The organism is Phaeodactylibacter sp. (genome assembly GCF_040219495.1).
GTDB lineage: Bacteria > Bacteroidota > Bacteroidia > Chitinophagales > Saprospiraceae > Phaeodactylibacter.
Map to the genome: position 1 here is coordinate 1 of NZ_JAVJSK010000109.1, position 53,926 is coordinate 53,926.

Below are 53,926 nucleotides of genomic sequence, written 5' to 3' on the forward strand. Positions count from 1 at the left end.
CTGGAATACTGCTGTCGCTGCTCCGCCGTTCCAGCCCGCTGGGGCTGTCAGGTAAATCGTATATACATCCTCTTCGCTCACCTGGACCTCGATCAGGTCGTAGTACTGTGGGCTCGCCAGTGGCGTAGTCACAGGGCCGAAGATGTGGCGACGGTCACTGCCTCAGTGCAGCAGTTGATCTGTGGGTCTGCCGTTGTCAGCTCACCGCTGAACTGCTGCACTGAGGCAGTGACCGTCGCCACATCCGTGTCGTCTGGGCACTCGATAACTGGTGCCGTCTTGTCTTCACCGGTGATAAAGCCCCAGCATGGCTCGAAGCCTGCGCCGAGGTCAGCACCAGAAGTAAAGGAGAAATTGGTAATTTCCAGGAACGAGTCATTACCAGAAGTCGCGAAACCGTCACCTTCTACAGAGAAAATGATCTGAGCGCCAGCAGGGATATCCTCGCTGATAGAGCCAGAACCTGTATTCACCTGATCGTTATCAAAATCAATGTTCAACAGAATATTACCGTTTATATCGATAATAATAATGTCATCAATGATCAAAGCTTCCTGCTGGAATGCATAGTCAAAAGATATAGTCCCTGAGGTAGGGGCAGCTATAGAAACTACTGCACCGTCGTCATCGAAACCTGCATTGGCGGAAGCCGTAATTGTCAGTGCGTCTGCTGTGAATTCAACATCATCAGGTTCTGCTGGATCGAAGTATACGATATTCCAGTTAGCTGGGGCGTATGCTCCAACGAACCCGTTGAACGAAGCCTGTCCAGTGGTGATCTCATAGATGAACTGACCATGACCGTCAAGGATATTACCGTTAGATGGGTCATCATCGTTGACGATGTTAATTACGAAATCATCCTCAGTGGCACATCCGAAGTTGCCTTCGAGCACCATATCTGCAGTAATTACGCGAGAGCAGTTGTCATCAAGCGTAACATTAATATTGTCATTACATGCCAGATTTGCTACAGGAGCAGCCTCCTGAGTAACGCTAACAGTGAAGGTCTCCGTGCGGCTGTTACCAGCTGCATCTTCCGCTTCGATCGTTACGGTGTATGGCCCCATGTTGGCAGGCGCAGCAAGTACATATGTATTGCCAGCACCAGCAACCAATGTAGCAGCGCCACTAACAGAAACGTCTGGAGTAATATCACCATCGCAGTTATCAATAGCCGATACGTTAAACGTCAGCATGTGCACTGGGTCACCGCATGGGTCAAGTGCAACGTTGATATTTTGTGATGGGTATACAATAATCGGGGCAGAGTTGTCAGGCTGGTCCGTTACCGTAAAGGTAGCCGTGCCTTCGGAAGATGCACCGTCATTATCGATATAAGTTGCAACCAGTGTATAAGAACCAGCTGGGATGCCCGCCAGGTTCCATACGTAAAGACCCATTTGCGGATCAGAAGCGCCTGCATCAAAAGGTGGAGCGCCTGCGCCGTTCAGGGTGAACGTAGCACCGGAAAGGTCAAAGTCACAATCGTCAGTAATCTGTACCTGGAAGCTGAGGTCTGCACCAGCAGAGCAAACAGGCGCGAGGAAAGACAGGTTACCAGGCATGGTGATTTCAGCTGGCTGATTTGGATCTTCTACAACAGAAACCGAATGGTCAACAGAAACGCCACGGTAAGAAACCACAACGACGTAATCACCAGCTGTCATTGGTCCTGCAAACTCGAAATAAGCGAAGTCTTCCTCACTATCTACATAAACAGGGACAAGGGTTGCATCAGCACCCGCAGTCAGACCTGTTACGCTAATTTCAATATCGCCAGTAGCGAGATCGCCAGGATTAAGGTCACAATCGTAGATATTACCTGAGAAGGTAACAAGTATGTCATCAGCACAAGAAGGTACTGAGAACTGACCGTTGCCAGAAATGTCAACGATAGGAGCAGGGCTAGCTGCCTGAGTGATGTCTATGGTGAAGCCGTAATTAGAAGAATTGCCGTAGTCGTCAGTAGCAGTGTAAGCCACATCATAAGAGCCAACACCAAGTACGCCACCGCTACCGGTAATAGCAGGATCTGTGTTTGCAGCATCAAGGACCAGATCTACATCAAGGTCACAGTCATCCACTGCAGAAACGGTCCAGTTAACCGGAACGCCGCCGTCCTGACAAGCAGGAATCTCAACGCTAATGTCGCCAGGGCCATAGATTTCAGGAGCGCGGCTGTCTATTACCTCAATCGTATAAGAGATTGTGGTGTTGTTGCCATTCTCATCCGTTGCGCTGATCGTCAGGGTATTTGTGCCTGTAGCCGCGAAAATATCGAGGACATAAGCTGCATCAATTACACCCTGAGTGAAGCTTGCAGTTGGGTCAACCGCAGGGTTATCGTTTTCAATAGTTGCATTGAAGTCGATCTCTGACGGGCTGCTGCAATCATCAAATGGGAATACAGACCAAACCAGCTGTACACCGCACTCGCCTTCTGGCGGGCTGTAAGTGAAGCTTGCGCCTGTGCCCACCACTACGCCACCGGATGCGGTAACGTCAAGAGTTGGAGCTACATCATCAGTAGGGAATAGCGTCTGCGATGCCGTAACAGAAGAAACACAGCCCGTCTGGTCTGTGTTAAACTGGCAGCCGCCTGCTGAAGCCAATGAAAGGTTCACCGTGTAAGTGGTACCGTTCTCATCTGCACTCAGGTCATCAAAAGTGACGGTATTACCTGCAGAGACGTCGAAGAAAGTCGTTCCGCCTACATTGATATCGTAGGTCGCTCCACAATCATCGTTGACCGTAACGTCAAAACTGCCGCTGAACTCATCGCCCGGGCAGTAAGGGTTGTTAACGTTGCTGATCACGATCGTTGGCTGACGGTCTTGAATGTCCGCGCCTTCGATTTGACCAATAGCAGAAGACACATTGGACGCCGCACAATTCGCTGTAATCGCGTAATTGTAAGTCGTCCCTGCTGTCAGTGTACCGGCCACGATGGTCAGTTGAGTGGAAGTCATATTGACAAAATCGACAACCGGCTGATTGCCGTTCTCGATGTCAACAGTGTAAGTTTGTACCAGTCCGTTGGGATCAGTAATGTCCCAGTCCAGTACAACTACTCCATCACAGTTATAGCTCACCGTTACGTCCTCGGGTGCTGGACAGTCCTGTGCAAAAGCCTGTGGAAGGCCCAGGAAAGTCAACAGCGCGAACGCCAGTGTGCTCAGTAGCTGAGATGGAGAAACGAATGTAAATTTCGTTTTTTCCATAAGATCACGATTTGTTTGAAAAAAAATTAGGTTTAAAAAAAGGTCGTTAAAAATTATCTCGAAACCCTCGCGCATATTGCTACACGTTTCAGGTATCATAAAATGCTTAGGTCGTGTTTTTTTTTAACGGGGTCGTCTTTCTTATATAAGAGTCGCGGGCACAAAGCCCACGTAAGTTTCTCTGAAAACAAGTATAGCTTAAGCCTCTTACGAGGAATAAGCTTTGTTTAGCACACTGCTAAACACCGGGGATATCGCAAAAATGTAACTTTGTTTACGTCTGGGCATAAAACAGGAAAGAAGGATTTAATAATCCTTATAAAAGACTTTTTATTCATGGGACAACTTTGATTCCTCTGCAAATGTAAAAATCACATTAGACAATCAACCAAAAATGAACTCTCTTTTTACAAAGAAGTTTCAATTTACTAAGAAAAATGGTCACTTGCTCGATCAAATGCAAATTCTTCAACTACAAATATAGAATTTTACTTGTGACTTTTTATACCCTAAACACGGTAAATCTTAGATCAAAGCATGATAGTGAGCGGCTTTGATGAGGCCGGCGGTATTTGTCACCCCTAATTTCCGCATAATGTTCTTACGGTGTACACCCACCGTTTGGTCACTGATGAAAAGCCGCTTGCCGATTTCTTTGTTGCTATGCGCCTCCACAATCAGATTTAAAATTTCCAGCTCCCGCTTCGTTAGTAGGTGCTGACTGACAAATTGATCGGACCGATCGTAGGTCTTCCCTGTTTGGAACCGTTTATGGCGCCCGGACTCATTAAGGTGTACTCCTTTTCCAAAATAAGTTTCCTGATTCTGTAATGCTTCCACCGCTTCCTTAAGCTCTTCGGGCGCTTTATCTTTTAGCACGTAGGCGTCAGCACCCGCTTTGAATGCCTTGCGGATTAAACGCGGCTGATCATACATGCTTAAAACCAGAACCTGTACTGGCAGCCCTTCTTTTCTTAGCCGCTTAATAACCTCAGGTCCATCCATTTCCGGCATATTCATATCAATTAGCAACAGCTCTGGGTTTAATCTTTTCACTTTGTGGTAAGCCTCCAAACCATTGGTTGCCGTATCTATTAGCTCCAGAAAGCTATACCCCGGTTGCCTCAGGATACACTTCAACCCTTCAACAAATATGGGATGGTCATCGGCTATGAGTGCTTTGACTTTCATCATAGCATGTTTTTTGGGAGCCTGAAAACGCCGGTCCTCCGGTAATCAAGCTCAATGTTCATGGGATAATTCTACAGCGCCACCCGCTCCTTACAGATTGGGCTAGTGGAGTCCTCCGGAAAGAATTAGGCGTCGAAGCTCGGGAAAACGAAGGGTTCCAAGCGTGAAATACGCCCAAATAATTCGGACTAGTCGCACTAATGCTGCAGGTCTGTACTTTGTTTATCAAAAAAACTCGGAAGGGGGGCTTCGTATGGGCGCATTTAATGCACCTAGTAGGTAGAATTTTACTAAAATTAAAAAAAAATCTGAGCTTTTCCAAGTTATGCCCCGTGCCTTAGTGCATGTTTGAAGCGGATTCGTTTTGAAAATCAAGGAGTTGTGGTTCTGGTTAAACATTTTTTTGCGCGTTTGGCGGGCCAAAGAAGGTGACGCCAAAGCCTGCCCCGCATTTCTTCGGGGTTCATAAGTCCTTGGCTTCCAATAGGAGCAAGCTCCAAATAAAGTCTTAGAGCGTGTTGGGACTTTCGTCTTTTAGTCGAAAACTAACAATTTTTTGGTTAGACGAGGCGCGAAAACCGGAGTTTAGCCTGAGCTAAATGAGGATTTTCGGGACGAAGTATAACCAAAAAAGTGTAGTTTGCAGGCCGATTACTAAAGTCCCAACACGCTCTAATCATTCAGCAACCCCATTATTTCAAAGGGTGAAACACGCGGTATTATCTCGGACTAGTCGTATTAGTGCGTCCTGGTTTCACCGGGTAAGCTCCGGTAAGCGTTGCTTTGCCAGGGCTGATAGCGATTCCAGTGATCCGGCAGTACTACGCTTTAACCTTGGATTTGACCAAAAAAGAGCTCATCATTTTAAAACGGTAAACAGCACTATTTGAGCAAAACGAGCCAATGGTCGTTTTTTAGTGGGCTTTGGTTGAAAAAATCAAGCAAAAGGCTGGCGCTCTTTTAAATTTGCATCCTCAACTTCACAATTGTTTTTCATGACACGATTGCTACTCTTCCTTTGCGGGCTGTTACTGACTATTGGAGCCCAGGCTCAGGATATCACAATAAGCGGATCCATCAAGGATGGTGAGAACGGGGAGGACCTCATCGGCGCAACCGTAGCGGTACCCGAGCTGGGGCTTGGTACTTCTTCCAACGCATATGGCTTTTATTCTCTTACTGTACCCACAGGTGATAGCCTGAAAGTGGTGTTCAGTTATGTAGGGTTTCAGTCTCACATCTTTACGTTCCTGCCTCAACGGGATACTACTCTTAATATCAACCTTACTACCGGGGTACAACTGGGCGAAGTGGTGGTCAAAGCCAATTCGTTTCAGGAGCAGATCAACTCTACGGAAATGAGCGTCGAGGCGATTTCCACACGGGAGGCGAAACTGGTGCCGGTACTGCTGGGTGAGAGCGATATTCTCAAAACGGTACAGCTGAAGCCCGGTATACCCTCTGGTAGCGAGGGGCGCACCGGGTTGTTTGTGCGGGGCGGAGCGCAAGACCAAAATCTCATTGTACTGGATGAAGCCGTGGTGTACAACGCCAGCCACCTCTTTGGCTTTTTCAGCACTTTCAATACCGATGCAGTCAAAGACCTGAAAATATACAAAGGCGGGTTCCCGGCAGAGTACGGAGGCCGCCTGTCTTCTGTAATTGATGTGAAGCTGAAGGACGGCAATAATCAGAAGTTTGCCGGCTCGGGCGGACTGGGGCTTATTGCTTCCCGGCTTACGCTCGAAGGGCCCATCCAAAAAGATAAATCGAGCTTCATTGTCTCCGGCCGGCGTACCTATGTGGATTTGCTGACCCGGCAGGTCAACCAGGCCAATGAAAATAATGAAGACTTTTCTCCTATCCCGGATTATTACTTTTATGACCTGAACGCGAAGGTGAATTTTCAGCTAAGCGATAAGGACCGCCTTTTCCTGAGTGGGTATTTTGGTCGGGATGTGTTCGGGTTTGACAGCGACTTTTTCAACTTTAACTTTGACTGGGGCAACGCTACGGGGACAGCCCGCTGGAACCACGTTTTCAACCCTAAGTTGTTTGCCAATACCTCTTTTACTTATTCTGACTATCAGTACAATATCAATAACCGTATTACGGGCTTCTCCTTTGGGCTCGGCTCCAATATTACTGATGCCAGCCTTAAGACCGATTTCTTCTACGCCGCCAACAACCGGCATACCATCCGGTTTGGGGCTATGGCTACCCATCATACCTTTACCGTGGGCCGGCTGCAGGCAGGCAGTGATGATGGGGTGGTCAATTTCTCTGCGGGGCAGGAATTTGAGGGCATAGAGCTCGGGGCTTATTTTTCGGATGAAATGGAGCTTTCGGATGCCCTAAGCGTGAACGCAGGGCTGCGGTTATCCGGGTTTAACAACGATGGTAAGACCTACGTTGGGCTGGAGCCCCGGGTCGCTGCCCGGTACAAATTATCAGACCGCCTGGTGGCTAAGACGAGCTACGCGCGCATGTACCAATACCTGCACCTGATTGCGAATGCTGGTGTGGCCCTGCCTACCGATATCTGGTACCCTTCTACACAGCGTGTGCGGCCGCAGCGTTCTGATCAGGTGGCCGCTGGTGTATCTTACCTGTTGGGCAGCAAGTACTTTTTGAATTTTGAGGTGTACCACAAATGGCTCGACAATCAGCTGCAGTTTGTAGACGGGGCGCAAATCTTTGTCAATGACGAGCTGGAGGACGAATTTGCGGTAGGAGAGGGGCGAGCCTACGGAATGGAGTTCAGCATTGAGAAAAAAGAGGGTAAACTGACAGGCTGGATTGGCTACACCCTGGCACTGACCCGCCTGCAAAACTTTGAGACTCTGGACCCTAACGGCCGTTTTGCGCAGGAGTCGGAGGGTTTCGGGCCTTTCAACCCTATTTACGACCGCCGGCACGATATTTCTGTGGTGGCGCTGTACGAAATCAGCCGGCGCTTCACCGCCTCGGCTACTTTTGTTTATGGCTCAGGCGACCTGGCCTGGCTGCCGCCGGGGCGGTTTACTTTTCAGGATGTACAAGGTGCAGGGTTTGAAGCGGTGGTGCCCGATTACCGGGAGCGCAACAACTACCGCCTGCCCGCTTACCACCGGCTTGACCTGGGGCTGGTCTGCAAATTCTTCCCCAAATGGGGCGAAAGTGACCTGACTCTGAGTGTTATCAATGCCTACGATCGCCGGAATGCCTTCTTTATCTTCTTTGAGCCGGAGTTTGAAGTGGAGGACAACAATACATCAGGCATAGAAATACCGACCCGCATCGCGGCAAAGCAGGTATCGCTGTTCCCTATTTTACCTTCGCTGACCTGGAACTTTAAATTTTAGAGCGTGTTGGGGTTTTAGTCTTCTAGTCGGGAACTAGCATTTTCTTGGTTAGACGAGGCACGAAAACCAGAGTTTAGCCTTAGTTAAATAGCCTGTCCCGCAGTTTGCGGGAAGGATTTTCGGAACCAGGTATAAGCAGGGCGATTACTAAAGTCCCAATACGCTCTTAATAACCTCTTTTGGCCCGTTTGATGAAAAAAAGAGCGGCGGAAGAGCTATACTTTCTATCACACATTTGATGAAGGGAGTGACAAGCCATACAAAGCGCAATCCTCTTTCTCCAAAGCTTAGTTGTGTGGATCACGGCGTTTGTCAAAGCATTAATTTATAGCCATGAAAAATCTGTATTTGAAGTTGTTACTCGGTTTACTGGCACTTAGCGCCTGCGATTTGGAGCAGGAAGTCGAGATTGATTTGCCTGATTATGAAATACGGCCTGTTTTGGAGGCCTATATTGAGCCCGGTGAAAGGTACCGGTTGCTACTGACGCGCAGCGCAGGCTACTTCGCGACGCTCCCTTCCCTTGACAACTTGCTGGAAGACCTCTTGCTGGACAGCGCAGAGGTGACTATCACTCACAACGGAGTGGACTATGTCTTGGAGAGCACGTTGTTGTTTGACCCTACTACGCAGAAGATTTACAATTACGCTGCGGGGATGAATGATTTGGTGCCCACGGAGAGCGATCTGCCCTTTGTGCTGAATATTACGCTGCCCAATGGGGAAACGATAGAAGCTGAAACCCGGTTGCTGCCACAGGTGGAGATTGACAGTGTGGTCATTGAGTTTCCGGAGACAGGCCAGCCTGATGACACCCTGGCCAGAGCCCTGACCTACATCACCGATGACCCGACGACTGACAATTACTACCGGCGCATGCTTCATCTCAACTCTCTGGATAGCCTGCCCGAACAGGATTTTGTGACCGATGACCGGCTCGTGGAAGATAGTGTGGTTGTCTTTGGGACAGGCTTCGACTTCGCTGTTGGAGATACGTTGCTCACCACACTATTCCATATTTCAGAGGACTATGCCACTTACCTGGAAAGTGTAGGGGGCGCTTCGGCTGCGAATGGCAATCCTTTTGGGCAGCCCAGCCCGGTCATTTCCAACCTGCGCGGCACGGCGAATGCGCTAGGCATCTTTACCGGCCTGGTGAGTTTCCGGCGTAATGATATTGTGACTAGAAATTAAGAGCAGGACGAATTCTGGCAAGAGCAGCCCGAAGTGTAAAGCCCCAACAAGTTCTCTAACTAACGTTGCTGTAGTTCCACAGATCAGGGACTGTAAATTTCGGCTTGCTGAACGGGCAAGAGCTTAATCATCAGGTTTTTCAGAGGAAACGGGTAGGGCAAAAACAACAAAGCCGGTAGCGTCTTCAGGACACTACCGGCTTCATTGCTTAGTCAAATCTGATAAAAAGAAAGTGGTGATTAGTTACCAGCAGCTTTCATCAGACCACCCATGTTTGGGTTAGGCTGTACAACTGTACGGCGGTTTTTAGAACGACCTTCATCGGATTTGTTGTCGCCTACAGGCATAGTCTCGCCTTTACCAGCAATAGTCAGCTGATCAGGGCTGGCACCTTTGCTGATGAGGTAGCGTACTACACGGCTGGCACGAGCAACGCTCAGGTCCCAGTTGTCGCGATAAGAAGCACCTTCAATCATCTGCTGGTCATCAGTGTGGCCAACAACCATCATTTTCAGCTTTGGATTTTCCTTCATAGTCATCGCCAGCTTTTCAAGAGCTTCACGCTCAGCGCTGCTCAAAGCGGTAGAACCGCTACGGTAGCTGATTGGCTCTGAGGTCACGACGTACAAGTTGCCGTCGCGCTCTTCCATTTTCAGGCCAGACTCCGTGTAAGCACCGAAGATGCCATCGATTTCTGCCTTGATGGCACTGAGTTCTTTCTCAGTCATGTTCAGTTTTTCCTGAACCTGAGCCATCTGACCTTCCATTTTGGTCATTTTGCCTTCCATGTCAGACATTTTGCCTTCCATTTCTGCTTTTGTAGCTTCAAACTCTTCCTGAAGTGCTGCTTTTTCCTCTTCGAGGGTTTTCACTTTAGCCTGAGTTTCCGCCAGTGCTTGATCAGTAGCTTCTTTAGCCGCTGCCAGTTCATCGTATTTCTTCTTAGAAACGCAAGACTGCAGCGAACCGATTGCTAGCGTGAAAATCAGTAATTTTACTATCAGACGCATGTTCGTTTGGTTTGATTAGTGAATTATATTGGTTATTACGTTTTGCCCGCTCAATGGACGTATCACGTGGCTCAAAGGTAAAAAAAGCTTGTAATATTTTACAAATACTATGATTTGATTGCCCCCAAGAGATGATTTATTATGGAATGGGGTCGTGTTATTGTCCTTTGCAAGCCCGTAAGACGCACTTCTTAAGAACGTAAGTCCGATCCAATTGTTTGTTTTTCTTTTGAGGATGATTAGAGGTTGCCTGTACAAAAGTGTTGGTTCCCACGTCGCTGCAGCGTTACTTTTGCCCTTTGGGATGGGGGTAGTTGTTTGCAGCGATACCCTTTTTCATTGGCTAAACTTTTCAGCCCCAAAAGTTTTTAGAGGAGGGATAGTTGAAAACAGCCGCTTATTCCACTGCACTCCTCCGGCACATCAGGCTTATTCCATTGTTAGGGAGGATGTAGATATATGGTCAGTAATGAGATATCCGGGAATTCAAAAAAGGAGTATTTTTCAGTAATTACCTATTTTTGTGCCTATATTACTATTCAATCAGAAATAATTAAATGGAACACCGGATTAAGGAAGAAGGGAAATTCAAGTACATTGAGACCTCAGGAAACGGGCCCAACCTCTTATTGCTACACGGGCTTTTTGGCGCACTCAGTAACTTTGAGGGTATCATTGAACATTTTCAAAAAACGCACAATGTTATTGTGCCCATGCTGCCAATTTTTGAACTTCCAATCCGGAAAGTATCAGTAACGGGCCTGGTGGATTATGTAGTGGATTTCGTTAACTACAAAGAGTATGAAAAGGTGAACGTGCTGGGGAATTCTCTGGGCGGGCATATTTCGCTGCTTTATGCGTTAGCGCAGCCGGAAAAGATCAGCTCCATTATCCTCACCGGTAGTTCCGGTTTATTTGAAAGCGCTATGGGCACGAGTTTCCCAAAGCGGGGCGATTATGACTTTATCAAGACCAAAACAGAAGCGACTTTTTACCGGCCGGAAGTGGCGACCAAAGAGCTGGTAGATGAGGTTTTTGATATCGTGAATGACCGCAATAAGGCGATTCGGGTGATTGCGACGGCCAAATCAGCTGTACGGCATAACCTGGGCGACAAATTGCACCAAATTGAAGCGCCCACTTTATTGGTTTGGGGCAAACAAGACAACATCACGCCAGCGTTTGTGGGGGAGAAGTTTGAGGAGCTTATTGAAAACTCCCGGCTGGTTTTTGTAGATGAATGCGGCCACGCGCCAATGATGGAATACCCTGAAATTTTTAATAAGCACTTACAAGACTTCCTGGAGGAAGTTGCTGCTAAAGAGAATGCTTAGCTTAGAGCATGTTTGGAGGAGCACTTCTGCTGATAACCAAAGTGTTGTGAACCCCGCAAGGGTGCGGGACGTCATGGAAAATACTTATTTGACCCCGAATGCTGCGGGGCAGGCTCCGCCAAACGCGCATTTTTCCATAACTACAACCTTTTGATTATCAACTATCGTTTGCTCCAAACATAGTCTTAGAGGATTGTCCCTGAAGTAATTGAGCCTATTAAGAGGGAGACTATATTGCCAATATTTTGCGTTAGGGTATAGCATCACTCCTGTACAACACCTGATTACCTTATCTTTGTACTGTGCTAAAGTCTGCCAAGTCAGGATTCACCAATCCTGACTTGGCAGACTTTAACGTTTCTGCATTTGCAGATCAAAATTTTTACTGCAAAAAACTTATAATCTTCATGTCCATTACCCGATCCTTTATACTTGGTGTCGCATTATTGCTGCTGGGCAGCTGTGGGAGCCAGCAAAAAGCGGTGCAGTCCGGCGAAGAACCTGTGATTGAAACCGAATTCCGTCAACTGGACACCATGTTCGTATCTGCGCCCCGTGATCCGGAGCCTGAAAACTATACACTCCCCGTCTACCGGGCGAGTCATACCCGCACCCACGATCTCATCCACACCGTGCTTGATTTGCGCTTCAATTGGGAAAAAGAACAAGTGCTCGGTCAGGCTGCACTTACTTTGTCTCCCTATTTCTACCCCTCCGGTGAAGTCACATTGGATGCCAAAGGCTTCGAATTGGAAAGCATACGCCTGAAAGGGGCTACCACAGACCTGGATTACGAATACGACGGGCAGCAAGTCGTAATCGACCTGGGCCGAACGTATAAAAAAGGAGAGGAGTACACCCTGCTTATTGACTATGTCGCTACGCCCGCGGCTTCGGGGGGCAGCGCTGCCATTACCTCCGATAAAGGGTTGTTCTTTATTGACCCAAGAGACGAAGATCCGGACAAACCGACTCAAATCTGGACGCAAGGGGAGACCGAGCATAACTCCCGATGGTTCCCCACCATTGATAAGCCTAATGAGCGGACTACGCAAGAGATGTTCGTGACCGTAGACGAACGCTACGAAGTCCTTTCCAACGGTATACTGGAAAGTGTGCAGCTCAAAGGCGGGCAAAAAACATGGCACTGGGTGATGGATCAGCCGCACGCTCCCTATCTCTTCATGTTGGCCATCGGTGAATTTGCAGTCGTGGAGGAAACCTGGGAAGGGAAACCGGTGACGTATTATGTGGAACCGGAGTATAAGGAAGATGCTAAAGCCATCTTTGCCCACACCAAAGAGATGCTCTCGTTTTTCTCAGAAAAACTTGGCGTCAAGTACCCGTGGCAAAAGTACGCTCAGGTGGTAGTCCGTGATTATGTCTCGGGCGCTATGGAAAACACCACTGCTGTCATCTTTGGCGACTTTGTACAGCGCAGCAAGCGGGAGCTGATCGATGATGGCAATGACCGTATCGTCGCGCACGAGCTTTTCCACCACTGGTTTGGTGATTTGGTCACCACCGAAAGCTGGGCCAACCTGACGATGAACGAAGGGTTTGCCAATTACAGCGAATACCTTTGGTTTGAGCACAAGTACGGCCGCGACTATGCCGATCATCACTTGCTGGGAGAATGGTCGGGCTACCTGAGCTCGGCACAGGGCAACCTGCATCCACTCATTCATTTTGGATTTGAAGACAAGGAGGATATGTTTGACGCGCACAGCTACAACAAAGGCGGGGCTGTGCTGCACATGTTACGCAATTACGTAGGGGATGAAGCCTTCTTTGCTGCACTCAACCTTTATCTGACAGACAATGCCTACACCGCTGTCGAGGCCCACAATCTCCGCCTGGCCTTCGAAGAAGTGACCGGCGAAGACCTCAACTGGTTTTTCAATCAATGGTACTTCGAGCAGGGGCACCCGGAGCTGAATGTCACCTATGACTTCAATGAAGCCACAGGGCAAGCTAACGTTATGGTGGAGCAGGTTCAAAACCCTGAAATCATGCCTGCCATCTTCCAGTTGCCGGCCGCTATTGATATTTATAAAGCGAATGGTGAAAAAGTAAGGCATGAGGTTATGGTCAGCGAGCGGGTACAGACCTTTACCTTTGAGCTCGAAGAAGCGCCGGCTTTGATGCAGTTTGATGCAGATCGCGTATTGCTGGCAGAAGTAGAGGACAATAAGACCTCCGAGCAGTATTTGTTCCAGTACGAGCATGCGCCGCATTTTCTGGATCGGTACGAGGCCGTGCTTGAACTACGTGGTGAAGGCAGCCCTGCCGGACAGCAAGTGATGACCGCAGCCCTGAAGGACCCATTCTGGGCCATCCGTACTGCAGCCCTGCAAAACCTTACACCAGAGTCAGCAGCGGATGCCAGCGAGCTGCTATCAGGAATGGCAAGTGAGGACCCACACTCTGAAGTCCGTGCTATGGCCTTTACGATGCTCGGGGAGCTGGGAGAGGAAGGCGCTCTGGCGCTCGCTCAAAAAGCCATTCAACAGGATTCCGCATTCAGCGTAATTGGTGCTGCATTGCAATACCTGACTGTGATAGACCCCGATGCCGCGCTGGAGGTTGCTGCCGCGCTGGAAGATAATTCCTCCGATGACATCCTGTTGGCAGTTGGAGAGCTCTACGCCACCACTGGCGAAACTCAATACCTGCCTTTCTTCAAGAAGAACCTAACTAAAGTGGACGGCTTCTCGGCTGTGTACTTTGTGGATGCTTACAAGGAATTGGCGATCAACAGCGATCTGGAGACTGCGAAGGGGGTCGCTGAGGACCTGAGCGCTATTGCTACAGGAACGGGGGCTTCAGCCTGGATTAAATTTGGCGCAACGCGGGGCCTGAATGAAATGCGCAAAACTTTTGAGCAGGCTGAAGACGATGAGGAGCTTACCTTCGCCAAAACACTAACGGAGATGCTCAAAAAAATCAAAGCCAGCGAGACCAACCCCCAATTGCTTTCATTCTACAATCAGATGTTGTCGGATGTGAAGCCTTAATACGTTTCCCCCCTTGACTTTTCCACAAAAGTGGCTTATTTTACCCACGTCTAATAAGGGCTATGGTCAACCATAGCCCTTATCATTCACTTCTTAGTCTACCAATCCGGAATTCACAAATTTCAGGTTGCGGAATGTACACACATCATCACCCCTTAAGACCGGAAACGGCATTTTAGCTTGAAAGCAACCTTTTTGACGGGTAAAAGTCTGTTAAACCAAGACATCTGTCAATCTTTTGAGGCACTAAGCTCGTTATTAGAGTTCATGAATGTAAATTTTGTATGCCCCTGAGTCATCTTTTCTGCCAGCTCTGCATCACACCTGCGTGTCGATACTTCGGTCTCCGGTGGCCAGAGCCCACAGGCGACGAGACACAGGCAGGCAGGCCCTCACCTTAGTAGCTTCACGAAGAAAGGGAATTAAAGGGTCCCCTTTCTGAAGTCAAGGTTCCGGGCGCTTTTTGATCTGACAAAAAAGCTTGATCCATGACCTACACAAAACCTACATTCATAAACTCTGTTACAGGGTCTGTTCACGATTTAGATTTTTGAGGAAAAAAGCAACATGGCAACGCAAGACAATTACAAGCTGCTCATCGAGAAGCTGGACCAGTTCATTCGCAAGTACTATATCAATCAATTAATCAGGGGAGCACTTTACAGTGTGGGGCTGATTCTTTTCCTATTCCTGGCCATCAGTGTTCTGGAATATTACTACTACTTCAGTTCCGGGGTACGCAAGCTGATGTTCTTCTCCTTCATCGGGACAAGTGCGCTGGCTGTCGGCTACTGGGTGGCATTGCCATTGGCCCACTACTTCAGGTTGGGGCAGGTCATTTCCCACGAGCAGGCTGCTCAGATCATCGGGCAGCATTTTGGAAATGTACAGGATAAGCTGCTCAATATTCTGCAGCTTCGTTCACAGGCAGCGTCGGGCGCGAACCGCGAGCTCATCATGGCCAGCGTCAACCAGAAATCGGAGGAGATCAAGCCGGTGGCGTTCAAAAAAGCCATCGATTTGCGCAAAAACCGTAAGTACCTCCGTTATGCTTTGCCACCACTGGCCCTGTTGCTTATCATCCTTTTTGTCAATGCCAACCTCATTACGGACAGTACCACGCGCCTGATCAAAAACAACCAGGAGTTTGAAAAACCAGCACCTTTCCGGTTCGTGCTGGAAGAGGAGGCGCCTTCTGTGGTTCAGTTTGAAGACTACCCGCTGACGGTGAAAATAGAGGGCGATCAGTTGCCCAACGAGGTTTTTATCAATGTAGACAATGTACAGTACCGGCTTGCAAAATCCTCCCCCAACGAGTTTACTTACCGGTTTAGCAACGTACAGAAGAATACCAAATTTCAATTGTTCTCCAGCGGGGTGGAATCCAAGCCCTACGAACTGGGGGTGCTCCGCAAACCGAATGTAATCGGCTTTGATGTTGAACTGGACTTTCCGGCCTACATACAGCGCAAGCGTGAAAAATTATCGAGCATTGGCGACCTGGTTGTCCCTGCGGGCACCAACATCGACTGGGTGTTCAATGCAGAGCATACGGACAATATCGACCTGAAGTTTACAGGCACCGTAGACCGGGTGGAGGCCAAGCGCTTTTCTGACGACCTCTTCACTTATCAGAAGCAGGTAATGAAAGATCAGGGCTACAAGCTGTACGTTTCAAATAAAAATCTGCCCGATGCAGATTCCATTTCTTACACCATCTCTGTTGTCCCCGATCTCCACCCTAGTATTTTTGCTAAGAAGTTTGTCGACAGCACGCAGCAGAAAGTCCTGTTTTTTGTGGGCGATGCCTCTGATGACTACGGGCTACGCAGCTTGACCTTCAACTACCGCATCAAGCGTGCCAAAGGCGAGCCTGGTGAACTGCAGCAGGTGGTGCTGGAGAAGCCTGCCGGCAAGCAAATTCAATACGACCATGTTTTTGACCTGAACACACTGGGCCTCAAGCCCGGTGATGAGGTAACCTACTACTTCGAGGTGGCCGACAACGATGGAGTGAACGGCAGCAAAACCGCCCGTACCAACCTCATGGTATACGCTACGCCAACGGTTGATGAGTACAAGGAAATGGCGGAGCAGAACGACAATAAGATCAAAGACGAGCTCAAAAAGGCGCTGGAAGAATCGAAAAAAATCCAGGACGAAATGCGCAAAATGCGGGAAAAACTCCTGCAGGAACAAGATATGGACTGGCAGCAGCGTAAAGAACTGGAGAAACTGCTGGAGCGTCAGAAAGACCTGGAAAAGCAAATCGAGGAAGCCAAAAAAGCCTTCGAGGAAAACCGGAAAAACCAGGAAGAATACAGTGAGCAGGATGAAAAAATCCTGGAAAAGCAGGAAAAAATCCAGGAGATGATGGAGGATGTCATGAGCGACGAAATGAAGGAGCTCATGAAGCAGATCGAGGAGCTGATGCAGGAGCTCAACAAGGATGAAGCCCTGGAGATGATGGAAGACATGGAAATGTCAGACGAAGAGATGGAGATGGAGCTCGACCGTATGCTCGAATTGTTCAAGCAGATGGAGCTGGAACAAGAGATGAATGAAACCATCGACGAACTCAACAAGCTTGCTGAAGAGCAGGAAAAGCTCAGCGAAGAAACGGAGCAAGCTGAAGAAGAATCCGCTGAGCAGTCTGCTGAAGAACAGGAAGCCAAGCAGGAAGAACTGGAGCAGAAACAGGAAGAACTGAACAAAGAGTTCGAGAAGCTCGAGGAAAAAATGGAAGATATCCAAAAGAAAAACGAAGAAATGGAGTCTCCTCAAAGCCTGGAAGACCGGGAGCAGGAGATGGAGGATATCAAGCAGGATATGCAGGAAGGTCAGGAGCAGCTGGAGCAGAAGCAAAATAAAAAAGCTTCCGAGTCTCAGAAGAAGGCTTCTGAAAAAATGAAAGACATGGCTAACGGCATGCAGATGGAAATGCAGTCGCAGCAAATGGAACAAATGGAGGAAGATATGGATGCCCTCCGTCAGTTGCTGGAGAACATCGTAGGGTTATCCTTTGAACAGGAAGACCTCATCGACCAATTTGAGGTGGCTGAAATTAACACGCCGCGTTATGTGGAGCTCGTGCAGGAACAGTTCAAGCTCAAGGATGATTTCCGGCTGGTGGAAGACAGCCTGCAGGCGCTGAGCAAGCGCGTTTTCCAAATCGAGTCCTTTGTGACGGAAAAGGTCACCGCTATCAAGAGCAACCTGAAGGAAAGCCTGGAAGAGCTCGAAGAACGCCACAAACCGCAGGCGGGCAATCATCAGCAGCGCAGCATGAAAAACCTGAATGACCTGGCACTCATGCTGAGCGAAGTGATGAATCAGATGCAGCAGCAGATGGCCGGGCAGATGGCTGGCAATCAGATGTGCGATAAACCGGGCGGAAGCGGACCGGGGGGCAAACCCAAAGACAAAATCAGTCAGGGGCAGCAATCGCTCAATCAGATGATGAAACAGATGAAAGAGCAGATGGAAAAAGGCAAAGGCAAGGGTGGCCCTGGTGCTAAGGAGTTTGCCCAAATGGCAGCCCGGCAGGCTGCATTGCGCAAAGCCCTGAAAGAAAAACAGCAAAAGCTGAAGGAACAGGGTAAAGGCAGCAAAGAGCTGGGGGAGATCATGGACCAAATGGATAAAATAGAGGAAGAACTGGTCAATAAGCGTCTGTCTAATGAGGCGATGAAGCGGCAGCAGGATATCCTCTCACGGCTGTTGGAGCACGAAAAAGCAGAGCGCGAGCGCGAGTACGAAGAGCAGCGCAAAGCAGAACGAGCTAGTCAGCAGGAACGTGAAATCCCACCTTCACTCGAAGAATACATCAAAAAACGGGAAGCGGAGATTGATTTGTACAAAACGGTCAACCCTTCGCTGAAGCCTTATTATAAGTTTATCGTTGAAGAGTACTTCAACACATTGAAAGCAGATTAATGCCTTGGCCTCAGACTAAGAATATCCAAGTCTGAGGTCATTTTTTGTTCACCCGCTTTTGAGCGTACACTTGCTTTTTACTGAAATTTGACCTACATTACAGGAAGTAACAATGAGTTTGGAGCCTATTATGCTGAAACTTTCTTCTGATACCAGGAATATTGCCTTGGTCGAGTCTTTCGTAGAGCGTGCGGTCGAGCAATACCAAATAGCCCCGGATATTTACGGCAATATTCTAATCACGCTCACCGAAGCCGTCAATAATGCTATCATTCATGGCAATAGTAATGACGAGTCCAAGACCGTGAAAATACAGCTCAAACGCAATGAAAATTGCCTGGCAGTCCGTGTGACCGATGAAGGGGAAGGCTTCGATCATCAGTCCGTACCTGATCCCACCTCTCCGGAACACCTGCTTCAAGTGGGGGGGCGTGGCGTGTTCCTCATGCAACAGCTCTCCGACGGCATCAACTTCCACAATAACGGGTCCACTGTCGAAATGCGTTTCAACCTCTAATGACTATAGACTGGCCTTTTGATACGGAAGCGGAACTGGAAGCTGGCATTTCCTTTCACGATGAAGATGCCCGTTTTTTGCCTGCCTATCCCCAAAAGCTACATAGCTGGATCGAAAACATTATCAAACGGGAAGATTGTCAACTTCAACAGCTCACCTATATTTTTTGCTCCGACCAATATCTGCATCAGATCAATCTGGAGTATTTGGACCATGATACCTACACGGACATCATTACCTTTCCTTACGCTGAACCACCACTAATTCACTCCGATATTTTTATAAGTGTGGAGCGAGTGCGCGAAAATGCAGACACCTTAAAAGTCCCCTTTGAGCAAGAGCTACATCGCGTGATCATCCACGGCCTGCTTCATCTTTGTGGTTATCCGGATAAGACAGAGGCTGAAGCCCGGCAAATGCGGGCTAAGGAAGATGAAGCCCTTACTCTGCTTGATTTATAATCGCAGCATGCTGAAATTCCTATAAAGTTGCTATAGTGCTGGTCAGGGTACTGAATGATTGTACCTTTGCGGGGATTACCATCATCGAGAAGCTAGCCATACATGAGCCATACCCAAATGCTCCGCGGAAGCCTGCCACTTTTAGCTTTCGGGCTAATACTTACTTTTTTCTCCAGTTTTGGGCAGACTTTTCTGCTCTCCCTTTCTGTTCCCGCCATTGAATCACTGCTCGGGATTAGCAATACGGTTTTTGGAAGCCTGTACGCTGTGGCGACGCTATCCAGCGCTTTCACTTTGCCCTGGCTGGGAGGTCGGTTTGACCGTATGCCCATACGTAGGTATACCCTCATGGTCTTGCTCGGACTGATAGCCGGCCTGTTGCTGTTGTCTTCTGCCCGTCACATCATTGTGGTAGGCATTGCTTTTTATGGGCTACGGCTGTTCGGGCAGGGGTTGATGAGCCATACGGCCATTTCTGCTATGGCGCGTTATTTTGAAGCCAACCGGGGTAAAGCCATTGGGACAGCAACCCTGGGGCACCCTATTGGCGAAGCACCTGGCAGCCGTTGTCACACTTGCTATTGTGAATGGTTGGCGGCGGTTAAGCGGGTAGGAATGGGTAACTTGTGTGGCTTAATACAACAGAGCATGAGAGCAAAGCTAAAAATCGGCCTGATCGGGCTTGGAATATGGGGTGAAAAGATCGCCCGGGACCTGGTAAAAATAGGGGCAGAGCTGCATGTCTGCGACACGAGCCCGAACCGTCGTCAGCTCGCGTTTGAAATGGGAGCAGTGGCTTTTAGTACCGATATATTCTCACTCCGCAGCTTAGATGGGTTGGTCATTGTTTCTCCCACCACAACTCATTACAGCATACTGAAGCAAGTCTTGCCCTGGCACATTCCGGTTTTTGTGGAAAAACCAGTGGTGGCCTCTTTGGAAGAAGCAAAAGCACTTAGCCCCTTAGTCCATGACGAGGTCTTTGTCATGCATATATGGAAATACCACCGGGGCATTCAGGTATTAGGGCAGATTGCTCAAAGCCAGGAACTTGGCCCGGTGCTTGGACTGCGGTCCACTCGTGCCAACTGGACGAGCCCGCGCCGTGATGTTGACAGTGTTTGGAATCTGATGCCCCATGATTTATCCATTTTGATCGCCATTTTTGGCTACCTTCCGGAGCCTGAGTTTGCAGTGGTAGAACAGCATCCGGATATGGTCAGGGGGATGTACGCCGTTTTGGGCAAAGCCCCCTGGGCGATCATTGAAGTTTCCAACCGGTACGAACGAAAAAGCCGCGAAGTCCGGCTACACTGCCAATACGGTGTGGCAATCCTGAAGGACGAAAAAGCAGACCACTTGGAAATCTACCGCGGAGATGAACACGCTGAGGCCAGGGAAATGAAAAAGGAAATCCGGAAGTTTAACCCGCTGCCACCGCTTTACGCGGAACTTGAGGTATTTTGCAGTTACATTTCTGGTGAAGGGGAGCCCCCTTTGAGCAATTACGAAGAGGGGCTGGCCGTGATTCAGTGCATTCATCAATTGAATACGATCGCATGTCCATAGAACAAAGAACAGTCAAAGCCACCGTAGTATTACCAACCACTGCCGGGCGTGGCCTTATTTTGCCATTATCGGTGCAAAGTATTCTCCAGCAGACGCTTCAGGATTTTGAGCTCTTCATTATGGGAGATGGTGTGGACGAGCCTACCAGAAAGGTTATTCATGGCCTGTTGGCAAAAGATAAGCGGATCCGGTTTTTTGACCACCCCAAACACGAGCGCCGCGGAGAACCCAACCGCCACGCCGCTCTTCAGGAGGCTAAAGGTGAAGTGGTAAGTTACCTCTGTGACCGGGACCTGATGCTGCCCTTCCATCTGGAGCGGACTTACGAGCAGTTACAAGTTTACAATATTGTGTCTCATTCCTGTCTTTGGGTGAAAGAAGACCGGACGTTAGCGCATAGTTTCCCCCAACAACCTTCCGAACGGCGGCCGGGTGGGAATAATAAGCTGTCCTGCGTGGGGCACCGTCTTGATTTTTACCATCAGTTGCCTTTTGGCTGGCGCACCACGCCTGAAGAATATGCGACCGATAGTTACATGTGGCAGCAATTCTATGCCCATGACCACTGTCAACCTTTTAACAGCAGCTTTCCGACCATCCTGTATTTCAAACGCCCGAAAGCGTTTTCCATAGAGGCCCGAAAGGAAGAACTACTTTGGGGATTGGAATTGACGCGGCAGCCCTTCGACGCCATAAGGGAGAAAGCCCTACTTAATTGGGCTGGCAGCCGCCGAAAAGAGAAAGAGCATCTGATCGGGCAGATCAAGTCACTTCAATCTGAATTGGAGGAGATGAAAAAAAAACAGTCAGCGCGCAGGTTTAAATGGTTTTGAGTTGACGCTTCAGTTCCTCATAGCCAGGAAAATGGGCAGCCCGGTCTGAAAGATTCACTTCAGAAACGCCCCAGTCAATACCTAGTTCGGGGTCATCCCATCGGCAGCCCCAGTTATCATCAGCTCCATAATCGTTATAAGCTTCAGAGACCGCCTGCAGGTGGATGGATGGCTCCGTAAAATACCAGCCGTGAAGTAAACCTTTTGGGAAAATAATTGCACAAGGCTCAGTTGTATCGAGTTGATATAGAGCACTTTGCTCGTAAGTTTGGGAATCTTCGCGTACATCTTTTAAACCGACCAGGCACCGGCCAGAGATGAGCGAGAAATATTCGTCGTGCCGATTATGCAGATGCATCCCCCGGAATACGCCCGCCTCTGAATGCACGATACTCCATTGTACCGGATCCTGAAGACAGGTGCCCCAATGTTTCTGAAAGACCTCGGTGAATGTCCCCCGGGAATCCCGGTGGGGCTTTAGTAATTGCAGGGAAACACCCTTAATCCGTACGCCGGAGATGAGCCCTGGTTTCTTTCTGGTTACGTTCATGAGATTGACTTTAGTATCTGTGTATTCCCTCAAAAATACTTATCTTACTTTTCAAAACAAGATGTTTTTCCGTAAAAACAAGATTTTTTCTAAGCCGGTAGAAACAAAACGGTCTGAAGAAGTTACTTTTCAGCCACAAGATCAGTTAAAATGGGTCGTCTGTAGTAATCAGGTCGAGGGTGTAGGCCAAGGTGTTTCGGTAGAGGTTTTCATTCAGGAAGCAAAGGTACTCAAGTTTGATCTTTTTGAAGCAGGGGATGGGCACTTCCATTTATTCACAGGAGACCCGAGGATGAAGTCCGGTCGAATTGCGATTCCGGAAAAAACACTGAAGGAGCAGACAAAAAGGCTTACTTTTGAGTTGGAGTTCAATCTGCGCAATTTCCGAAAATTACATCACAAAGAACACATCCGGAGCTTCAATGTAGATGTCCCTGCTGTACGGGCAGCTTTGCCTGAGTTAGCAATGGCCGTTCTCGAAAGAGGGCATCATTAGAGCGTGTTGGGACTTTGGTCTTCTAGTCGAAAACCAGCATTTTTTGGTTAGACGAGACTCGAAGACCGGAGCTTAGCCTTAGCTAGACAGCCTGTCCCGCAGTTTGTGGGAAGGATTTTCGGGACAAAGTATAAACAAAAAATGTCCTGGTTCACCGGGACAGACCGGTTACTAAAATCCCCACAAGCTCTTAATCATATCAATGGTATTTACGGCCTCCAACCTTCCTTTAGATTAGGCTAAACAGCGCTTTTCCTGTTCATACCTGCCCAACAATCCAACAAACCTGTATACATTTGCCAATGCTGGCCTGCTGTTGTATTGCAGTAAATGCCGATAGCATTAGGTCAGCTTCATCATCTACAGACTTATGAACTGAGTTAACCCATGAAAGTATTAAAATTCGGCGGTTCCTCCGTCGCTAAACCCGAACGCATCCTTGGCATTGTTGATATCCTGAAAGGCTACTACACCAAGGGCGAGAAATTTACCGTAGTGTTTTCGGCCTTCGGCGGCGTCACCGATTCACTCATTGAGATGAGCACACTGGCTGCGAAAGGCGATGAAGCCTATCAGGCCGCCTTTGATGCTTTCCGGCAGCGGCATAGCGATACCGTGGATCAACTTTTGAATGATTCTTTCAAAGCTACCGTCCTGCCAGAGTTGGAGCGTAGCCACGAAGTCCTCAAGAATTTGCTCTATGGCATTTTTCTGGTCCGGGAAGCTTCATCGCGGACGATGGACTACGTGCTCAGCTTTGGAGAGCGCAACGCTGCTTTTATTATCGCTAATGTACTCCGGCAAAGTGGCATCAGTGCCAGCTACCTTGATGCGAGGCGCGTTGTCAAAACGGACAAAGCCTTTGGTGCTGCACGGGTAGACTTTAAGCTGACCTATCAAAAAATCCGGGAGCACTATGCTCAGCACCCGGACGTGCAGGTCGTCACAGGGTTTGTCGCTTCCGCTAAGGGAGGGTTGACCACCACCCTGGGCCGGGGTGGGTCTGATTATACCGCTGCGCTTATTGCTGCTGGCCTTAACGCAAGCGTAATTGAAATCTGGACCGATGTCAATGGAGTGCTTACTGCTGATCCACGCAAAGTGAAACGCGCATTTACAATTCCGAGTATGACCTACGCGGAAGCTATGGAGATGTCGCACTTTGGGGCGAAGGTGATCTACCCGCCTACGCTTCAGCCGGCACTGCTAAAAAAGATTCCATTATATATTAAAAATACTTTTAATCCGTCTTTTGAAGGCACGCTCATCTCCGATCATGTCAACCCGGACGGGCATGCGGTGAAAGGCATCTCTTCCATTAGTCATGTGGCGTTACTGACGCTATCAGGTAGCGGGCTATTTGGGGTGCCGGGCATTGCCGGGCGTTTGTTTTCTTCTTTGGCAGCAGCCGGGATCAACATCATCCTGATCACGCAGGGCTCTTCGGAGCACTCCATCAGCTTTGCCGTTCAGCCTGCTGTGGCGAATAGGGCGCGCAAACGGGTGGAAGAAGAGTTTGAATACGAAATGAGCATGAAGGTCATCTCGCCGGTGAAGATCGAGGAAGACCTTTCGGTAGTTGCGATCATTGGGGAGAATATGCGGTATCAGCCGGGTATTTCCGGCCGTCTTTTCCAGGCGCTCGGGCACAACGGGATCAACGCCGTTGCGATTGCGCAGGGGTCTTCGGAACTGAACGTTTCGGTGGTCATCAACCGTTCTGATGAAGCCAAAGCCCTGAACGCGCTGCACGAATCTTTTTTCCTGTCGGATACCAAAGAGCTGCACCTGTTTATGATTGGGGTGGGGCTGATCGGCAGTACCCTGATTGAGCAAATCAAAGATCAGGGCGCGTACCTCAAAGAAAAGCGGGGGCTGGAAGTGCGTATCGTCGGTATGGCCAACAGCCGGCAGATGCTCTTCCGGGAAGAAGGCATTGATCTGGATAACTGGAAAGCGGAATTGGAGGAAAACGGAATGGATATGGACCCCGCTATCTTTATTGGAAAGATGAAGGAGCTCAACCTTTCCAATACCATATTTATTGACAATACCGCTAATGCTAAAATTGCTTCCTTTTACGAAGACATCCTCAACACTAGTATCAGTATTTCCACTCCCAATAAGATTGCTGTCTCTTCGGGCTTTGCCCAGTATCAGCGCCTCAAGGCCATTGCCGCCCGGCGCGGGGTACAGTTTATGTACGAGACTAATGTAGGTGCAGGCCTGCCTGTGATCTCTACCCTGAACGACCTCATCATCAGTGGCGATCAGATCCTGAAAATCGAAGGTGTTGTCTCGGGCTCGTTATCCTACATCTTCAACAACTTTAAGGCAGGCACGAGCTTCAGCGAAATTGTCAGGAAAGCTCAGGAGCTGGGCTATACCGAGCCCGATCCCCGGATTGACCTCAATGGGCTGGATGTGCAGCGCAAGCTGATCATTCTTGCACGGGAGACCGGGCTTCCTTTGGAAGCCAACGATGTGGAGATTGAAAACATCCTGCCTGCTGCCTGTCAGGAAGCTACATCCGTTGAAGTATTCTTTGACGCGCTTTCTGCTGCCGACAACCACTTCGAGCAATTGCGTGCGAATGCTGAAGCCGAAGGCAAAGCCCTGCGGATGATTGCGAAGCTGCAAGGCACAAAGGCTACAATCGGGTTAGAAGCAGTAGGCCCCAGCCATCCTTTTTACAGCCTCAGTGGCAGTGACAATATGATTGTCTTCACCACGGAGCGTTACAAGGACCGCCCGCTCGTGGTGCGCGGGCCCGGCGCCGGGGCTGCCGTGACGGCTGCCGGTGTATTCGCAGAGATTATTACCATTGGAAATTACCTCAGCTAATGAATCAGGAAGTACGTGTTTTTGCGCCAGCTACCGTCGCTAATGTAGCGGTAGGTTTTGATATTTTAGGCTTTGCGATTGACGGTCCTGGAGACGAGGTAATTGCCCGCCGTACGGATCGGCCTGGCCTTCAAATCACTTGTATTACTGGCGATGGAGGGAAGCTCCCGCTCGAGGCGGAGAAAAATACAGCCGGCTTTGCTGCCCGGCGTTTACTGGAGCAGCTTGGAGAAGCAGCACTGGGCGTGGAAATGGAAATCCATAAAAAAATGCCTTTTGGCAGTGGGCTGGGGTCGAGTGCAGCGAGTGCAGCGGCGGGCGTTATGGCCATCAATGCCCTTCTGGGCATGCCGGTGCCCAAGCTGGAGTCGCTGCACTGTGCGGTATTGGGGGAGCAAATTGCCGATGGGGCTTACCACGCTGATAATGTCGCACCGGCTTTGCTGGGCGGTATCATTTTGATCCGGGCAAATCAGGGGCTGGATGTGCACCGCCTGCCTATCCCCTCCGAGCTATACGCTGCGGTGGTTTATCCGCACGTGCGTGTCCTTACCAAAGATGCCCGCGATGTGCTCAGCCCCACCACTACCCTGCCCCAGTGCATACAGCAGACCGGTAACCTGGGCGGGCTGATTGTGGGCTTGTACGAGTCAGACTACGCACTCATCGGGCGGTCTTTGGAGGATGTCATCATTGAGCCACAGCGGGCCCAATTGATACCTGGTTTTGCAACGGTCAAGCAGTCTGCTTTGCGTGCGGGGGCGCTGGGCTGTAGTATTTCCGGCGCTGGGCCGTCAGTTTTTGCCTTGTGCAAAGGCGCTGCCACCGCGCACCGTGCCGGCGAAGCCATGCAAAAAGCCTTTTTAAATCAGGATATCCCCTGCGACCTATACGTCTCTCCCATTAATCAGGAAGGCGCAAAAACCATAGAGCGATCATGAGACTTTACAGTACCAAAAACAGAAACGAATTTACCGGTCTGAAAGAAGCCGTTTTGCGCGGGCTGCCACCGGATAACGGGTTGTACATGCCGGAGTCCATTCCCGCCCTTCCCACTTCCTTTATCCGCAACCTAAAAGACTACTCCTTTCAGGAGATTGCTTTTACCGTTACGAAGACCCTCTTCCAGGGGGCGATCCCGGATGCCGATCTGCGCAACATCACCGATACCGCCATCAACTTCGAAGCCCCGTTGGTCGCTTTAAATGAGCGGCAGCACATACTGGAATTATTCCATGGCCCGTCTCTTGCGTTCAAGGACTTCGGGGCCCGGTTCATGGCGCAGCTCATGAGCTATTTTAATCAGGGCGCGTCTCAGGAATTGGTCATTTTGGTGGCTACTTCCGGAGATACAGGCGGGGCGGTAGCTGCGGGTTTTTACCAGACACCAGGCACGCGCGTGGTCATCCTCTACCCCAAAGGTAAGGTATCGGATCTGCAGGAAAAGCAGTTGACTACCCTCGGGCACAACATCAGCGCTCTGGAAATCGAAGGTACTTTTGACGATTGCCAGGCGATGGTCAAGCAAGCCTTTTTGGACCCCGTGCTTACCGGGCGTATCCGCCTAACCTCAGCAAATTCTATCAATATTTCCCGTCTGGTGCCACAGTCGTTCTACTACTTCGAGGCCTTTAAGCAACTCTCCGATACGGATGAAGTCGTGTTTTGTGTGCCCAGTGGTAATTTTGGCAACCTCACTGCCGGTTTGCTGGCGCAGCGCATGGGCCTGCCCGTACAGCATTTTATCGCCGCAACAAATATCAATAAGGTGGTACCGGAATACTTGCAAACCGGTAACTACAGCCCCCGCCCCTCTGAGCGCACCCTCAGTAATGCGATGGACGTAGGTAACCCGTCTAACTTTGCCCGCATGCAGGATTTGTACCACGACCTGGAGGAACGTTCCACGTGGAACAATATGAAAGCCTCCATTAGCGGCTATGCTTATACGGATGAAGCCACCCGGGCAGCCGTGAAAGAAGTGCACGACCGCTACGGTTATATCATCGACCCGCACGGTGCCGTCGGGTATTTGGCACTACAGGAGTACCAGAAAAGCCACGCCGGGGCGAATGGCGTCATCCTGGAGACGGCTCACCCTGCCAAGTTTTTACCAGACGTAGAGGCTATACTTGAGCAAAAGATCAAGGTGCCGGAGCGGCTGGCCAAACTAGCCAAACGGGAAAAGGTGGCTGACCTGATGCCGCCTGAATTCGCCCCTTTTAAAGACTGGCTGCTAAAGCATCTGGGCTGACCTGTAGGTATAAACCGGACTATGGACCTCGTTTGAAAACCGATTCTTCTACGTACCGGCTTATTTTGCATTATGGATTCAATCGAAAAAAGGATGGAACAGGCGTTGAAAAAGCGCCGGCAAGCAGGGCTACAGCGGGAGCTCCCCTCCCCTGTCGACGGTCATGCAGACTTTTGTTCTAATGACTATCTGGGGCTTGCCCGGACTTTGCCGGACACTATAGGTCCGTTGCCGGGAGCCACCGGCTCACGACTGCTAAGTGGCAATTCGCGGCTCGCTGAGGACGTAGAGCAATTAGTTGCAGATTTTCATCACGCTGAAGCTGCCTTGTTGTTCTCTTCTGGCTACGCTGCCAATATAGGCCTGTTGCCTGCCGTGGTAAGCCGGCAAGACACCATCATTTACGATAAGCTACTGCATGCTTCTCTCAGGGATGGCATAAAGTTGACACAAGCCCGTGCCTTTAGTTTTGCCCATAACGATCTCAGGGACTTTGCCAAAAAGCTTGCTGCTGCCGATGGAGAGAAATGGGTGGTTGTCGAAAGTGTTTATTCTATGGATGGAGATCAGGCTCCATTAGTTGAAATCGCTATGCTTTGCCAGGATTATGGGGCGAACCTCATCGTCGATGAAGCGCACGGTACAGGGGTTATAGGAGAGCATGGCGAAGGTGCGGTGCGCGCGTTGGAGTTGGAAGATTTGGTTTGGGCGCGGGTGCACACTTTTGGTAAAGCCGTGGGAAGTCATGGTGCCGCTGTTCTTGGTACCCAATTACTGAAAACCTATCTGATTAATTTTGCACGCTCCTTTATCTACACGACGGCTTTGCCCCCGGTCACTTTGGCCCATATCAAACTGGCCTACGGGAAGATGGCAGAAACAGGGCTTGTGCAGGCATTGCATGAAAGAGTACAATACTTTTTAGGACAATGCCCTGATCAGGTTCGGCAGCGACTCATCTCAAGCAATACGCCTATTCAGGCGGTGCTTTGCCCCGGCAATGCCGAGGTACAGGCTTTAGCAAAAAGCTTACAAGAGGCAGGGATGGGCGTACTGCCTATACGCTACCCTACGGTGCCCCGGGGAGAAGAACGCCTTAGGGTATGCCTGCACACGTTTAATACCAATGAAGAAATCGATCGGCTTCTCTTTACATTGAGCAGTTGTTTTCGCTAGTGCCCTCTTACCGGATAAACAGTAGGCTTGATACGTTGGGCCAGTATTGTGGGAAGGGGCCGCGCGATTTTAATCCTGTAATACCCCCCTCCGCGCATCAAGTCTATTCACTGCGGTCATTTGAATTTTTCTACAGCGGTTCATTTGTAAAGAATATTGGGGTATTGACAGTAGGAATCACTCATTAAAATGAACAGGTTTTGAGCAGAGTCGGAAAAATAGGGATTGTCGGCTGGGGAAGCAGTTCTGCCTTGGGCGGGACGCCAGGAGAAATTTGGAAGCAATACTTAAGTAATAAAACCTGTATAAAGCGTTCGTCTGCAGATGGTACCTGGACCGCTCCATTGATGGCATCTGAAGAAGTACAGCTTCAGCAAATAAGAGCTACCGAAAAGGGCTATCAGCGCCTCGACCGTTCGGTTTTGCTTGGCATGCTGGCTGCAAAACGGGCGGTGGATGCTTCCTTCTGGGAAAAAGGGAAATCGATGGGGCTCTATATCGGTTCATCCCGGGGGGCAACAGGTGTTTGGGAAACGCATTTCAAAAATTTCCAATCTCAAAACGGTATACTACCTCCCCACGCCTCCCCGCTAAGTACTGCGGGCAACCTGGCTACGCATACAGCCCAATATATTGGGGCAACGGGTTTTAGTTCCGACAACTCCATCACTTGCAGCAGTGCCATGCATGCCTTCGCTAATGCGATGGTATGGTTGGAGTCTGGGCGTTACCAGCGGTTTCTTGCCGGTGGAGCGGAAGCACCGTTAACGCCTTTTACGATTGCACAAATGAAAGCCTTGAAAATCTACGCCGCTTCCCAGCCTTCCCGCCTTTATCCCAACCGTTCTCTGGACCTGGACAAAACACAGAATACCATGGTCTTGGGAGAAGGGAGTGCTCTATTTGCACTGGAGCGTTCACCCAGCTCCGCTTTCGCCTGGGTCAGCGGTTTGGGGTATGCTCGTGAAGATATTGCATCTATGACTGGTGTGTCAGGAAATGGGCTGGGGCTGCAGGCTGCGATGCGTCAGGCCTTGGATGAAGCCGGTATTGTTTCTGTCGATGCCATCGTGTGCCATTGCCCGGGTACCCGCCTGGGGGATCAAAGCGAGAATGTTGCTGTTCGTGCAGTGTTTGGGAAAAAGATGCCGTCGCTGACTTCGAATAAGTGGAAAATTGGGCATACGTTGGGTGCCTCCGGTGCGCTTAGTTTAGAATTAGCCTTATTGATGATCCTGCAACAGGAGTTCATACCGATCCCCTATTTGGCCTATCCTGCTGCAAAAGGCCCAATCCGGTACGTGATGGTTAATGCCTTGGGCTTTGGTGGCAATGCAATTAGTGTAGTCCTTGAAGCACCCTGATAGGGTGAATGTATAGGAATAGATGCCAGGTGCAGTTCATCTTTTCCTATTGCCTGTGTATGTTTTGTTCCACGTGGAACATATGACGGCTATACAACTATGCCTCGGTTTCTGCTGTTAGAAAACCGTGAAATCCACTATTTTTGTAGCCGCACGATTAATCTAAATTCAAATTGAAAAATTAGTATGAAGCAACTACTGTTATTGCCGCTCCTGTCTTGCCTGGCACTATGGGCATGGGCGCAAGAAGAAAACACCAATACCAATAAGTTCAGGCAGCTGTATACAGAGCTGCCTACGCCTAATGTGTACCGCAATGCAGCCGGCGCTCCGGGGCATGAATACTGGCAGCAAAAAGCAGATTATGTAATTGACCTGGAGTTGGACGACGAAAAGCAGCGTATCTATGGTGAGGAGGTGGTCACTTACACCAATAACTCTCCTGACCCCTTGGAGTATATCTGGGTACAGCTCGATCAAAATATGCGGGCAAAAGATTCGGATACTTACAAAATTCAGCAAAGCGATATGGACGACCGGATGTCCTCCGGGCAGTTGAAGCGCCTTACGCCTACTTTCGATGGTGGGTTTAAACTGGATTATGTGCAGGACGCAAATGGCAAGCCCCTGCCCCACATCGTTAATAAAACGATGATGCGCATCGATCCGCCTGCGCCTATTCAGCCCGGTGAGCAGTTTGCTTTCAAGGTGAAGTGGTGGTACAATATCAACGACCGTATGGAAATTGGCGGGCGTTCGGGTTATGAGTACTTCGAAGAAGATGACAACTACCTGTATACAATTGCGCAGTTCTTTCCGCGTATGGCCGTCTACAACGATGTAGAGGGCTGGCAGAATAAGCAGTTTTTGGGGCGGGGCGAGTTTACACTGCCCTTTGGCGATTATGAAGTGAATATCACCGTGCCTGCCGACCATCTTGTGGCGGCTACGGGCACCTTGCAAAATGCCAATGAAGTCCTTCCCCGCGATAAGCGCAAAAAACTGGAGGAAGCACGGGCAGAAAGAGAAACGCCGGTAATCATTTATTCCGAAGCGGAAGCCCGTGAGAACGAAAAGACAAAGGCTGAGAAAAAGAAAACCTGGACGTTTGCTGCCGAAAATGTGCGGGACTTCGCTTTTTCGGCTTCCCGTAAGTTTATCTGGGATGCGATGGGGGTTGAGCAGAGTGACGGCAGTGTGGTTATGGCGATGTCGATGTACCCCAAGGAGGGTAACCCCCTGTGGGAGCGCTACTCTACCAAAGCCGTTGCGCATACCCTGAAGTGGTACTCGCATTACACCTTCGACTACCCTTACCCGGTAGCCTGGTCTATTCATGCCAAGTCCATCGGAATGGAATACCCGATGATTTGCTTCAACTTTGGCCGGCCGGAGAGTGATGGCACCTACAGCGAGCGCGTGAAGTATGGTATGATTGGTGTGATTATCCATGAAGTAGGGCACAACTACTTCCCGATGATCGTCAACTCCGATGAGCGGCAGTGGACCTGGATGGATGAGGGGTTGAATTCATTCCTGCAGTACCTGGCTGAGCAACAGTGGGAGCGTGATTATCCCAGCCGCCGTGGACCAGCCTACAAAATCGTGGATTACATGAAAGGGGACAAATCAAAGATTTCGCCCATCATGACCAACTCAGAATCCATCTACCAGTTTGGGAATAATGCCTATGGTAAACCGGCAACGGCTCTCAATATCCTGAGGGAAACCATCATGGGCAGGGAGTTATTCGACTATGCCTTTAAGGTGTATTCCAACCGATGGATGTTTAAGCACCCCTCTCCTGCTGATTTTTTCCGTACTATGGAAGACGCTTCTGCTGTAGACCTCGACTGGTTTTGGCGCGGCTGGTTCTTTACGACTGATCATGTGGATATTGCACTGGAAAATGTGCAGCATTTCCGTATGAATACTCAGGACCCACTGGCTGAAAGTGAAATTTCCAAACAGCAACGGGAAGAATCCGCTCCGTATATCAGCAGTATCCGCAATGCGCAGGAAATTGAAAAAACACAGGATGAAATTGACCCTGCACTGCGCGACTTTTACACGGAGTACGATCCGCTGGACTTTAATATCCTGGATAAGGAAGAATACGACCGCTATCTTAACAGCCTGTCTGCCGAAGAGCGGACGATGCTGGAAGCAGGCCAAAACTTCTATGAACTGACGTTCCGGAATGCAGGGGGCTTGGTGATGCCTATCATCGTACAGCTGCAGTTTGAAGATGGTACCAAGGAAGACCATTATATACCTGCCGAAATTTGGAAAATGAACGATGAGGTAGTGAGCAAAGTCTTTATCACGGAAAAAGAGGTGGCTCAAGTTGTCCTCGACCCTTACCTGGAAACAGCTGATGTGGATACAGGCAATAACTATTATCCACCACGGACTCAACTCAACCGCTTTGAGATGTTCAAGCGCCGGGGGACTAGCCGCTGGGGTGGTGGTGAAAACCCAATGCAGCGTGCCCGTCGCGCCAAAGAAAAAGAAGAGGGGACCAACTAACTGGTTTTCCTGTTAGATTGGACAGATTGAAAGAGGAGCCCGGCTTACGCAGGGCTCCTCTTTCTTTTTGGGGTTGAAATGTTAAATTTTACCCTGAGAATGAATGCACAGGCACTGGTTTTTAGAATTTTATTTATGTATAGTGATTTTTGTTAAAATGTCTTTGTTTATTGCTGATTATTAAGAGGTTGTGTTGTTAGTGCAGGGTTTTATTTTCCGTTCAACCGATAGGTTTATAGAAAACAAAGGCCGTATAATTCGTTTATTTTTGTCTTTCCTGTACGACGGGCCTGTCTGCTGCAAGGAAAAGCGTCTTTTTAGAACAAAAAAAGGAGTCATCACTGATGACTCCTTCCAAAATAAATACGGGGGAAAACTAATATTTAGTCTTCAAAGCTGCAGACGATGTTTCCGTCTTCGGTCAGAATGACGTCGTACTCGTCTTCGTCGTTGTCGTTTTCCACTTCCACCCAGTATTGTACAGTACCATCTGCCAAAGTCAGGATTTCAGCATCATCGATTTGGAAGCCGGGGTATTCAGCGTTCAGGGTAGCCACTACAGCTGCCGGTAGTGATGTGGTACTGATATCGTCTCTTTCGAAGAGGAAGTTGCCGTCGAGATCAAAGTAGAGGTCGCGGTCCTGACTGCCCATTTCGATTTCCACCTCCAGGATGTTGGTGTTGTTGCAGTACTCTTCCAGGTAAGCCTCGTCAACCTGATAGCCAGGATAGTTGCTGTTGATGAATTCGCTTACGCCACTTGGTAAGTTGTTGACTTGATCGTCATCGTCGTTGTCATCATCATCATCATCATCATCATCATTACCGTTGTCATCGTCATCGTCATCATCGTCATTACCGTTGTCGTCGTCATCATCGTCGTCATCATCGTCATCATCGTTGCCGTTGCTGTTTTCGCTGCAGGCAAATACGCCGTCGATAGAGAAGTAGACTTCCAGGTCATCGTACAGTTCAACTTCGAAAAACTCCAGGCCGTACTCTACATCGATGCTGACTTCATCGATAGCCATGCCGGGGAATTCTGCCTCGAGGTAATCGAGTACTTCCTGAGGCAGGTCACTGATGCTGATGTAAGTATCATCGTTATCCGGGCCGGCGCTGATGAGGGTGCCGCTTGCATCAAACAGGAGTTCGTACTCTGCATTGAGGCTGTCGAGCTCTACCCCGAAGCGCACGTCGCCATTTTCCAGGTAGCGGTCAACATCATCCACTTCCCAGTTGGGGTAGTTTTCCTGAATGTAGTCTTGCGCAGCGGTAGGCAGGTCACTGTAGCTTGCATCCACGCCGTCCTCACAGGGGCTAAAGACTGCATCGGGGTTAAAGACTGTACTAAAAGGGCTTCCACCAGGGGAGCTGTTGTCGTCAAGTAAATTGCAGCTGCCAAGTGTCAAAGCGGTGATGAGCGCGAGGGCTCCAAAGATCAAATTTTTCATAGCACTAAATTGATTTTAATAAGTTCGAATGTTTTTGGGATTATGTTTCCCTTTTGATTACGCTACAAAGATGCAGGCGAAAAAATCCTCTCACAACTACAAAAAGATAGATTTGTCAATGCAATAAATAGATCAGTGCTTTATATTTTTAAGAAATAGTACCTTTAGATAAGGGTTAAAGGCTTTTTTATTTGTAATTATTTTAATATGTAAATTTTATTTGTCAATAAAAGAGAGCGGGAAATAAAATAAATGACCCTGTTTTTGCCTAAAAAAAGGGGCAAACAGCCCCTTTTTATCTGATAAAAGCAAAAAAAAATGCCGGCCCAGATAAGCAAGGCCGGCATTTTTTATTATTGCTTTGCAGCATTTTTACTACTGCTTTGCGACACTTTTCACGGCGCGCCGCTGTCCGGCTACCGCCTCTACATGGTAAATACCCGCAGGGAGGAAGTCCAGCTCCAGCTCCGGGAGCAACTGTGTCGTCTGAAAGACGGCCTGTCCTTTATTATCCAGGATACGGATCAGTCCTTCCGCTTCGCTACCGGTTGTATTCCAGTTGAAGCGGACCTGCTCCGTAAAAGGATTGGGGTACACATCGAAAAGGGTAGGATCATTGGCCAGTTCCTGCCGCGTACTGCTGATTTCTTCCAGCTGATAACGGTAATTGTTATTCGGCAGGTAGCTTAGGGTACCATTAACATTAGTAGGGCCGCCAAGCAAATATACCCAGCCATCCAAAATGAAAGAAGTTGGCGCCCAGCGGGAAACACCCGGGTGAGCGGGCATTTCTTCCCATTGATCAAGCTCCGGGTCATAGGACCAAAACTCGCCATCCTCCATAGAAGTGTGGTCGCCACCATCGCCGCTCAGTACATACCCTATACCGCCATGCGAAAACTGTGTGCCCGCTACGCGGCCTTCTGCCGGCAGGGTTGCCATCTGCGTCCATTCTTCCGTTGCCGGATCGTAGCGGTACCATTCATTAGAGATAAAGTTGTCACCATGGCCAAAGCCCGTGTAGACGTAATCGCCGAGGCCAAACTGAAAAGGATGGTGGCGGCGTGCACCGGGGAAATTTGGTTTTTGGCTCCAGGTATCGGTAGCCATATCATACTCCCACCAGTCTCTGAGGTTGCCATTTGATGATCCGCCCATGCCTACGAATATCTTATCGTTATGCGCAATGAAGGCCGGGTGGATTCGGGCTTGGCAGGGGCAGGGAGCCAGCTCTGTCCACTCGCCAGTCTGTGGGTCAAAAACCCACAGGTCCCGCATGTAAGCAGACCCACTGAAGCCAAAGCCAAAGTAGGCCTTACCGTCCCAAATATCGCCGATACCAAACCCACGGTTGCCGCCGGGGAAATCGTCCAGCTCTGTCCAGGTGTCTGCCTGCGGGTCGTATTCATAAAAGATATCGAGGTAGCTAAACTCATCTGCGCCGGCTACAAAGTAACCTTTACCGTCAAGGGCAAAACCGTAGGAGTGGTCGGTTACCAGGTTGTTGGGCAAAGGGGCTATTGTGTCCCACTCTTGCTGAGCGGTCAGGAATAGCGGGGTTAGCAAAAGCATTAAAAAGGAAAAAATTCTCATACTGCTCAATTTGTTAATAGGTCTATTAATAGTATATGGTGTTCTGTTAATCAATAGTGTGAATATGAGACACTATTGGATAGTATTGGTTGACTAAAACCGAAAAAGAAGTGATTTAGTCGGCTGCCAGTCACGGATTTCATGACTTTGTCCCAAAATCTAAGTTCTCTAACCCACACTTTTCCGCAGTAAGCGTATAAAGTTTACTTTTGCAAGACCCAAAATGCAACACATGTCAATGGATTATAAAAACCCAAAACTGGTGCTCGAAACCGCCAAGGTACAGCCCGGCCATAGTATATGGCGCAGCCCTTCTAATCTGGCCATCGTGAAATACTGGGGCAAGCACGGGCGGCAGCTGCCGCGAAACCCTTCTATCAGTTTCACGCTCGACCGTGCCTATACGGAGACTGAAGTGTCGTACGCGCCCAAAAAAGGCGCAGACCGGGGCATCGCACTCGATTTTTACTTCGATGGCGCACCCAATGAAGCTTTTGCTAAAAAGGTCAAAGCTTTTCTGGAAAGCCTTACTGAAATCTTCCCTTTCCTGGCACAGCTCGACTGGACCATACGTTCCACGAATTCCTTTCCGCACTCTTCGGGCATTGCCTCTTCGGCTTCGAGTATGAGCGCGCTGGCCCTATGCCTGTGCACGATAGAGGACGAACTCTTCGGTACCCTTGGTGATGATGACGCCTTTCGGCAAAAAGCCTCCTATGTAGCGCGCCTGGGCTCTGGCAGCGCGAGCCGGTCGGTCTATGAAGGGCTCGCCATGTGGGGGGAGATGGGCGAAGTGCCGGGGTCTTCTGACCTGCACGCTATACCTATGGCCGGGCAGGTGCACGACGTATTTAATACCTACCACGATGCCATCCTGATTGTCAGCAAAGGCGAGAAATCCGTATCGAGCCGGGCCGGGCACGGGCTTATGGATGGGAATATATATGCCTCCAACCGCTATCAGCAGGCCCGGCAGCATATGCACGACCTGTTAGGCGCGCTGCGCACCGGCGACGAGGATCACTTCGGGCGCTTGCTCGAGACTGAAGCGCTCACCCTGCACGCGCTCATGATGGCTTCCAACCCGCCCTATATTTTAATGCAGCCCCACACCATCACACTCATTAATAAGGTGCAGGCCTACCGGCAAGACACCGGCCACCCGCTATACTTCAGCCTCGATGCCGGGCCCAACCTCCATTTATTCTTCCCGGACCGAATAAAGGAAGAAATTGAAAACTTTATCCATGCCGAATTGGTACCATACTGTGAAGACGGGCGTTGGATCGCTGATCAGGTCGGCAAAGGGCCGCTTCAACTCTAGCCTAAGTCAGTTAAAAGTAAAAACTATGCGTTTCTTTTCCATTGTGATTGGCGTACTTATGCTGGGCCGGCCGGCCTGCGCCCAGCCGCCTGAAGACCGCCCGCCGGTAGGCAACCCCCGGTTTGATCAGAAAATCAGCAGCATGTTGAGCTTCACCATCCCAACAATTGGCGTTCAGGAGGTTAGGGATATTCAGGAGGAAGTTTATATCTTTGATGCTCGAAACCGGGAGGAGTACAACGTGAGCCATATCGAAGGCGCCCGTTTTCTTGGTTATAAAAACTTAGAAGAACAGGCACTCGAAGGAGTGCCCAAAGATAGCCAGGTGGTCCTGTACTGTTCGATTGGCTACCGCAGCGAAAAAGTGGCGGAGCAGCTCCGGAAAAGGGGCTTTACAAATGTACACAATCTCTACGGCAGTATTTTTGAATGGGTCAACCAGGGGTTGCCCGTTGTGGATACCACCGGCGAACAAACCAATAAAGTCCATACCTATAATGCCAACTGGGGCAAGTGGGTGGATAAAAAGCAGGCTGAAAAAGTCTGGTAATCATCATCAAATCAAATTCTTTATGGATTTATTTGCAAAGTTTTTGGAAGACAGAGGCCCACTCGGCAAGTGGTCCCGTACGGCACACGGCTATTATACCTTTCCCAAGCTGGAAGGCGAGCTGGGCAGCCGGATGCAATTCCAGGGCAAAGAAAAAATCGTTTGGAGCGTTAATAATTACCTGGGCCTGGGCAACCACCCGGAAATTCGGAAAGTAGATGAAGAAGCCAGCCGCGACTGGGGCCTGGCTTATCCTATGGGCTCCCGGATGATGTCGGGCGAGACGGCTTACCACGAAAAGCTGGAGCAGGATCTGGCGGAATTTGTCAGTAAAGAAGAGGTGCTCCTGCTCAACTTTGGCTACCAAGGCATTATGTCTATTGTAGATTCGCTCCTTACACGTAAGGATATTGTGGTCTATGACAAAGACTGCCACGCTTGTATTTATGATGGTATACGTATGCACATCGGCAAGCGCCTGCCCTTTGAGCACAACGATATTGAAAGCTTCGAGAAGCAAATTAAGAAGGCGAAGGTCTTCCAGGAACAAACCGGCGGCGGTATCCTTGTCATCACAGAGGGGGTATTCGGTATGCGCGGGGATCAGGGTATCCTGAAGGAAATCATCGCCCATAAGGAAGAATATGGCTTCCGGATACTGGTGGACGATGCCCACGGTTTTGGTACACTCGGTGCGACCGGTGCGGGTGCTGGCGAGGAGCAGGGCGTACAGGACGATATTGACCTCTACTTCAGTACCTTCGCAAAGTCTATGGCGAGCATTGGTGCTTTTGTAGGAGGTGATAGCGAGGTGATCGAGTTCCTGCGCTACAACCTACGCTCTCAGATTTTTGCCAAATCGCTTCCGATGCCGCTCACGATCGGCAATATCAAGCGCCTTGAGATGCTGCGCACACGCCCGGAGTTCAAGAATAAGCTTTGGGAAAATGCGAACAACCTGCAGAAAGGGCTGCGCGACCGTGGCTTCGACCTGGGCAACACGTCGAGCTGCGTCACACCGGTCTACATGCACGGCTCGGTAGAGGAAGCGATGGTGCTGGTAAAGGACCTGCGCGATAATTACGATATCTTCTGCTCTGTGGTGGTTTATCCGGTGATTCCGAAAGGGATGATCCTCCTGCGCCTTATCCCAACGGCTGCACACACGCAAGATGATATAGATCAGACTATTGAGGCGTTCACCGCGATTTATGATAAACTGAAGTCCGGTGCTTACGCTAAGCAAGCGGAGCTGATCAAGCCTGAATAAGGAAAGATAGTATTTACTACCTATTCAATCGGATGGCGGTCAACTGACTTTGCCATCCGATTTTTTTTGTCCGTAGTGTATCTGAAACACCAGCCACACTTCCCACGGAAAGGTTAGTCGTGGAGTGAGATCAGTCCTCTAATAAGGCTAGGTGCCTACTCCTCAAATAGCATAAACCGGAAGCAAGTGTAGCGAAGTTGATAGAAAAGCTATTGGTGCAAGACCCGGTAGAAGAGGAGCGATTGAATAAGCGCTACTAAAAAAGGAGAGGCAATGCCTCTCCTCCAAAAGCCTCAGTCACCATGTAAATTCGATCCTGAAAAAAATCAGGACGAACTACAACAGAAATTCTTGTCACTATCTATTGAGTAATTCGATTCAAATCGATAGTAAAACTACCAATAAACAGCGTGTTCGAATTTTTGTTTGCAGTGGTGACTTATTTTTTTTGTGCTTAAAAGCCGTCTCCGTCGAGCAGGTCGCCAAGGCCGCCGAGTACACTGCCTTCGCCCTTTTTGCCACCACCGTAGTGTTTGGACGCCCGTAGGACGCGGTCTGCCAGGCGGCTGAAAGGCAGGGATTGTACCCAAACGCTGCCCGGCCCCTGAAGGCGGGCATAAAACAGGCCTTCGCCACCAAAAATAGCATTGCGCACACCGCGCACCATCTCAATATCGTAGTCTACATCCTGCGTAAAGCCCACGAGGCAACCGGTATCTACCCGCAGCGTTTCGCCAATGGCCAGTTCTTTGCGCGTTACGGTGCCTCCGGCATGCAGGAAGGACAAGCCATCGCCTTCCAGCTTTTGCATAATGAAGCCTTCACCACCGAAGAAACCCCGGCCGAGGCGCTTAGAAAACTCAATACCGACAGATACGCCTTTGGCAGCGCACAGGAAAGCATCCTTCTGACAGATGACTTTGCCGCCATGCTCTGATAGGTCGAGGGGGATAATCCGCCCGGGGTAGGGTGAAGCAAAAGAGACGCGCTTCTTCCCGGTACCAGCATGGGTGAAAGCGGTCATAAACAGGCTTTCGCCGGTGATCAGGCGCTTGCCTGCGGAAAGGACTTTGCCCCAAAGCCCGGAGTTTTCTTCCCGGTGGCTCCCGTCACCAAAGATGGTGGCCATCTCAATGCTGTCGTCCATCATCATGAAGCTGCCGGCTTCCGCAATGACCGTCTCATAGGGGTCAAGCTCAATCTCAACGTACTGCATTTCTTCACCGAAGATCTGAAAATCTATCTCGTGTGCATTCATGGATAAGGTGTATCGTTTTTTGATCTAATAATGCTTTAAATTAAGATTTCTGCATCAGATAGCCATAATCCTTTCGAGAGACATGCCTAAATAAACGACAAGCGCCCCGCCGGAAAACTCCCGCGAGGCGCTTGAATGGTAAACCTGTTACAGGTTTACACTAATTTTCAAAACCAATTACTTCTTCACAAATGGCATCGTCTGAATGCCCTGCTCCGTGCGGATCATCAGGAAGTACTGGCCAGCTGGCAGTGCTTCCACGTTGAACTCCGCCTGCTCGCGCTCACCTAGACTGCTGTCGCGCTGACGCAGCAGCACCTGTCCGTTAGCGGAAGTGATATTGTACTCTACGAAGCTTGTGCTCTCCTTGAAAGTGATATTGGTGGTCAGCTTCTCCGCAGTTGGGTTCGGGAAGATGTCCATCTCGAAGGTTTCTGCACCTACCACGTCCTCTGTGCTGCTGGCGATTGGAGCGGTTTTGATGGCAAGCCCCAGACCTGCAGAAACGTCAGTAAACAGCCCTTTGGTGGAGAAATCCGGCGAGTTATCGCTAGGATCAAAAGAGCTTATTACAAAGTAAGGATAGTCAGCATCTGTCAATGCTGCATTAGCAGACAAAAATTCTATGTACTGCTCATGGCTAAAGGTCTCATCTACACCGATGAAAGCCTGCCCCTCACCAGTATAGCGAATACCTACGAAGTATGCAGTTGCATCTGGATTAACAACCGGACCTGGCTCAGAGAATGTATTAAAGTCAATGATAGGCAATGTCAGCTCGCCAACCTGATCAGGGAAAGTGTCAGGGAAGGCAACAGTAGATACTCCAACTGTCAGTATTTCGTCGTTGAGAGCAACTCCATCTTCATTGGCATCTGTCCATTCATACACATAAGCTTCAAATGGCTCACTAGCCAGTGTAGAACCAGATGGTGCTAGTACATCGACAATTATGGTGTCAATACGAAGACCACTACCATTAGGGAAAACAAACGGTGCCATCATTTCGAAAACACCGCCTCCGCCGGGAGAGTAGTAAATCGTCACATTCGGACGGCCCGCAGCGAAGTCCCATCCACCTTTGCAGTAGATCGAGTCGGTCACTGCGAATGTAGTGGTAACGGAGTTGTCAAAATTAAGCTGATCTGTGCTATCACTAGCCACCTGGTAAGTAGTGGTATACCGACCAATGCCATTGCCCGGAGTAAATTCAGCAAGCGTCAGGAGGCTGGAAGTAGAGTCCGGGTTGATGGTTTCATCCAACATACCTGCTTCACTGTAGACCTCAGTAGGGTTCGAGCCGTCGAGTTCTGCATACTCGATTGTAGCAGATACATTAAGGTTAGAAGCGGCGTTTGAACCATTGTTTACCATATTTGCACCGGGTACAAACGTGAAGTTCTCAGCAGTAACCTGATCGATAGGCACCACACCGTAGGGTGCAACCATTACGTTTGGCGCTGTGGCCCCCACATCATTGGGAAGGATCAGGTTGCCCATTGTGATGTTTACCGCACCACTCTCCAGAGCAGTACGGATGGCCTGACCGTCTTCATAGCTCAACATAGCCACAGGCACAGTAACACTACCTCCGTTAGCACCACCACCCAGGTTGATGACACCTACACCAGGCTGATTATTGAAAATGATGACACCAATAGCACCAGCATTTTCTGCATTGAGTGCCTTCAGACCAAACTCACAGCCACCACGGTCAACCAACGCAATTTTGCCTTCCAGCTCTGCGCCGTTTACCGCGGCCATACAACCTTGCGTTGCTGTTTCACCGGTACCGTCGTCTATAAATGCGGCATCAGCTGTGATGATCGTATCGGTAAGTTGTGTTCCCCAATCGGTTGCTACACCAAAGTTGTACCCGCCAACAAGGTCTTCAGGGGAGTTCACATAAACCACCTGCGCATTGACCATAGTGATGGCCAGGAACAGGGAAAGGATTGTAGTCGTAAAAATTTTCATAGAAGCAATTTTGATTACTAAAGAGTTTTAAACATACGATATAAAGACCGCCGGAGCGGGCTTTTACAATTTTAACTTGGTGATAGGGCTATCTAGAAAGTTCAGTGTACCGTATCAGGTAGCCGACAAAACAGGGTCGGCTCTCCATTTCAGGTTGCTAAATTAATCATTTTGTCATACTGTCCGAAAAGAATTCTTTTCCAGCTTGAAATTCATGATCTGGCAAAGGAGAACATGAACGCACCCGTACACTTAGAATAATCGTTTACGGATTCTGGTTCGCTGCGAAGAGGCTTTTATGTTTTTCCGCGAAACGTCAGGCTGCTGACATTTAACGCTGCAACTAACGATTTTCCTTCTTGCTCCATCCGGTTTAAGAGCTGCAAGCCCTGCCCTAGCTGCAGGTTGTCCAACTGACGATAGGCTGGCTTTGACCGGCTGAGATGGTTGTACCAGCAATCCTGAAACAAGTCGTCCAAGACCACGCGTTGCAGACAGTGGTCCTGCTGAATGGGCCATTGCTCTACTTGTGCCTGCTGCGGCAACTTCTCCCGGGTAAGCAAAAGGTACCACTGCTCCAAAAGCTGACGGTGGCTTTTAAGCGCTTCGAATGGCACCGGCCGCACCTGTAGGTAATCGGTCTTGCTATACGCCACGTATAGCTTGCCGGTGGATTCATCAAAATCGGCAGCTGTGACCTGATAGTGGTTTTGCTGCAGGACTTCTTTTTCGGGCGTCAGTGTTGAGAGTTCTTTCCAGTCTTCATCCGCTTCCGCAAAAAGCAACGGAGCTTTTCCACCGGGATGAAAAAGCTCCGCGCCCTGCTTTAGTAAATGATTGAGTTGTTTAGTGAGGTCAGCCATTCGAAGGGTTTTACTATCCAAATGGCTGGGTTGCTGCTTTGTTCAGCTAGTGGTCTGTCAAGGCTAAAACCAGGGGTTGCCTGCGGCGACTTTTGAGGCTACTCTTCGTTGGACAACCCCTTACGTAGCGCTGCTATGCGCGGGAACATCCGCCCCCGCCTGCCTTAGTACCTAAGTACGGCGGACAGGTCGATTAGCCTCAAAATTCGCTCCCACCCAACCCATAAATTAACACTTGACAGACCACTAACCTTCCGCGTAAATGGACTCAATATCCTGCTGGTACTTATCGCGAATGACCCGCCGCTTCAGCTTCATCGTTGGCGTAAGCTCGGCTGCCGTACCATCGGTCCGGCTGGGCTCCCAGGAAGTAGCGATGAGGCAGAATTTCTTGATCTGCTCTATTTTGCTAAAATTGGGATTGTACTGATCGATGATCGATTGGTACTTGGCAATAACTTCAGGTTGCTGTACCGCATCCTGCATACCTTTCCACTCCACCCCATGACGGGCGCACCAGTCTTTGAGTGCATCTTCAGCGGGCAGAATGATAGCGGAAACAAATTTGCGCTGCTCACCAACCACCATCACCTGCTCCACGAGGAAGTCTTCCTTGAGCTTGTTCTCGATTGGAGCCGGAGCTACATATTTGCCGCCGGAGGTCTTGAGCAGCTCTTTCTTCCGGTCGGTAATTTTCAGGAATTGCTGCCCGGCAGGGCCAGGGACAAGGGTGCCCACATCACCGGTACGGAACCACCGCTCCCCGTCAATATCTTTGAAAACCTCAGCAGTAGCTTCGGGTTTGTTGTAGTAGCCCATCATTACGTTAGGGCCTTTGGCCAGGATTTCCCCTTCTCCGGGGTTGTAAACACCGTCTGAGTCATCGATGCGTAACTCCACACTCTTCAGGGCAGGGCCGATGGTGCTCAGCATAGCGCCGCCTGGCCTGAAGTGCCCGATCGCAAGACCAGGAGAAGTTTCGGTAAGCCCGTAGCCTTCCCGGATCGGCACGCCTGCCGCAGAGAAAACCTTGGCCATTTTTACCGGGCAGGGAGCCGCACCGGTAATAATCCCCTTGACGTTTCCACCCAAGGCTTCCCGCCACTTACTGAAGATGAGCTTGTCGGCAATCTTCAGCTTCAGGCCAGCAAGGCCGCTGTACTGTTTGTCGTATTCGTAGTCTTCCGTAAGGCTGAGCGCCCAGAAAAACAGCGATTTTTTCACGCCAGTCAGTTCAAGGCCTTTGTTGTAAATCTTTTCGTAGACTTTTTCCAACAGGCGGGGGACGGTGGTGAAAAAGTGCGGCTGTACGGCTTTCAGGTCTCCTTCGTCTCCGCCGAGGTTGTCCGTACCGGTAAAGGTGATGCTCGCGCTCAGGAAGGTGTAAGAATAGAGCGCCGCCCGCTCGAAAATATGGCAGAGAGGGAGAAAGCTCAGCACTTTGTGTTCGTTGTCGATCGGAAAGATGTCCATCACATCCGTCACGTTGCTCACGATATTGCGGTGCGACAGCATGACACCTTTAGGCTCGCCCGTGGTGCCTGAGGTATAAATAATGGTGGCCAGCTCACTTGGCTTGATTTTGGCTTTGATGGTTTCCACTTCCTTTTGCCCTTCCTCTTCGTACAGGTCTTCCCAATACAGGCGCCCGTCCTGACGGTCGAAGGTGTAGATTTCCTGAAGCGAAGGTACATTTGCCTTCGCCTGATTAACTTTATCGTACAAGTCATCCTTGCCCATAAAGGCGTACTTCACTTCTGCATCGTTGAAGATGTACTCGTACTCGCTCGGGCTGATCGTCGGGTAAACCGGGACATTGATGGCACCGATCTGTTGAATACCCAAGTCCAGGACCACCCATTCCGGCCGGTTTTGGTAGACGGCCATCGCAATTTTATCACCTGGTTTTACTCCGAGCTTGAGTAAGCCCCGACTTATTTTATTGGCTTTGTCAATTGTTTCCTGGGTGCTGTAATATACCCATTGTCCGTTTTGGCGGTATCCGTAAGCCTTCTCCTGAGGATTATGCTTAAGCTGATACTGAATAAAATCAAATAGCCGAGTTGGATGGTCCATAATGTCCTGCAAGTTTTGGTTAGGTACCCGAAAGATAGTTGGCAGATAGCAAATGTGCGAAATAAAGCAGCAAAGATATGAATAACAGCCAACAATTCATTTAAGCCAAACAATCAACCCCGAAGGGCAGCACCCTGTTCGTAGAGGGCGTCAATTTCTTTTTGGAATTTTTCTGCTATGCGCTCCCGGCGGGGCTTTAGCGTTGGCGTAAGGTCGCCACTTGCTGCGGTCCAGGGCTCGTGGAGGAGGTGGATTTGCCCGATTTGCTTGTAATGCGGCAGTTGGGCATTCACTGTGGCTATCTGTTCCTGTATAAAGCCCATGACCTTATGGTTGTGGACCATAAACTGCGGGGCGGTCCAGTGGACGTTGTGCGCCTCGCACCATTGCTTCAGCAGCCCAAATTGCGGCAGGATAAGGGCAACCGGGAAGGGCCGCTGTGCACCGAGTACCATGCATTCTTCTACATAAGGTGTGCTTTTGGCCAGGCTCTCGATTTCTTCCGGAGCAACATAGCGCCCATTGGTGGTTTTGAAGATGTCCTTTTGCCGCCCTGTGATTTTAAGGAATCGCTTGTGCACCCACAGCCCCCGGTCGCCGGTGCGTAGCCAGCCCTCTTCCGATAAAGCCCGTTGCGTGTCTTCCGGCCGGTTGTAATACCCCAACATGACATTTGGCCCCCGTACGAGGATTTCCCCATCCCCGTCATCGCTTTCTTCTATCTTGACCTCAATGCCCGGTATAGGGCGCCCCACGGTACCAAAGCGGGTGCCGCCCGGCTCAAACCGGTTGAAAGCAATGACGGGTGAAGTTTCTGTCATGCCATAGCCTTCATGAATGGGCACCCCGGCGGCGGTAAACAGGCGTGCCAGTTTGGGCTGTAAGGCGGCTGCGCCCACCAGTACTCCCTTCACCCTTCCTCCAAGCAGGCGCTTCCAGGTACCGAAAACTAACCTCCGGGCTACAAAGAGCTGCAGGCGGTACCAGAGGTTGCCCGGGTGGCTCATTTGGTACTGTACCCCTACACGGGTAGCCCAGCGGGCGACCCAGCGGGGGAGCAGTGGCAATTGCCCTACCCTTTCCTGAATTTCATCGTAGGCCCGTTCCAGCAGCCTCGGTACAGCTGTAAAATAGTGGGGGCGTACCTTGCGCAGGAGGTAGCGGGTTTCTTCCGGGTTGTTGGAATAATAAATGGATGCGCCGCAGGCCAGGTAGGCGTAGTTGACCATGCGCTCAAAAATATGGCTGGGCGGTAAAAAGCTAAGGGCACTGTTACGGGCGTTGACCGGCACCAGGCTGATGGTAGCTTTGATGTTGCTCACGATATTGCGGTGAGAAAGCATGACCCCCTTTGGCTCCCCGGCGGTACCAGAGGTGTATACAATGGTTGCCAGGTCTTCTTCGTGAATGGCTGCCCGGAGTACCTGCAGTTTTTCCTGGTCGGAAGCAGTGGGCTCAATCAGGAGGTCGTCCCAGCTCGCATGATCGGGCAGAGGCTGCATACAGTACACCCCCTGCAGGCCGGGCAACCGCTCTTTCAGTTGCAGGGCTTTTTCCGTAGCTTCCCGGTTGGCTGCCACTACGTACCGCACTGCAGCATCTTTGAGAATAAAGTGCAGTTCCTGTTCGCTGCATTGGCTATGAATAGGCACCGGGATCAAGCCGGCTTGCATCAGCGCAATATCCAGGAGCAACCACCTTGGGCTGCAACGCTCGGCAAGCAGAGCCACCCGGTCGCCACGCTTCAGGCCCAGGGCCAGCCAACCGGCGCTGATGCGTGCGGCAGTTTGCTCACAGTCATGAGTGCTGTAGTAATGCCAGCCAACACTATCGCGAGTCGCCAGCGCCTTCTTGTTGGGAAAACGGTGCTGCTGATAGGGCAGAATATCGAATAATCGACGGAAGTCCATATTCAGGGGGCTTAGGGTTTGCTTTGACTTGGGGCTCCCTGTAAGATACAATTTTTCGGAAAACCCTTAGGACTTCGGCATAACCCACCGGATGAGCAGAGGGATCAGCAACAGGTCGCTGATCAACGCACTAAACAGCGTCAGGCTGATCAGCAGCCCGATTGTTACACTCGGCGGGTGGATGGAAAACAGCATCACCAGAAAGCCAAAAAACAGGATGATGGAGGTCAGCACGATGGCCTTCCCGGTTTCCAGGAAGGTGATGCGCATAGCGGGCTCCAGTTCCAGCCCCTTGTTTTTGGCTAGTTTGTATTTACTGAGGAAGTGTATCGTATCATCCACAGCGATGCCAAAAATCACGGCAAAGACAATGGAGACCCCGGCTTCCAGTTCTATACCCAGGAAGCCCAGCAGCGCCCCTGCCAGTATCAAGGGGAAAATATTGGGTAATAAGGAGATGAGGAGCATTTTGATATTGCGGAAAAGCAGTGCCATCAACACACTCACAATCAGAATAGCCATGCCCAGCCCGTAGAGCAAATCACGGCGCACGTACTCGGCATTTTTATCGATAATCAGCCCGGTGCCGGTGCGCTGAAAAGCGACCACGGAAGTGTCGGTATTCATGGTGATCCACTGATCAATGTTCTCCCCCATAGATTTGATGCTGTCGGCACCGATATCTTGTACCCGGGAAGTGATGCGCGCCTTTGTTTCGTCCTTGCTCACCAGTACGTTCACATTGAGCTTGGGTACCCGGCTGGCCAGGCGCTGATAGCGGTCAAAGGCCTCCTCCGTTTCCGGCATCGCATAGGCGTCGGCCGCGTTGTTTTTCATCATCTGATTGATGCTCTTATACACGGCGGTGATAGAGGCCACGGCCTGCACAGAGGGGTACTCCTTGAGGTGGTTTTCTACTTTAGCGATCTCCCGCATGACTTCCCAGTCGGTGGCCTTGTAGCCCTCTTTGGCAAATACGGCAAACTCCATGGGCCGGAAACCTGTCAGGTATTGCTCAAAAAACTTGAAGTCTTCGGTGATTTTTTCCCCTATAGGCATATTGTTGATAATGCCGTAGTTGGTGGTAATACGGGAGATGCCCCAGAAGGAAATACCCAGGGTCACCACCGCTGCAAGCGCGATCCGGCTGGGGTACCGCAGGGTAAAATGGTAGGCCCAGTCCATGGATTTTTCCCAGAAAGCCTGCCCTTTGCCCAGCTTGATGATCTGATCAGCCCGGAACCAGGACAGCACAGCCGTGGTGAAGAAAATGACCGTTACATAAGCGACCATCACGCCAATCGCTGCGTTGATGCCGAAGTCGCGGATCGGCCCGACCTTGCTCGTAAGCAGGGACGCAAAGCCAATAGCAGTGGTGATAGAGGTCAGCAGCGTAGCCAGCCCAATTTCCTTTATAGCCGTCACGATGGCTTTGTCCTGCCGCTCGCCCTTGCGGAGCTCGTCAATGTATTTGGACATGATGTGGATGACGTCGGAGGTGCCCACGATGATCATGAGCACGGGGTACAGAGCTGCCATAGCATTCAGCTCCCGCCCGGATGCCCCCAGCAGCCCCATGAACAGCAACATGCCGAGCCCGATAGAGACCAGGGCAACGAGGATGCCCCAGGGCTTTCTGAAAATCACAAACATCACCAGGGTCACAAGTAGGCCGGAGATGATAGCAGAGACAGTGATTTCGCGTTTTTGCATGTCCACCAGCTCCTTTTGGAAATATGGCCGGCCCAGGTAATGGTATTCCTCGAAGGCATACGTATTGATTTGCTCGTCCAGAGCAGCCATGAGCTCGCGGGCCTGATCGAGCTGTATGCTGGGAACCGTCTTTAGGAAAACTACCAGCGTCGTACCGTCTTCCGAAATGAGGTTGTGCACAAAGCGTTCGTCGGATAGAATACGGGCACTGTCGGACGGGTAGCGTTCCGGCTGATCGATGTGAATAGCGGGGACTGTAGTTATCGCAAATGGCGTGCGGACCGGGTAAGAAAACTTAGTCAGGGACTGGCTTTCCTCGATGTGGGGTAGTTCCCGGGTGGCCAAAGTGAAGTCGTGGAAGCGTTCCAGGAAATCTTGTTCAAAGATGCCCTGCTCCCGGCGTACGGCAACGAGGAGGAAGTTGTCGTCCCCTTCGAAGTTATCGATAAAGTCCCTGAAGAACTCCAGATCTTCGTCCCCTTCCGGAAAGAACTGTTCGAAGTCGAAGGAAAATTGCAGTTGGGTAACGTAGTACCCGCTAATTACTGCCAGAACCAAGAAGGTGGCGACAGAGATAATCCGCAGTTTGCTTTTCATGCGAGGTTGATGCTCAATTTAGGCCGCTGTGGCGATGCTTGTATTGTCGACGGTATAACCACTCCGGGCAGATTTGGTTGAGCAGTTTTGGCCGGTAGCCAAAAAAACAGCAGGCAGTATGCACCCGCACACTGCCTGCTGAAAACCGATACAATGCTTTGTGCTTACACGAAGCGCTGCATGTGGTAAGCCACCAGCGTATGCAAAGTAGCAACGGCCAGTGCTTTAGCTTCTTTAGGCTTATACCCTTTGTCCATAAAGTAATCTTCGAGGCGTACCTGGCTCTGGAAATACATGGCTTGGAACGCAGTACCTAGCTGCTCCGTCAGCGGGTCTTTTTTTGACCAGTTGCTGACACCCTTCAGCAAGTTGTCGTGCCAGTTTTCCACTGACGCCCGCTCTTTATCATTGAGAGGTTTGGGCGCAGTGTACAAACGGGAACGTTCGGTAGCAGCCTGCGCCAGTCTTTTCTGGTCGAATGACGTTTGAGCGCTCAGGTCGGCGGCAAGGGCAACCAGCATTCGGACTTCCGGCCAACTTTCGAACTGCCCGCAGCCCTGTAGCTTCAGCTCATCGCCTATGAGGGGGGAAAGGGAGGTGTAAGCATCAGCCGATTCGGCCGGGTGGCGCGCGGCCAGCCAGCAAGGGGCGGATTCTTCTGTAGCCGGTGCTGCGTGCACAAACAACAGGTGCTGTATCAGTTGCCCGTTATTCTCGTAGGCATAGGTGAAGCTCGGGTCAAAGGCTACCCCTTCCAGTCTTTTGCCCTGAAAAGCGCCTTTGATCGCACGGTTCATGAGCTGATTGACCTCCTGGCCAGGACCAAAGTTCTGGAATAACTGGTAGGCCTGATAAGCCTGCGCCAGCGGATCTGCTTTGTAATCATCCAGCCGGGCAGCAGCAGCGGCGCTGTAGCCCATTTCGTTGATAACTTTCTGCAATTCGCTATTGGAGCCTTCTTGTCCGGGCAGTGGTGATTGCTCTGCAATAAGCTGGTATTGCTGCAAAGTGCGGTTTTGGGCAAAGAATTTTTCGTAACCCGCCTTTGTGCCGGGCCCATAGTAGCCGTCGAGGGAGCCGGTATAAGCTTTAGAGGCCTTGAGGATGCGCTGCAGGTCCAAAGCAGAACCACGCTTAACACTGCCATCGATAGCCGGAAGCGCCGGAGCCGGGGCGGTACCGGTGTTTGGGCGCACTTCGCCCGAATAGTAATCGTAGCTGGAGGGCAGTTTCGGTACTGTAGGCGGAGTTGGCGGTATTACGGGTTGTTGGGCTTCGAGCACTTCATTGGCACCGGTGGGCGTACCGTAGGGTTGGGTCATGTTCCCGGTTTTGGGAATGCGGTTATTGCCTTTGGCTTGCTCATAGCTTTCCGGTTGGGAAGGAGGAGGCGCACTTTCGTTCATGGCCAGGGGAATGAGCGGTTTTTTTACACCGGTCTCAAACTCCGTCAGTGGCAGGAGAGAGCCGGCAGGTACGTTTTTGACGAAGGCATCTTTGTACCCCAGCTCGCGTATGCCGGGCAGTACGGCCTGGGCAGCCGCTTCGCTGGTGAAAGGCCCCGTAACAATTTTGATAAGGCTGCCCTCAAGCATGCCGTAAAGCGGGCCGGCCTTCTGGAAGTTTTCCCATTCTACAGGCCGGTTGATTTGCCGGGTGGCCATCTGTACGATTGCGGCGGGTTGATTGGGGTCAATGATTCGTTCCTGTACGAAGGCATTAGCATATCCATTCTGGCGTACGGTGGCGGCAAGTTGCTCAGCGGGTGGCCGGTTTTCAAACCCTCCTACATATACTTCCATCAGATTGTTGCCCAGATCCTGAGCGTGGACAAAGCCTAACTCCCGCAGCGCACTGAAATCCTCGGGCTTGGCATCTATGAAAGTGCCGACCTGCACGGTGTAGAAGTTTTCATTTTGAGCTTGAACCAGTTGGCTGGTAAGCAGAAGGATGGCCATAAAGGTTTGCCAAAATTTCATCATGGTTTTCTTATTTGTTGAAAAGTGGTACTACGCTCAGCTATTCTTTATTTGCGTACACCAGTGCATATTCTGGAATGGAGCCCTGTACAGGTTCAAAACGGAAAGCAGGCCTTCCAAATTTTGTCATCTGGAAATTGATCTGCCCCGGGCATCCAAATTTCAATAAATTTTCCCTTTTTTTCACTATTTTGATTAAAACAAATTAAACGCCTTAAGCGAACCATATTTGTAACACCGGGTTTATCACATTAAATCCAGACCAATATGAGCCAGGAAAAATCAATTGTCAAAGAATACAGCAACGGGGAGGTCACGATCGTTTGGAAGCCTAACCGCTGCATGCACTCCCGTCTTTGCTTCAACGGTTTACCTGAAGTGTTTGACCCGAAGGCCCGACCGTGGGTAAATGCCACGGGCGCACCGTCTGAGCGTATGGTGGAGCAGGTGAAGAAGTGCCCTTCTGGCGCACTGGCATTCTACTATAACAACGAGGAGCAACAGGCTGACGATGTGCTTCCAAAGACTGCCGAAGGCGCTCCTGAGGCAGAGGTTATCCCTAATGGGCCGCTAATGGTCACTGGTACCCTCAAACTGAAAGACCAGAATGGCAACCACACCGTACAGGAAAAGCGGACGGCGTTCTGCCGCTGCGGTGCTTCTTCCAATAAGCCGTTCTGCGATGGTTCGCATAAAAAGATAGGATTCGAGGGCTAATAAATAGAAATGGGGCTGCTGTCAACCTTTTTTCGTCTGGGCGTTAGCGCTTATGCTTTTCTGATTATGTTTATCATCAGGGATAAGATTAGCAGGATCAGAAAAATGTAGAAAATCACTTTGGCAATAACTACGGCTCCGGTAGCAATACCACCAAATCCGAACACGGCGGCAATCAGCGCAATAATGAAAAAGATTAAAGCGTAACGTAACATAATCATTTGGTTTTGGGGAAAGGTTAGACCTTTCTGTTTAAAGAATTCACCTGTAGAACGAACTGCCAACCAAGGTGTTTGGTGTGGTTGTTCCGAAGCCCAACTTATGGGTGAGCCGAGGTGTTTGCAAAGGATCACTATCGATTGCATTGAAATATGAAATACCGTTCTGTTGCGGCCATTTTGCCCGGTGAGCCTATTGAGATGGGCAGTACAATCGTTAAACAACCTTTACCAACGGTTCGGGTGGAGCGTATTGACCCTTTTCTGCTCCTGCACCATTTTGGCCCCTACGAGGTTACGCCTCCCTTCGACCCGCTCGATGTTGGCCCTCATCCGCACCGGGGCTTTGAGCCGGTTACGTTTTTGTATCAGGGCGGGCTCCGGCACAAAGACAGCCGTGGCAATGAAGGTACCCTGAAAGGTGGCGATGTGCAATGGATGACGGCGGGGCGGGGCATCATACATAGTGAACGGGCAAGCCGTGACTTTCTGGAGCAGGGCGGTACCTTGGAGGGCATACAACTCTGGATCAATCTGCCCCAAAAGGATAAAATGGCACAGCCTGCTTACCAAAATATCAAGGCTGAGGATATTCCTGTGGCTGGGAGCGAACGCTCAAAAGTCAGGGTCGTGGCGGGCAACTATCAGGGCCTCAAAGGCCCTGTACGGACGCATACTGAGCTGCTGGTGTTGCAAATTTCTATGTCTGAAGGCGGGTTTGTACAATTGCCTGTCCCGGAAACCCATAACGCCATGGTATATATTGTCAACGGCACCGTACAACTCAACGATAACTGGTCTTACGAAAAAGAACACCTCCTTCAGTTCCGGCAAGATGGAGAGGGCATAGCACTGCGGGCAGAAACCAACAGTGAAATCTTGTTTTTGTCGGGCGCACCGATCAACGAGCCGGTTGCACAGTGGGGCCCTTATGTGATGAACACCCAAACGGAAATCATGGAAGCGATGCGCGACTATCAGATGGGGAAAATGGGTTTTTATACGGAATATTGACGTGTCCACGCTTTCGGGTCTTCAACCAGCGCTTTAATGTAGCGCTCTATTTTCATAGCGTCGCTGCGGGTGGGCACAGCCAAGGTGCATGCTAATGCCCGGGGCCTGTATTTTGAGGTAAAGGAATCGCCCGACAGCTCGTTGTGGAACAAGAGCCGCGTCTCCAAATCGGGAGTCTACCCAACGTAGTATTTGTCTGCGCTAGTGCGACTAGTCCGAAATACTGCGGCGTGTTTCACGCTTTGAAGCTTTAGGTTTGCAGAACCTTTATGCTCAAGCACTTCCAAGGCAATCCCCTTAGGGAGTAAAGAGTGTAGACGTAGTGCATTGGCATCGGGGTAGAACACGAAAGCCCCGAAGCTTTACGCTCCGGGGCTTGGCGCCTCAGATAGGACTTGAACCTATGACCTACGGATTAATCCCGGTAACACCGCATAGGCGTCAACCGTTTTTTAATTTGGAGATTAAATCGCCATGATTCTTCCTTCGCCTGACTTCATAGGCGCAGTTCCGCTCAATATGTGCGACCCATATATCTTCGGTTAATTGCTGCAGGTTTTGCAAAGGGTT

General features: G+C 50.1%; 36 protein-coding genes. 21 read left to right on the forward strand and 15 right to left on the reverse strand.

Annotated elements, in window-relative coordinates:
* Window positions 1-128 precede the first annotated feature (128 nt).
* Together RIC19_RS17225 and RIC19_RS17230 are read right to left on the reverse strand one after the other, a co-directional pair.
* Window positions 129-3,224 (reverse strand): hypothetical protein, encoded by a 3,096-nt coding sequence (locus RIC19_RS17225; RefSeq protein WP_350179589.1) that lies wholly within the window; start codon window positions 3,222-3,224, stop codon window positions 129-131.
* 525 nt (window positions 3,225-3,749) lie between these two features.
* A complete protein-coding gene (locus tag RIC19_RS17230; protein WP_350179590.1) occupies window positions 3,750-4,418 on the reverse strand; it encodes a response regulator in 669 nt (222 codons plus the stop codon).
* Between the two features lie 992 nt (window positions 4,419-5,410).
* Here RIC19_RS17230 and RIC19_RS17235 point away from each other — a divergent pair.
* Window positions 5,411-7,759 (forward strand): TonB-dependent receptor, encoded by a 2,349-nt coding sequence (locus RIC19_RS17235; protein WP_350179591.1) that lies wholly within the window; start codon window positions 5,411-5,413, stop codon window positions 7,757-7,759.
* Window positions 7,760-8,092: 333 nt separating this feature from the next.
* On the forward strand, window positions 8,093-8,953 hold the full coding sequence (locus RIC19_RS17240; RefSeq protein WP_350179592.1) for a DUF4249 domain-containing protein: 861 nt from the start codon (window positions 8,093-8,095) through the stop codon (window positions 8,951-8,953).
* A 239-nt stretch (window positions 8,954-9,192) separates the two neighbouring features.
* Here RIC19_RS17240 and RIC19_RS17245 read toward each other — a convergent pair whose 3' ends face one another.
* Window positions 9,193-9,963: an OmpA family protein gene (locus tag RIC19_RS17245; protein WP_350179593.1), complete on the reverse strand. Its 771-nt coding sequence runs from the start codon at window positions 9,961-9,963 to the stop codon at window positions 9,193-9,195.
* A 557-nt stretch (window positions 9,964-10,520) separates the two neighbouring features.
* Between RIC19_RS17245 and RIC19_RS17250 the strand changes: the two genes are divergently transcribed.
* The 7 genes from RIC19_RS17250 (at window position 10,521) to RIC19_RS17280 (ending at window position 21,630) form a co-directional block, all read left to right on the forward strand.
* Window positions 10,521-11,297: an alpha/beta fold hydrolase gene (locus tag RIC19_RS17250; protein ID WP_350179594.1), complete on the forward strand. Its 777-nt coding sequence runs from the start codon at window positions 10,521-10,523 to the stop codon at window positions 11,295-11,297.
* Between the two features lie 407 nt (window positions 11,298-11,704).
* A complete protein-coding gene (locus RIC19_RS17255; protein ID WP_350179595.1) occupies window positions 11,705-14,314 on the forward strand; it encodes a M1 family metallopeptidase in 2,610 nt (869 codons plus the stop codon).
* A gap of 567 nt (window positions 14,315-14,881) precedes the next feature.
* Window positions 14,882-18,250: a DUF4175 domain-containing protein gene (locus RIC19_RS17260; RefSeq protein ID WP_350179596.1), complete on the forward strand. Its 3,369-nt coding sequence runs from the start codon at window positions 14,882-14,884 to the stop codon at window positions 18,248-18,250.
* A gap of 130 nt (window positions 18,251-18,380) precedes the next feature.
* Complete coding sequence (locus RIC19_RS17265; RefSeq protein WP_350179597.1) at window positions 18,381-18,767, forward strand: ATP-binding protein; 387 nt, start codon at window positions 18,381-18,383, stop codon at window positions 18,765-18,767.
* A complete protein-coding gene (gene ybeY / locus RIC19_RS17270; protein ID WP_350179598.1) occupies window positions 18,767-19,228 on the forward strand; it encodes an rRNA maturation RNase YbeY in 462 nt (153 codons plus the stop codon). Before RIC19_RS17265 ends, ybeY begins: the two co-directional genes overlap by 1 nt.
* 102 nt (window positions 19,229-19,330) lie before the next feature.
* Window positions 19,331-20,797 (forward strand): MFS transporter, encoded by a 1,467-nt coding sequence (locus RIC19_RS17275; RefSeq protein ID WP_350179599.1) that lies wholly within the window; start codon window positions 19,331-19,333, stop codon window positions 20,795-20,797.
* Window positions 20,788-21,630: a glycosyltransferase family 2 protein gene (locus RIC19_RS17280; protein WP_350179600.1), complete on the forward strand. Its 843-nt coding sequence runs from the start codon at window positions 20,788-20,790 to the stop codon at window positions 21,628-21,630. The genes RIC19_RS17275 and RIC19_RS17280 overlap by 10 nt, the downstream gene beginning before the upstream one ends.
* Here the strand turns inward: RIC19_RS17280 and RIC19_RS17285 are convergent.
* The gene (locus tag RIC19_RS17285) at window positions 21,617-22,180 is read right to left on the reverse strand and encodes a dTDP-4-dehydrorhamnose 3,5-epimerase family protein (RefSeq protein WP_350179601.1); all 564 of its coding nucleotides are present in this window, start codon (window positions 22,178-22,180) and stop codon (window positions 21,617-21,619) included. The genes RIC19_RS17280 and RIC19_RS17285 overlap by 14 nt on opposite strands.
* Window positions 22,181-22,241: 61 nt before the next feature.
* Between RIC19_RS17285 and RIC19_RS17290 the strand changes: the two genes are divergently transcribed.
* From RIC19_RS17290 to RIC19_RS17320, 7 genes are all read left to right on the forward strand, one after another.
* On the forward strand, window positions 22,242-22,676 hold the full coding sequence (locus tag RIC19_RS17290) for a hypothetical protein (protein ID WP_350179602.1): 435 nt from the start codon (window positions 22,242-22,244) through the stop codon (window positions 22,674-22,676).
* Between the two features lie 387 nt (window positions 22,677-23,063).
* Window positions 23,064-25,520 (forward strand): bifunctional aspartate kinase/homoserine dehydrogenase I, encoded by a 2,457-nt coding sequence (gene thrA / locus RIC19_RS17295; RefSeq protein WP_350179603.1) that lies wholly within the window; start codon window positions 23,064-23,066, stop codon window positions 25,518-25,520.
* The gene (locus RIC19_RS17300) at window positions 25,520-26,461 is read left to right on the forward strand and encodes a homoserine kinase (RefSeq protein ID WP_350179604.1); all 942 of its coding nucleotides are present in this window, start codon (window positions 25,520-25,522) and stop codon (window positions 26,459-26,461) included. Before thrA ends, RIC19_RS17300 begins: the two co-directional genes overlap by 1 nt.
* Complete coding sequence (gene thrC, locus RIC19_RS17305; protein WP_350179605.1) at window positions 26,458-27,774, forward strand: threonine synthase; 1,317 nt, start codon at window positions 26,458-26,460, stop codon at window positions 27,772-27,774. Before RIC19_RS17300 ends, thrC begins: the two co-directional genes overlap by 4 nt.
* Before the next feature lie 72 nt (window positions 27,775-27,846).
* The gene (locus RIC19_RS17310; RefSeq protein WP_350179606.1) at window positions 27,847-28,950 is read left to right on the forward strand and encodes an aminotransferase class I/II-fold pyridoxal phosphate-dependent enzyme; all 1,104 of its coding nucleotides are present in this window, start codon (window positions 27,847-27,849) and stop codon (window positions 28,948-28,950) included.
* Window positions 28,951-29,150: 200 nt separating this feature from the next.
* Entirely contained in the window at window positions 29,151-30,314 is a 1,164-nt protein-coding gene (locus tag RIC19_RS17315; RefSeq protein WP_350179607.1) for a beta-ketoacyl synthase N-terminal-like domain-containing protein, read from the forward strand.
* A gap of 186 nt (window positions 30,315-30,500) precedes the next feature.
* Window positions 30,501-32,843, forward strand: coding sequence for a M1 family metallopeptidase (locus RIC19_RS17320; RefSeq protein ID WP_350179608.1), 2,343 nt, complete (start codon window positions 30,501-30,503; stop codon window positions 32,841-32,843).
* 383 nt (window positions 32,844-33,226) lie between these two features.
* Here RIC19_RS17320 and RIC19_RS17325 read toward each other — a convergent pair whose 3' ends face one another.
* Complete coding sequence (locus tag RIC19_RS17325; RefSeq protein ID WP_350179609.1) at window positions 33,227-34,297, reverse strand: PepSY-like domain-containing protein; 1,071 nt, start codon at window positions 34,295-34,297, stop codon at window positions 33,227-33,229.
* Window positions 34,298-34,672: 375 nt separating this feature from the next.
* Window positions 34,673-35,890, reverse strand: coding sequence for a T9SS type A sorting domain-containing protein (locus RIC19_RS17330; RefSeq protein ID WP_350179610.1), 1,218 nt, complete (start codon window positions 35,888-35,890; stop codon window positions 34,673-34,675).
* Between the two features lie 232 nt (window positions 35,891-36,122).
* On the opposite strand from RIC19_RS17330, the gene RIC19_RS17335 reads away from it, so the two are divergent.
* Genes RIC19_RS17335 through RIC19_RS17345 form a run of 3 tightly spaced genes read left to right on the forward strand, consistent with a single transcriptional unit; the run spans window position 36,123 to window position 39,034 of the window.
* Window positions 36,123-37,214 carry a diphosphomevalonate decarboxylase gene (locus RIC19_RS17335; protein ID WP_350179611.1) on the forward strand — a complete coding sequence of 364 codons (1,092 nt, stop codon included), beginning with the start codon at window positions 36,123-36,125 and terminating at the stop codon, window positions 37,212-37,214.
* 25 nt (window positions 37,215-37,239) lie between these two features.
* Window positions 37,240-37,764: a rhodanese-like domain-containing protein gene (locus RIC19_RS17340; protein ID WP_350179612.1), complete on the forward strand. Its 525-nt coding sequence runs from the start codon at window positions 37,240-37,242 to the stop codon at window positions 37,762-37,764.
* A gap of 22 nt (window positions 37,765-37,786) precedes the next feature.
* Window positions 37,787-39,034, forward strand: coding sequence for an aminotransferase class I/II-fold pyridoxal phosphate-dependent enzyme (locus tag RIC19_RS17345; RefSeq protein WP_350179613.1), 1,248 nt, complete (start codon window positions 37,787-37,789; stop codon window positions 39,032-39,034).
* 454 nt (window positions 39,035-39,488) lie between these two features.
* Here RIC19_RS17345 and RIC19_RS17350 read toward each other — a convergent pair whose 3' ends face one another.
* The 7 genes from RIC19_RS17350 to RIC19_RS17380 all read right to left on the reverse strand — a co-directional run bounded on the left by RIC19_RS17350 (window position 39,489) and on the right by RIC19_RS17380 (window position 51,410).
* Window positions 39,489-40,292, reverse strand: a complete 804-nt coding sequence (locus tag RIC19_RS17350; protein WP_350179614.1) for a TIGR00266 family protein — start codon at window positions 40,290-40,292, stop codon at window positions 39,489-39,491.
* 177 nt (window positions 40,293-40,469) lie between these two features.
* On the reverse strand, window positions 40,470-42,269 hold the full coding sequence (locus RIC19_RS17355; RefSeq protein ID WP_350179615.1) for a T9SS type A sorting domain-containing protein: 1,800 nt from the start codon (window positions 42,267-42,269) through the stop codon (window positions 40,470-40,472).
* Between the two features lie 296 nt (window positions 42,270-42,565).
* A complete protein-coding gene (locus tag RIC19_RS17360) occupies window positions 42,566-43,132 on the reverse strand; it encodes a hypothetical protein (protein ID WP_350179616.1) in 567 nt (188 codons plus the stop codon).
* Window positions 43,133-43,378: 246 nt separating this feature from the next.
* Window positions 43,379-45,208, reverse strand: a complete 1,830-nt coding sequence (locus tag RIC19_RS17365; protein ID WP_350179617.1) for an AMP-dependent synthetase/ligase — start codon at window positions 45,206-45,208, stop codon at window positions 43,379-43,381.
* Between the two features lie 113 nt (window positions 45,209-45,321).
* On the reverse strand, window positions 45,322-47,118 hold the full coding sequence (locus RIC19_RS17370; protein ID WP_350179618.1) for an AMP-dependent synthetase/ligase: 1,797 nt from the start codon (window positions 47,116-47,118) through the stop codon (window positions 45,322-45,324).
* Window positions 47,119-47,184: 66 nt separating this feature from the next.
* The gene (locus RIC19_RS17375; protein WP_350179619.1) at window positions 47,185-49,428 is read right to left on the reverse strand and encodes an efflux RND transporter permease subunit; all 2,244 of its coding nucleotides are present in this window, start codon (window positions 49,426-49,428) and stop codon (window positions 47,185-47,187) included.
* Between the two features lie 164 nt (window positions 49,429-49,592).
* Window positions 49,593-51,410: a hypothetical protein gene (locus tag RIC19_RS17380; protein ID WP_350179620.1), complete on the reverse strand. Its 1,818-nt coding sequence runs from the start codon at window positions 51,408-51,410 to the stop codon at window positions 49,593-49,595.
* Window positions 51,411-51,674: 264 nt separating this feature from the next.
* On the opposite strand from RIC19_RS17380, the gene RIC19_RS17385 reads away from it, so the two are divergent.
* Window positions 51,675-52,124, forward strand: coding sequence for a (4Fe-4S)-binding protein (locus tag RIC19_RS17385; RefSeq protein ID WP_350179621.1), 450 nt, complete (start codon window positions 51,675-51,677; stop codon window positions 52,122-52,124).
* Window positions 52,125-52,174: 50 nt separating this feature from the next.
* Here the strand turns inward: RIC19_RS17385 and RIC19_RS17390 are convergent, their stop codons facing one another.
* Entirely contained in the window at window positions 52,175-52,339 is a 165-nt protein-coding gene (locus RIC19_RS17390) for a DUF1328 domain-containing protein (protein ID WP_350179622.1), read from the reverse strand.
* A gap of 156 nt (window positions 52,340-52,495) precedes the next feature.
* On the opposite strand from RIC19_RS17390, the gene RIC19_RS17395 reads away from it, so the two are divergent.
* The gene (locus RIC19_RS17395; RefSeq protein ID WP_350179623.1) at window positions 52,496-53,356 is read left to right on the forward strand and encodes a pirin family protein; all 861 of its coding nucleotides are present in this window, start codon (window positions 52,496-52,498) and stop codon (window positions 53,354-53,356) included.
* Here RIC19_RS17395 and RIC19_RS17400 read toward each other — a convergent pair.
* Entirely contained in the window at window positions 53,341-53,523 is a 183-nt protein-coding gene (locus RIC19_RS17400) for a hypothetical protein (RefSeq protein WP_350179624.1), read from the reverse strand. The two genes, RIC19_RS17395 and RIC19_RS17400, sit on opposite strands and share 16 nt — an antisense overlap.
* Window positions 53,524-53,926 lie beyond the last annotated feature (403 nt).

Coding starts and splice junctions, on each gene's coding strand:
- RIC19_RS17330 (WP_350179610.1), bottom strand. CDS start 35,890: ATGAGAATTTTTTCCTTTTTAATGCTTTTGCTAACCCCGCTATTCCTG.
- RIC19_RS17225 (WP_350179589.1), bottom strand. CDS start 3,224: ATGGAAAAAACGAAATTTACATTCGTTTCTCCATCTCAGCTACTGAGC.
- RIC19_RS17280 (WP_350179600.1), top strand. CDS start 20,788: ATGTCCATAGAACAAAGAACAGTCAAAGCCACCGTAGTATTACCAACC.
- RIC19_RS17355 (WP_350179615.1), bottom strand. CDS start 42,269: ATGAAAATTTTTACGACTACAATCCTTTCCCTGTTCCTGGCCATCACT.
- RIC19_RS17255 (WP_350179595.1), top strand. CDS start 11,705: ATGTCCATTACCCGATCCTTTATACTTGGTGTCGCATTATTGCTGCTG.
- RIC19_RS17360 (WP_350179616.1), bottom strand. CDS start 43,132: ATGGCTGACCTCACTAAACAACTCAATCATTTACTAAAGCAGGGCGCG.
- RIC19_RS17235 (WP_350179591.1), top strand. CDS start 5,411: ATGACACGATTGCTACTCTTCCTTTGCGGGCTGTTACTGACTATTGGA.
- RIC19_RS17230 (WP_350179590.1), bottom strand. CDS start 4,418: ATGATGAAAGTCAAAGCACTCATAGCCGATGACCATCCCATATTTGTT.
- RIC19_RS17385 (WP_350179621.1), top strand. CDS start 51,675: ATGAGCCAGGAAAAATCAATTGTCAAAGAATACAGCAACGGGGAGGTC.
- RIC19_RS17390 (WP_350179622.1), bottom strand. CDS start 52,339: ATGTTACGTTACGCTTTAATCTTTTTCATTATTGCGCTGATTGCCGCC.
- RIC19_RS17375 (WP_350179619.1), bottom strand. CDS start 49,428: ATGAAAAGCAAACTGCGGATTATCTCTGTCGCCACCTTCTTGGTTCTG.
- RIC19_RS17290 (WP_350179602.1), top strand. CDS start 22,242: ATGTTTTTCCGTAAAAACAAGATTTTTTCTAAGCCGGTAGAAACAAAA.
- RIC19_RS17275 (WP_350179599.1), top strand. CDS start 19,331: ATGAGCCATACCCAAATGCTCCGCGGAAGCCTGCCACTTTTAGCTTTC.
- RIC19_RS17345 (WP_350179613.1), top strand. CDS start 37,787: ATGGATTTATTTGCAAAGTTTTTGGAAGACAGAGGCCCACTCGGCAAG.
- RIC19_RS17340 (WP_350179612.1), top strand. CDS start 37,240: ATGCGTTTCTTTTCCATTGTGATTGGCGTACTTATGCTGGGCCGGCCG.
- RIC19_RS17325 (WP_350179609.1), bottom strand. CDS start 34,297: ATGAAAAATTTGATCTTTGGAGCCCTCGCGCTCATCACCGCTTTGACA.
- RIC19_RS17245 (WP_350179593.1), bottom strand. CDS start 9,963: ATGCGTCTGATAGTAAAATTACTGATTTTCACGCTAGCAATCGGTTCG.
- RIC19_RS17395 (WP_350179623.1), top strand. CDS start 52,496: ATGAAATACCGTTCTGTTGCGGCCATTTTGCCCGGTGAGCCTATTGAG.
- thrA (WP_350179603.1), top strand. CDS start 23,064: ATGAAAGTATTAAAATTCGGCGGTTCCTCCGTCGCTAAACCCGAACGC.
- RIC19_RS17285 (WP_350179601.1), bottom strand. CDS start 22,180: ATGAACGTAACCAGAAAGAAACCAGGGCTCATCTCCGGCGTACGGATT.
- thrC (WP_350179605.1), top strand. CDS start 26,458: ATGAGACTTTACAGTACCAAAAACAGAAACGAATTTACCGGTCTGAAA.
- RIC19_RS17260 (WP_350179596.1), top strand. CDS start 14,882: ATGGCAACGCAAGACAATTACAAGCTGCTCATCGAGAAGCTGGACCAG.
- ybeY (WP_350179598.1), top strand. CDS start 18,767: ATGACTATAGACTGGCCTTTTGATACGGAAGCGGAACTGGAAGCTGGC.
- RIC19_RS17365 (WP_350179617.1), bottom strand. CDS start 45,208: ATGGACCATCCAACTCGGCTATTTGATTTTATTCAGTATCAGCTTAAG.
- RIC19_RS17380 (WP_350179620.1), bottom strand. CDS start 51,410: ATGATGAAATTTTGGCAAACCTTTATGGCCATCCTTCTGCTTACCAGC.
- RIC19_RS17265 (WP_350179597.1), top strand. CDS start 18,381: ATGCTGAAACTTTCTTCTGATACCAGGAATATTGCCTTGGTCGAGTCT.
- RIC19_RS17300 (WP_350179604.1), top strand. CDS start 25,520: ATGAATCAGGAAGTACGTGTTTTTGCGCCAGCTACCGTCGCTAATGTA.
- RIC19_RS17240 (WP_350179592.1), top strand. CDS start 8,093: ATGAAAAATCTGTATTTGAAGTTGTTACTCGGTTTACTGGCACTTAGC.
- RIC19_RS17250 (WP_350179594.1), top strand. CDS start 10,521: ATGGAACACCGGATTAAGGAAGAAGGGAAATTCAAGTACATTGAGACC.
- RIC19_RS17310 (WP_350179606.1), top strand. CDS start 27,847: ATGGATTCAATCGAAAAAAGGATGGAACAGGCGTTGAAAAAGCGCCGG.
- RIC19_RS17335 (WP_350179611.1), top strand. CDS start 36,123: ATGTCAATGGATTATAAAAACCCAAAACTGGTGCTCGAAACCGCCAAG.
- RIC19_RS17370 (WP_350179618.1), bottom strand. CDS start 47,118: ATGGACTTCCGTCGATTATTCGATATTCTGCCCTATCAGCAGCACCGT.
- RIC19_RS17320 (WP_350179608.1), top strand. CDS start 30,501: ATGAAGCAACTACTGTTATTGCCGCTCCTGTCTTGCCTGGCACTATGG.
- RIC19_RS17350 (WP_350179614.1), bottom strand. CDS start 40,292: ATGAATGCACACGAGATAGATTTTCAGATCTTCGGTGAAGAAATGCAG.